Source organism: Clostridium sp. UBA4548 (assembly GCF_002387895.1).
Taxonomy (GTDB): domain Bacteria; phylum Bacillota; class Clostridia; order Clostridiales; family Clostridiaceae; genus Clostridium_J.
Map to the genome: position 1 here is coordinate 1 of NZ_DGLI01000023.1, position 57671 is coordinate 57671.

General features: G+C 30.6%; 52 protein-coding genes and 2 pseudogenes (1 of these 54 running past the window's edge). 34 read left to right on the forward strand and 20 right to left on the reverse strand.

Features of this window, described 5'->3' with window-relative positions; translation table 11 throughout:
• The 5 genes and pseudogenes from B3040_RS08160 to B3040_RS08180 all read left to right on the forward strand — a co-directional run.
• Window positions 1-859 (forward strand): annotated as a pseudogene (locus B3040_RS08160) (hypothetical protein); the annotation flags it as partial.
• 148 nt (window positions 860-1007) lie between these two features.
• The gene (locus B3040_RS08165) at window positions 1008-2072 is read left to right on the forward strand and encodes a glycosyltransferase (RefSeq protein WP_291572061.1); all 1065 of its coding nucleotides are present in this window, start codon (window positions 1008-1010) and stop codon (window positions 2070-2072) included.
• 98 nt (window positions 2073-2170) lie between these two features.
• Window positions 2171-3253, forward strand: coding sequence for a glycosyltransferase (locus tag B3040_RS08170; RefSeq protein ID WP_291572064.1), 1083 nt, complete (start codon window positions 2171-2173; stop codon window positions 3251-3253).
• A 3-nt stretch (window positions 3254-3256) separates the two neighbouring features.
• Complete coding sequence (locus tag B3040_RS08175) at window positions 3257-4336, forward strand: tetratricopeptide repeat-containing glycosyltransferase family 2 protein (protein ID WP_291572066.1); 1080 nt, start codon at window positions 3257-3259, stop codon at window positions 4334-4336.
• A gap of 527 nt (window positions 4337-4863) precedes the next feature.
• A pseudogene (locus B3040_RS08180) lies at window positions 4864-5436 on the forward strand (peptide-methionine (S)-S-oxide reductase); the annotation flags it as partial.
• Window positions 5437-6168: 732 nt separating this feature from the next.
• Here the strand turns inward: B3040_RS08180 and B3040_RS19530 are convergent.
• Together B3040_RS19530 and B3040_RS08185 are read right to left on the reverse strand one after the other, a co-directional pair.
• Window positions 6169-6345 (reverse strand): tyrosine-type recombinase/integrase, encoded by a 177-nt coding sequence (locus tag B3040_RS19530; RefSeq protein ID WP_414632530.1) that lies wholly within the window; start codon window positions 6343-6345, stop codon window positions 6169-6171.
• A 157-nt stretch (window positions 6346-6502) separates the two neighbouring features.
• A complete protein-coding gene (locus B3040_RS08185; protein WP_291572068.1) occupies window positions 6503-6709 on the reverse strand; it encodes a hypothetical protein in 207 nt (68 codons plus the stop codon).
• 624 nt (window positions 6710-7333) lie between these two features.
• On the opposite strand from B3040_RS08185, the gene B3040_RS08190 reads away from it, so the two are divergent.
• Complete coding sequence (locus B3040_RS08190) at window positions 7334-8350, forward strand: C40 family peptidase (protein ID WP_291572070.1); 1017 nt, start codon at window positions 7334-7336, stop codon at window positions 8348-8350.
• A gap of 472 nt (window positions 8351-8822) precedes the next feature.
• On the opposite strand, the gene B3040_RS08195 is transcribed toward B3040_RS08190, so the two are convergent.
• Complete coding sequence (locus B3040_RS08195) at window positions 8823-10187, reverse strand: GAF domain-containing sensor histidine kinase (RefSeq protein ID WP_291572072.1); 1365 nt, start codon at window positions 10185-10187, stop codon at window positions 8823-8825.
• Between the two features lie 564 nt (window positions 10188-10751).
• On the opposite strand from B3040_RS08195, the gene rpsA reads away from it, so the two are divergent.
• The 4 genes from rpsA to B3040_RS08215 all read left to right on the forward strand — a co-directional run bounded on the left by rpsA (window position 10752) and on the right by B3040_RS08215 (window position 13324).
• Window positions 10752-11921 carry a 30S ribosomal protein S1 gene (gene rpsA / locus B3040_RS08200; protein ID WP_291572074.1) on the forward strand — a complete coding sequence of 390 codons (1170 nt, stop codon included), beginning with the start codon at window positions 10752-10754 and terminating at the stop codon, window positions 11919-11921.
• Between the two features lie 150 nt (window positions 11922-12071).
• The gene (locus B3040_RS08205) at window positions 12072-12242 is read left to right on the forward strand and encodes a hypothetical protein (protein ID WP_017416173.1); all 171 of its coding nucleotides are present in this window, start codon (window positions 12072-12074) and stop codon (window positions 12240-12242) included.
• 14 nt (window positions 12243-12256) lie between these two features.
• Window positions 12257-12391 carry a hypothetical protein gene (locus tag B3040_RS08210; RefSeq protein ID WP_017416172.1) on the forward strand — a complete coding sequence of 45 codons (135 nt, stop codon included), beginning with the start codon at window positions 12257-12259 and terminating at the stop codon, window positions 12389-12391.
• Window positions 12392-12619: 228 nt separating this feature from the next.
• Window positions 12620-13324 carry a hypothetical protein gene (locus tag B3040_RS08215; protein ID WP_291572077.1) on the forward strand — a complete coding sequence of 235 codons (705 nt, stop codon included), beginning with the start codon at window positions 12620-12622 and terminating at the stop codon, window positions 13322-13324.
• Window positions 13325-13551: 227 nt separating this feature from the next.
• On the opposite strand, the gene splB is transcribed toward B3040_RS08215, so the two are convergent.
• Window positions 13552-14556, reverse strand: coding sequence for a spore photoproduct lyase (gene splB / locus B3040_RS08220; RefSeq protein WP_291572079.1), 1005 nt, complete (start codon window positions 14554-14556; stop codon window positions 13552-13554).
• A gap of 273 nt (window positions 14557-14829) precedes the next feature.
• Here splB and B3040_RS08225 point away from each other — a divergent pair, with 273 nt between their 5' ends.
• From B3040_RS08225 to B3040_RS08280, 12 genes are all read left to right on the forward strand, one after another.
• Complete coding sequence (locus B3040_RS08225; RefSeq protein WP_291572081.1) at window positions 14830-15525, forward strand: MgtC/SapB family protein; 696 nt, start codon at window positions 14830-14832, stop codon at window positions 15523-15525.
• 247 nt (window positions 15526-15772) lie between these two features.
• Window positions 15773-16075 carry a hypothetical protein gene (locus B3040_RS08230; protein WP_291572084.1) on the forward strand — a complete coding sequence of 101 codons (303 nt, stop codon included), beginning with the start codon at window positions 15773-15775 and terminating at the stop codon, window positions 16073-16075.
• Between the two features lie 129 nt (window positions 16076-16204).
• A complete protein-coding gene (locus tag B3040_RS08235) occupies window positions 16205-17230 on the forward strand; it encodes a molybdopterin-binding protein (RefSeq protein WP_291572085.1) in 1026 nt (341 codons plus the stop codon).
• A gap of 302 nt (window positions 17231-17532) precedes the next feature.
• Window positions 17533-18699 (forward strand): glycosyltransferase family 4 protein, encoded by a 1167-nt coding sequence (locus B3040_RS08240; RefSeq protein WP_291572087.1) that lies wholly within the window; start codon window positions 17533-17535, stop codon window positions 18697-18699.
• A 15-nt stretch (window positions 18700-18714) separates the two neighbouring features.
• Window positions 18715-20085, forward strand: a complete 1371-nt coding sequence (locus B3040_RS08245) for a replication-associated recombination protein A (RefSeq protein ID WP_291572089.1) — start codon at window positions 18715-18717, stop codon at window positions 20083-20085.
• A gap of 95 nt (window positions 20086-20180) precedes the next feature.
• Entirely contained in the window at window positions 20181-21353 is a 1173-nt protein-coding gene (locus tag B3040_RS08250; RefSeq protein ID WP_291572092.1) for an alanyl-tRNA editing protein, read from the forward strand.
• 67 nt (window positions 21354-21420) lie between these two features.
• Window positions 21421-21660: a DUF1292 domain-containing protein gene (locus B3040_RS08255; RefSeq protein ID WP_017416162.1), complete on the forward strand. Its 240-nt coding sequence runs from the start codon at window positions 21421-21423 to the stop codon at window positions 21658-21660.
• A gap of 29 nt (window positions 21661-21689) precedes the next feature.
• Window positions 21690-21854 carry a hypothetical protein gene (locus B3040_RS08260; protein WP_017416161.1) on the forward strand — a complete coding sequence of 55 codons (165 nt, stop codon included), beginning with the start codon at window positions 21690-21692 and terminating at the stop codon, window positions 21852-21854.
• Window positions 21855-22064: 210 nt separating this feature from the next.
• Window positions 22065-22742: a deoxynucleoside kinase gene (locus B3040_RS08265; protein ID WP_291572096.1), complete on the forward strand. Its 678-nt coding sequence runs from the start codon at window positions 22065-22067 to the stop codon at window positions 22740-22742.
• 65 nt (window positions 22743-22807) lie between these two features.
• A complete protein-coding gene (locus B3040_RS08270) occupies window positions 22808-24118 on the forward strand; it encodes a CCA tRNA nucleotidyltransferase (protein ID WP_291572541.1) in 1311 nt (436 codons plus the stop codon).
• Window positions 24119-24164: 46 nt separating this feature from the next.
• Complete coding sequence (locus B3040_RS08275; RefSeq protein ID WP_291572098.1) at window positions 24165-24422, forward strand: DUF1292 domain-containing protein; 258 nt, start codon at window positions 24165-24167, stop codon at window positions 24420-24422.
• Between the two features lie 179 nt (window positions 24423-24601).
• On the forward strand, window positions 24602-25483 hold the full coding sequence (locus tag B3040_RS08280) for an SDR family oxidoreductase (protein ID WP_291572099.1): 882 nt from the start codon (window positions 24602-24604) through the stop codon (window positions 25481-25483).
• A gap of 133 nt (window positions 25484-25616) precedes the next feature.
• Here B3040_RS08280 and B3040_RS08285 read toward each other — a convergent pair whose 3' ends face one another.
• From B3040_RS08285 to rsxC, 9 genes are all read right to left on the reverse strand, one after another.
• Complete coding sequence (locus B3040_RS08285; protein WP_291572101.1) at window positions 25617-27092, reverse strand: Na+/H+ antiporter NhaC family protein; 1476 nt, start codon at window positions 27090-27092, stop codon at window positions 25617-25619.
• 425 nt (window positions 27093-27517) lie between these two features.
• On the reverse strand, window positions 27518-28186 hold the full coding sequence (gene deoC, locus B3040_RS08290; protein ID WP_291572103.1) for a deoxyribose-phosphate aldolase: 669 nt from the start codon (window positions 28184-28186) through the stop codon (window positions 27518-27520).
• 128 nt (window positions 28187-28314) lie between these two features.
• Window positions 28315-28749: a SoxR reducing system RseC family protein gene (locus tag B3040_RS08295; RefSeq protein WP_291572105.1), complete on the reverse strand. Its 435-nt coding sequence runs from the start codon at window positions 28747-28749 to the stop codon at window positions 28315-28317.
• Between the two features lie 69 nt (window positions 28750-28818).
• Window positions 28819-29664, reverse strand: a complete 846-nt coding sequence (locus B3040_RS08300) for an RnfABCDGE type electron transport complex subunit B (protein ID WP_414632531.1) — start codon at window positions 29662-29664, stop codon at window positions 28819-28821.
• Between the two features lie 18 nt (window positions 29665-29682).
• Entirely contained in the window at window positions 29683-30258 is a 576-nt protein-coding gene (rsxA, locus tag B3040_RS08305) for an electron transport complex subunit RsxA (RefSeq protein WP_017416152.1), read from the reverse strand.
• Between the two features lie 14 nt (window positions 30259-30272).
• A complete protein-coding gene (rsxE, locus tag B3040_RS08310; protein WP_291572109.1) occupies window positions 30273-30890 on the reverse strand; it encodes an electron transport complex subunit RsxE in 618 nt (205 codons plus the stop codon).
• Between the two features lie 2 nt (window positions 30891-30892).
• Window positions 30893-31441 (reverse strand): RnfABCDGE type electron transport complex subunit G, encoded by a 549-nt coding sequence (locus tag B3040_RS08315; protein ID WP_291572111.1) that lies wholly within the window; start codon window positions 31439-31441, stop codon window positions 30893-30895.
• Window positions 31441-32376 carry an RnfABCDGE type electron transport complex subunit D gene (locus B3040_RS08320; protein WP_291572113.1) on the reverse strand — a complete coding sequence of 312 codons (936 nt, stop codon included), beginning with the start codon at window positions 32374-32376 and terminating at the stop codon, window positions 31441-31443. Before B3040_RS08320 ends, B3040_RS08315 begins: the two co-directional genes overlap by 1 nt.
• Window positions 32377-32390: 14 nt before the next feature.
• Window positions 32391-33707: an electron transport complex subunit RsxC gene (gene rsxC, locus B3040_RS08325; RefSeq protein WP_291572115.1), complete on the reverse strand. Its 1317-nt coding sequence runs from the start codon at window positions 33705-33707 to the stop codon at window positions 32391-32393.
• Between the two features lie 235 nt (window positions 33708-33942).
• Here rsxC and B3040_RS08330 point away from each other — a divergent pair, with 235 nt between their 5' ends.
• The 4 genes from B3040_RS08330 to B3040_RS08345 all read left to right on the forward strand — a co-directional run bounded on the left by B3040_RS08330 (window position 33943) and on the right by B3040_RS08345 (window position 39263).
• Window positions 33943-35037, forward strand: a complete 1095-nt coding sequence (locus B3040_RS08330) for a PfkB family carbohydrate kinase (protein ID WP_291572117.1) — start codon at window positions 33943-33945, stop codon at window positions 35035-35037.
• Window positions 35031-35948: a pseudouridine-5'-phosphate glycosidase gene (locus tag B3040_RS08335; protein WP_291572119.1), complete on the forward strand. Its 918-nt coding sequence runs from the start codon at window positions 35031-35033 to the stop codon at window positions 35946-35948. The genes B3040_RS08330 and B3040_RS08335 overlap by 7 nt, the downstream gene beginning before the upstream one ends.
• Before the next feature lie 765 nt (window positions 35949-36713).
• Window positions 36714-38075 carry an MATE family efflux transporter gene (locus B3040_RS08340; protein ID WP_291572121.1) on the forward strand — a complete coding sequence of 454 codons (1362 nt, stop codon included), beginning with the start codon at window positions 36714-36716 and terminating at the stop codon, window positions 38073-38075.
• Window positions 38076-38249: 174 nt separating this feature from the next.
• The gene (locus B3040_RS08345; protein ID WP_291572123.1) at window positions 38250-39263 is read left to right on the forward strand and encodes a serine hydrolase; all 1014 of its coding nucleotides are present in this window, start codon (window positions 38250-38252) and stop codon (window positions 39261-39263) included.
• Between the two features lie 132 nt (window positions 39264-39395).
• Here B3040_RS08345 and B3040_RS08350 read toward each other — a convergent pair whose 3' ends face one another.
• The 3 genes from B3040_RS08350 to B3040_RS08360 all read right to left on the reverse strand — a co-directional run bounded on the left by B3040_RS08350 (window position 39396) and on the right by B3040_RS08360 (window position 43384).
• Complete coding sequence (locus B3040_RS08350; RefSeq protein ID WP_291572124.1) at window positions 39396-41153, reverse strand: ATP-dependent metallopeptidase FtsH/Yme1/Tma family protein; 1758 nt, start codon at window positions 41151-41153, stop codon at window positions 39396-39398.
• A gap of 259 nt (window positions 41154-41412) precedes the next feature.
• Window positions 41413-42576, reverse strand: coding sequence for an amidohydrolase (locus tag B3040_RS08355; RefSeq protein ID WP_291572127.1), 1164 nt, complete (start codon window positions 42574-42576; stop codon window positions 41413-41415).
• Window positions 42577-42772: 196 nt separating this feature from the next.
• Window positions 42773-43384, reverse strand: coding sequence for a 3'-5' exonuclease (locus B3040_RS08360; protein ID WP_291572129.1), 612 nt, complete (start codon window positions 43382-43384; stop codon window positions 42773-42775).
• A gap of 321 nt (window positions 43385-43705) precedes the next feature.
• On the opposite strand from B3040_RS08360, the gene B3040_RS08365 reads away from it, so the two are divergent.
• Window positions 43706-45601, forward strand: a complete 1896-nt coding sequence (locus B3040_RS08365) for a glutamine synthetase (protein WP_291572131.1) — start codon at window positions 43706-43708, stop codon at window positions 45599-45601.
• A gap of 288 nt (window positions 45602-45889) precedes the next feature.
• Here the strand turns inward: B3040_RS08365 and B3040_RS08370 are convergent, their stop codons facing one another.
• The gene (locus B3040_RS08370; protein ID WP_291572133.1) at window positions 45890-46735 is read right to left on the reverse strand and encodes a DUF6414 family protein; all 846 of its coding nucleotides are present in this window, start codon (window positions 46733-46735) and stop codon (window positions 45890-45892) included.
• Between the two features lie 155 nt (window positions 46736-46890).
• Here B3040_RS08370 and B3040_RS08375 point away from each other — a divergent pair, with 155 nt between their 5' ends.
• The 5 genes from B3040_RS08375 (at window position 46891) to hydF (ending at window position 51281) form a co-directional block, all read left to right on the forward strand.
• Window positions 46891-47232, forward strand: coding sequence for a LysO family transporter (locus tag B3040_RS08375; RefSeq protein ID WP_291572135.1), 342 nt, complete (start codon window positions 46891-46893; stop codon window positions 47230-47232).
• Window position 47233: 1 nt separating this feature from the next.
• Window positions 47234-47833 (forward strand): lysine exporter LysO family protein, encoded by a 600-nt coding sequence (locus B3040_RS08380; protein ID WP_291572137.1) that lies wholly within the window; start codon window positions 47234-47236, stop codon window positions 47831-47833.
• Between the two features lie 236 nt (window positions 47834-48069).
• Entirely contained in the window at window positions 48070-48315 is a 246-nt protein-coding gene (locus B3040_RS08385) for a TM1266 family iron-only hydrogenase system putative regulator (RefSeq protein ID WP_017416135.1), read from the forward strand.
• A 54-nt stretch (window positions 48316-48369) separates the two neighbouring features.
• Entirely contained in the window at window positions 48370-49779 is a 1410-nt protein-coding gene (gene hydG, locus B3040_RS08390) for a [FeFe] hydrogenase H-cluster radical SAM maturase HydG (RefSeq protein WP_291572141.1), read from the forward strand.
• Window positions 49780-50057: 278 nt separating this feature from the next.
• Window positions 50058-51281, forward strand: a complete 1224-nt coding sequence (hydF, locus tag B3040_RS08395; RefSeq protein ID WP_291572143.1) for a [FeFe] hydrogenase H-cluster maturation GTPase HydF — start codon at window positions 50058-50060, stop codon at window positions 51279-51281.
• 80 nt (window positions 51282-51361) lie between these two features.
• Here hydF and B3040_RS08400 read toward each other — a convergent pair whose 3' ends face one another.
• From B3040_RS08400 to nuoE, 3 genes are read right to left on the reverse strand one after another with little or no spacing between them, the layout of a single operon-like run.
• Entirely contained in the window at window positions 51362-53098 is a 1737-nt protein-coding gene (locus tag B3040_RS08400) for an NADH-dependent [FeFe] hydrogenase, group A6 (protein WP_291572145.1), read from the reverse strand.
• Between the two features lie 33 nt (window positions 53099-53131).
• A complete protein-coding gene (locus tag B3040_RS08405) occupies window positions 53132-55027 on the reverse strand; it encodes an NADH-quinone oxidoreductase subunit NuoF (protein WP_291572147.1) in 1896 nt (631 codons plus the stop codon).
• An 18-nt stretch (window positions 55028-55045) separates the two neighbouring features.
• Window positions 55046-55495, reverse strand: a complete 450-nt coding sequence (nuoE, locus tag B3040_RS08410; protein WP_291572544.1) for an NADH-quinone oxidoreductase subunit NuoE — start codon at window positions 55493-55495, stop codon at window positions 55046-55048.
• A 732-nt stretch (window positions 55496-56227) separates the two neighbouring features.
• On the opposite strand from nuoE, the gene B3040_RS08415 reads away from it, so the two are divergent.
• Together B3040_RS08415 and B3040_RS08420 are read left to right on the forward strand one after the other, a co-directional pair.
• The gene (locus B3040_RS08415; protein ID WP_291572149.1) at window positions 56228-57526 is read left to right on the forward strand and encodes an amidohydrolase family protein; all 1299 of its coding nucleotides are present in this window, start codon (window positions 56228-56230) and stop codon (window positions 57524-57526) included.
• Between the two features lie 46 nt (window positions 57527-57572).
• Window positions 57573-57671, forward strand: the start of a protein-coding gene (locus B3040_RS08420) for a dihydroorotate dehydrogenase (RefSeq protein ID WP_291572151.1). 981 nt of this gene lie beyond the right edge of the window; the window shows 99 of its 1080 coding nt (coding positions 1-99); its start codon is at window positions 57573-57575; the stop codon falls past the right edge of the window.

A 57671-nucleotide genomic window follows, 5' to 3' on the forward strand; every position in this document is an offset into this window, starting at 1 on the left:
AACAGGAGCAACCGGACCAACAGGACCATGTTGTACCGGACCAACAGGGCCAACCGGACCAAGAGGTGAAAGAGGAATAGCAGGACAGACCGGAGCAACCGGGCCAACAGGACCATGCTGCACTGGGCCAACAGGGCCAACCGGACCAAGAGGTGAAAGAGGAATGACAGGACAAACAGGAGCAACCGGACCAACCGGACCATGCTGTATCGGACCAACAGGGCCAACAGGACCGTGCTGTACAGGGCCAACAGGACCAACAGGACCAACAGGGCCATCAGGATCAGTAGGACAAAGTTGTTGCGATTATTGTTGCAGAAGAACAGAAGATTTCTTACAAGGAGTTATAGATTATCTTGCAACTGCCCCAATGGGAACTTCTCTCAGAGTAGATATATTTGTTAGGGGTGGTAGTGGTAATAATAGAATAGCAAATGTAACTTTGAGAGGTACAGACATTATTGATAGGGGAATTTTAATTACAGATTGCACTGAATTGGTGCCAAATACCTGTAGGGCAATACCTATATGTAATATAACTGAAATTATTTTCCCAAGGAATATAGTAACTATAAATGAGGATTCGCCTAGAGGTGGAATCAGAATAAATGTTCCGTTTTCACCACCACCACAAGGTTGTGAATATTTAGATGAAATTAGAGTAAGATTACAATATGCTGACGCAACTAATACACCATTAACTATAAAATTTTATAATTTTGATAGAAATGGTTCTCAAGTGATTTCTGCAGTAGATGGAATAGCAACCTTTACTAATAGTGGTCAAGGTAATTGTGGTACAGTTTTTGCACCATATTGCTTTATAAACTTTTTTAGACCTACAAACAGAATAAATTAGCCAAGTAAAAATATATGTTAAAATAAAAGGTAATAAAGTAGTTACAAATTAATTTAATATCTAAATAATAATTTATATAGGATACCCTTGAATGGGTATCCTTAATTGCACTATGAGGTGATATTGTATGATTTCAATCAGCTTGTGTATGATAACTAAAAATGAAGAAAAATGCATTGATAACTGTCTAAAATCAGTTTGTGATATTGTTGATGAGTTAATCATTGTGGATACAGGTTCTACAGATAGCACTATTGAAATAGTGAAAAAGTATTCAGATAAAGTTTATAATTTTCAGTGGATAAATGATTTTTCAGCTGCAAGGAATTACTCCTTTAGTTTGGCAACTAAAGAATATATTTTATGGCTAGATTCAGATGATATTTTATTAGAGGAAGACAGGTTAAAACTTTTAGAATTAAAAGATAGTTTAGATAAATCTGTGGACTTTGTGGGGATGATGTATGATTATTCCTTTGATGATACTGGTAAATGTACCTATTCCTTTAGAAGAAATAGGTTAGTTAAGAATTTTAAAGGGTTTTATTGGGATTGTTTTATGCATGAGAGATTGAATGTTTGGGGGAATTGGAAAGACTATAATATTCATATCACGCATACAAGAAAACATGATAATAATGAAAGAAACATTGAAAATTTCAGAAAGAAAATGTTAGAAAATTACTATTTAAATCCTCGTGAAACTTACTACTATGGCGGAGAGTTATATGCTGGTGGGTATTATGATGATGCAATAAGAGTTTTAGAGGATTTTCTTACAAGAGATTATGATGATAATTATGATAAGGTTAATGCCTTAACTAGATTAGCAGATTGTTATAGTGTTAAAGGTGAATATAATAAAGCTATTGACAGTTGTATTAAAAGTTTTAAATATGAAATTCCTAGAGCTGAGATATGTTATAAGCTTGCATCTTACTTTCAGCATTTAAAAAGATACAATGAAGCTATCTTTTGGTTTAAAACAACGTTAAGCTTAAAATCATCTACCGATGGAAACTTAATGGTTGTTGATGATGGTTGGATAGATTATCTGCCCCATCAACAATTATGCTGTTGCTACTATGAAATAGGTGATATTGAGAGTTCTAATAAACACAATGAGTTAGCTGCTAGATTCAGTCCAAATAACCCCTATGTAATTCAGAATAGAAAATTATTTAATTCCTTAGGTTATAATTTGAAAAGTTAACTTAAAAAACATGAGGTTTGATATAGTTTTATCCATTATTATATTTAAAATGTTTCTAGTTCTTAGTTATTGAAACATGAATTTGCAAGGAGATTAAGATGATTACTATAAGTCTTTGTATGATTGTAAAAGATGAGGAAATGAATATAAATAACTGTTTAAATTCAGTGTGTGACCTTGTAGAGGAAATAATAATAGTTGATACTGGATCAACTGATAAAACAAAAGAAGTAGTTAGAAAATATACAGATAAGATATATGATTTTGAATGGATTAATGATTTTTCAGCAGCAAGAAACTATTCTTTTAGTTTGGCAACTAAAGAATACATTTTATGGTTAGATGCAGATGATGTTTTCCTAGAAATAGATAGGAATAAGCTTAAAGAATTGAAAAACAAATTAGATGAAAATACTGATTATGTAAGCATGATTTATGATATTGCATTTAATCAGGAAGGAGCATGTATTTTATCAACCATAAGGGAGAGGCTGATAAAAAATTTTAAAGGTTTCTACTGGGATTGTTTCATGCATGAAAGGCTTAACTTGTGGGGGAATCAAGAATTTGTAGATATTCATATCACCCATAGGAAGAATCATCATGAAAATAAGCGTAATTTAGAAAACTTTCAAAAAAAACTAAAGGATAAGTATTTTTTAAATCCAAGAGAAGTTTATTTTTACGGTGCAGAACTATATTTAGGAAGGTATTATGATGAGGCTATAAGGGTGTTGGAGGATTTTTTAAGGCAAGATTATGAAAACAACTTTGAGAGGGCAAATGGACTAAGGATGTTAAGTGAATGCTATGAAAATAAAAATAATTATGAGAAGGCTTTAGATTGTTGTTTTAGAATGTTTTTATATGAAATACCAAAAGAAGATACTCTTTATAAACTAGGGTATTATTTTCAATGTAATAAAAAAATAAGTGAAGCTATATTTTGGTATAACATGCTTTTGGATAGGTATACATCTATAAGTAACACAAATTTACAGCAGACTAATTGGATAAACTATCTACCACATCAGCAACTAGTAATGTGCTATTATCAACTTGGAGATATTGAAAGTGCGTATTCGCATAATGAATTGGCAGCAAAATATCTACCGAAAGATCCATCAATACTTTATAATAGAGAATTTTTTAGAGAGCAATTAAAAAATAGGAAGTGTTAGCATATGATCACGCTTAGCTTATGTCTAATTGTTAAAAATGAAGAAAAGGTCTTAAAAAACTGTCTCCAGTCAGTTTGCGACATTGTAGATGAAATAATTATAGTAGATACTGGATCTATAGATGGAACTATAAATATAGCAAAAGAATTCACTGATAAGATCTATAATTTCAAATGGATAGATGATTTTTCAGCCGCAAGAAACTACTCTTTTAGTAAGGCAACCTCTGATTATATTTTCTGGTTAGATGCAGATGATATTTTGAAAGAGGAAGATAGAATGAAACTTAAACTATTAAAAGAAAACTTGGATTTTTCTTACGATGCAGTTTCCATGATATATAATTATGCCTTTAATGAAGTTGGAAAACCAACGTTAACTTTTAGAAGAAATAGAATTGTGAAAAGAGAAAAAGGTTTTAGATGGATCGGATTTATACATGAGTATATTGCTGTTGAAGGAAAGATATTTGAAAGTGATATAAGTGTATCCCATATGAGAACTCATAGTAGTAGCGACAGAAATATAAATATCTTTCGGAACAAAATAAGGAAAGGATATATACTAAATTCTAGAGACACCTATTATTATGGAAAAGAACTCTATTACAATAATTTATATGATGATGCTGTTGATGTACTAAATAAAGTTATTAATATGGACGGATGGTACGAAGAAAAAATTCAAGCCTTAATATGTATTGCAGATATTTATTTATATAGAAAGTTATTTGGTAAATTAAGAGAAGTTTGTTACAAAACCTTTGAATTTGATACTCCAAGAGCGGAGGTTCTTTATAGAATAGCCTTAAGCTACCAAGAGGAAGAAAGGTATTTACAGGCTATTAGCTGGTATAAAATTATAACCCATCTTGAAAAGCCAAAAAGCGATTATGGATTTATATATGATGAATATTGGACGTGGTTACCTCATCTTCAGCTTTGCGTATGTTATTACAAGGTTAACCAGATAGAAAAATCTTTTGAGCACAATGAACTAGCATATAAATTTAATCCTTGTAATAAAAGCATATTAGATAATTTTGAGTTCTTTAAAAGTTTAGGTATTAGCAGTAATTTATAATGTTAAATAATAGGCTACTAATTATTATAAAGCTCTCCCTTACTTGGGGATACTTTATATTTAGTTAGTAGCTTACTTATTATAATTTTAAAGTTAAGCCTTATGATATTGGAGTTAATAAGCAGAAAATAGGTATTTAAATAGTCATTATGCACTAAATCTACTTAATGAGAATAGCATTTAGACAAAATATTATTATAGAAGCTGTGTTTCACTTAGTGTATTAATAATTTATACTTACAATTAATAGTTTAGTTCAAGGTGCAATTAAAATTTTTAAAAGTAGTAAGTATTTTAGTAATTAGTTTATAATATATAGTAACTTGTTTATAGATAAAACATATAAGTTTTAAGCTATTATCTAAAGTTAGAGACGCTAAAGTTGTTTTAATATGAATTATAGTTGGAGCTTTTAGTTAGCTATGTTAAAAGGAGGAATAGTAGTGAGTAACAAGCCTGAAATTGATAAAAAAATACCTGAAAATTTAAAAACAGCTACTTTAGCAGTAGGATGATTTTGGACACCTGAGGCCAAGTTTGGCATTGTGGATGGGATATATAGAACTAGAGTTGGTTACTGTGGAGGTATAGAAGATAACCCTACTTATAGGAATATTAAGGATTATACAGAAACCTTTGAATTTGACTATGATGAAAAAAGAATAACCTATGAGGAAATAATTAGAACATTTTGGTATAGCCATACTGCTGAAAGTAAAAGTGGTAAAACCCAATATAAATCAATAATATTTTATAGAAATTATGAGGAAAGAACAATAGCTGAAGACAGTAAAAAAGAGTTTGAAATAGAATTAGGGAGAGCAGTTAATACTGAAATAAGACCTATTAGTAGATTCTATTTAGCAGAAAACTATCATCAAAAGTTCTTTTTACAAAAGGTAGAAACAATTAGAAGAGATTTTATTGAAATATATCCTGATATTAAGGATTTTATTAATTCTACAGCAGCTATGAAGGTAAACTCATATTGTAAAGGGCATGGAACCATAGAAATGCTAAGTAAAGAAATTAGGGATTTCAATCTTACTAATAAGGGAATGAAAGCTTTGATGGATATTGTGGAAGGGTATGGAAGGTAAGTTTTAGTTATTCTAATGTATATATTATAATTTTTAATAGATCATTAACTATCTATTGACACTCCCATAGGGTGTGATATTATATTATTGTATTATTCCTTTATTTAACTTTAGAAAAGATAATAAAGATTGTTTTTATTCACATACTAATGAGTGTTGTAAAGATAATACAAATTAACAGTAAAGAGAGGTACTAATTATGTCAGTTGTTAAAATGAGTGAAAATGCAGCTAAACTATTTAAACAGTTTTTAGTTGATAATGAAGTAACTGCAGATGTTATAAGATTACATTTCGCAGGTATGGGCTGAGGCGGTCCAGCATTTAATCTTGTTCTGGATGAACAAAAAGCAGAAGATAATACAGAAGTAATTGATGGGCTAACTTTTTTAGTTGATAAGAAAGTTACAGAGCAATTCGGAACTCTTGAAATTCTTTCAGGAGAAGAAAATGGTAGAGGTGGCTTCTCTATAGAGCCAGAGAAAAAAGCAGAAGGTGGCTGTTCAACTTGTACTAGTTGTGGCTAAATAATATTTGAGACCTTTAGGGCTAACCTAGAGGTCTTTACTTTTAAATAGATAATTGCATAAATTTAAGGTTCATAATATTTAATAAAGTTAGAAAAAATATATATAATATTTATATATTAATAATTTCCTATAAACCTTGATTTATCAAGGTTTATTATTAATTCGTCAAAAATATTTAAACTATTAAAAATACTTGAGATTATCTAGAGAATATTTTCTTTAATGCTGGTAGCACTGACCATCATATCATCATTTACATGAGAATAAGTTTTCATAGTTTGCTCTACAGTATGACAAAGAAGCTTAGCTGCAGTTTGTAAATCTATACCACTACTAATTAACCTCCTAGCATATGTATGTCTTAATTCATGTACAGTTATATCCTAGCCTGCATTTTTGAAAAATCTACGTAAGCAATTACCAACTGAAGTAATATTTTTGAACTTGAAAATTCTATTATCTATATTAATAATATTTTTTGCTTTTTTTTAATTCCTTCAATGTAATTTGTGGAATTGGAACGGTTCTATTTGAGTTTTAGCTTTTAAGAGTACCAAAATCATATTTATTAAGACCAACTTGTTTACATTGTTTATTTATAGTTAAAGTTTGAGACTTGAAGTCTACACTACCCCAAGTAAGTACAAGTATTTCTCCAAGTCTTAATCCGTAGGTTGATGCTACTAAAATTAACAAATAGTACTTACTATCCTTAAAACCTTCTAATAGATTGGAAAGTACCACTTTATTTAAAGCTCTTTTATTAACTTTCGTTTTACTTTTATTTAATTTTTCAGTAGGAATAGAAGAAGTTAAATTATATTCATCTTTAGCAGCTTTGAATATTGATTCAATTTTCTAATATAATCAGTTATGGTATTAGTATTAATTTCACCTTTAGTAAAAGTAGATACTTTTTTTTGAATTACAAGCATAATTATCTTTGATAACTCCTTACTATTTATGGCTAAGAAGAGATTTAAAACAGTCTCAAAAGCTATTATACTATTAGCTTCTATATAATTTTAAATGTTATGCCGGTTAAAAGGGGGCAACATGGTTTTTAAGTTGATTCTTAAGTTCTAATAAAGCCTTATCCATCAAAGCCTGAGCATCTTGCTTTTTTTCAGAGTAAAATAATCTATGAGTAGCTAGTAGATATTCGGTAGTAAAAGCACATCAATATGAAGATAACTTATTTTAAATAATTAATGTAGTATCTTAGGCGAATTAACATCACAAAGTGTTTATTAAGTTATTGTAAATTAATTTACTAATAATTAATACAACAATATCTTGTTAATTTGTTGCTATTTATGGTATTTAAATGTAAGATATGTATAAATAAAACAAAAAGGGGGAGAGAATATGAAGAAAAGCAACTTTAAGTCAATTATGACAAAAATCTGTCTACTATTTGCTATGTGCTTACTAGTTTCATTTAATCCAGTTAAGGCTGAAGCGGCTACAGTAAGTGGACAAGATATAGTAAATGAAGCTAAAAAGTATTTAGGTGTGCCATATCAATGGGGTGGAAATGGACCATCTACTTTTGACTGTTCAGGACTTACTAAGTACGTTTATAATCAGTTTGGTATTTATTTACCTAGAACAGCTAATGAACAAATGAGTGTGGGGACATATGTAGCTAAAAGTGAACTTCAACCAGGTGATTTAGTATTCTTTGGTTATAATGCACATGCAGGACATGTAGGCATTTATATAGGAAGTGATCAATTCATTGAAGCCCCAGATGAAAATATGGTTGTAAGAATATCAACACTTTCTAGAAGATCTGATTATATACAAGGAAGAAGAATAGTTTCATCCTTAAGCATAAAATATAGGCTTTATGTAACCTCAGACAAAGTTGCATATTATTCGCAGGCTACAAATAATGATAGTTTAATTAAGGGATACTTGAGTAAAGGTGAAGTTTTAGGATGCTATGAAAAGGTTGGAAATTGGTATAATACGCCAATAGGTTGGATTTACTACTCAGGAGTATCTGAAATGACATATAGTGTAAACTTTATTGTTGCAAATGATAATGTGAACTATTATGCTAAAGATTCTAATGATGACAGCTTAATTCTTGGACACTGGAATAAAGGTGATCAAATTACCATTGATGCTAAGTATGGCAACTGGTACCACACATCAGCTGGTTTTGTTTATTATACTGATGTTATGCCAGTGTATAAGTGTAATTTTATTGTAAACTCTGATAGAGTTCCATACTATGCAAAAGATTCTAATGATGACAGCTTAATTCTTGGGTATTGGAATAAAGGAGATCAGATAACTATAACAGGAATTTCTGGAAATTGGTATCAAACATCAGCAGGATATGTTTATTATACTAACGTGTCACCAGCTAACTGATTAATTCACAGGTAGTCTCTAGGAAACTAGGGGCTACCTTTTTTATTTAATATGAACAAAATTATATAGCTAAAATGTAATGAACTAGAGATTAAGTGTATATACGAACAGACTACAAAAATAAAAAGAGATTGAAATAATTAATTAAGTTAATATTATGGGTGTTTATATGGTAAATACTTTTAAAACTGTGTGTTACCGCACACAAATAATGTATGCGGTAAGTAAGGATAAGCATAGCAACTTGTCTGCTAAAGTCGTTGTATATCTAGTTTAATTACAAGTTTGATATGTTGTTTATTTAAAGTACGTGTTGAACTAAATCTAAGGTTGTATTGTAGTGCAATTATAAGTTAGAATGAGTAAATGTCAGAAAACTCAACTTTTAGTTTTTCAACATAATCTTGAGTTAGACTATTAGCATTTGGCCTTTTAGGTGAAGTATAATTAATGCTATCATCACAAGGAAGTTCTATAAAAACTCTGAGCCTTTGCCAACTTCACTTTCTACCCATATGGAGCCATTATGATTAGTTACTATCGACTTTACGAGTGATAGCCCAATACCACTGCCTTGGCTTTGATGATTTTTACTTCCGAGTTGTTTGTATCTTTCAAAAACTTTACTAAGCATTTCCTCGGGTATTCCAATACCTGTATCTTTTACTTTAATCAAAATTTTTTCTGATGAACTTTCACTAATTGTCACACATATAGTTCCATTTGGCTGAGTAAATTTAAGTGAATTAGAAATAAGATTTAAAATAATTCTTTCAATTTTATCAGGATCACAATATACATATTTCTCTTCTATATCTGTGTCAAATATAATATTTAAATTTTTATATTCTGCATAAGGTACCACCGAAAGTGTTATATCCTCAACAATACTTACTATATTATGTCTTTCAAAAGTAGATTCGATAAAATTAGATTCAGATTTTGAAATATCAATTATATTACCTATTAATCTTAATAATCTATAACAATTTTGTTGAATAGTAGTAAAATAACCGCTGATTTTATCACTATTTTCAGCTGAATCATGAAAATTATAGTTTAGTTTTATCAATTGAATTGCCCCTAACATAATATTTAATGGGGTTCTAAGCTCATGAGATAGTGATGAAAAGAAATCTGTTTTACAAGCATTTGAATGTTCCAGTTTTTCTGCCAACTTTTTCTGTTCATATAGCTGTTGTTGCAATTGCAAATACAACAAATTATTTTGAATGGCTAAACCTACATGCTCCCCTATGGTTTCTATATATTCAATTAAATCAATTGACAACATACCTTCTTTCAAATCACTTAAATGTATAAGACCGACTATGTTACCTTTAGCTTTAATTGGAATGATAGCTATAGATTTAAAATTATGCTTTGAACAGGTGCCTCTACGGTTAGGTGCAAGTTCTTTTAATTTAGAATTTTTAGCTACAAGTAAAGAATTACTAGTCCAAAAACTTCCTTTAGGTGTAAAAAAGTCGCAATTAGCATCAAAATTTCCTTCAAGAACATTTCCACAAACACATTCTAAAATGTAACCATTTTTATTTTTACAATATACTTTGTTACCTGTATCATCTTTTTTAAATAAATCATTTTCAGATTGGATAAACTCGTCAGAAAACCCTTCGTAAACAAAAAAAGGGTATTGGCCATTATCATTTAGCCTTATACCAACATTTTTACAATTTGTTAAAGTAACAATACTTTTAATAATTAATTTTAATGTATCTTCTAAATTAACAAAGTTATTCAATTCTGAACATATAATTTTAGTTGTTCGTTCTCTCTCAAGTAGTAGTTGTAGATTACTTTTATATGAATACATAATAAAATCCCCCATTTAAAACAAATTTTGAACTGTAGACTAGACTATAAAAGTTTAATTAATATGTATACAACGATTGCTTAAGAAATTATTGTTAAAAAAGAAATTGTGTCATTGCACTACTTACACAATTATATATGTATAGTGAAAATTATTCTATATTTATGGGAAAATATTTTATAAACATGAAAACCTTTTCAATATAAAGAAAAGATATAGATATGGTATTATAAGAGAATTAGAAGCAATTACTTATAAAGTAGCTAGTTATGAAGTTAAAGAAAAGTAATATAAGGTAATATCTATATAAGGGAGCTGGTTTGTCTTGTTTATGACAACAATTTATTACATAATAAAAATGCTCTGGACTTTCCAGAGCATTTGACGTCAAAAGAACGTCAAAAAATCATTTTTATTTGATTCATTTTACTTCAACACAAAAATTATTTAAATTCTTATAAATGGCTTAAATTATGGTTTGTAGGAATATATTATAGAAAATATCTAATACTTACTATATAATATTTATATAGTAAAATTATGCAAAATGTTAGGAGTGTTATTATGATCAGTGAAAATAAAGAATTGTCAATGAATGATTTTATAGATGATATTGATAAATCATTTAAGCCAGTAAAAACTGGTGATATACTAAGAGGCAAGATAATATCTAAGCATGATGATGGAATAATAGTTAATATAAATTATATGTATGATGGATTAATTCCAAAAAACGAAATAGCTATTGATAATGATGTTAAGATACATGAAGAATTTATAATAGGTGAAGATATAGATGTATATGTATTAAAGAATAATGATGGTGAAGGACATGTACTACTTTCAAAAAAAATTGCAGATAGTATTGTGATTTGGGATGAACTACAAGAAATATATAAAACCTCATCTATATTGAATGTAAAAGTTAGTGAAGTGGTTAAAGGTGGAGTAATAAGTTATTTTAAAGGTGTTAGAACTTTTATTCCTGCATCTCAATTATCTCTTAATTTCGTAAAAAATTTAAATGATTTTATTGGACAAAATTTAGAGGTTAAGATAATTGAATTGGATAAGGAAAAAAAGAAGGTTGTAGTATCTAGAAGAATTATTGAAGAAGAAAACAGAAGAGTTAAGGAAGAAAAACTTTGGAATTCTTTGAAGGTAGGAGAAATAAGAAGAGGAAAAGTGGTAAGATTAATGAGTTTTGGTGCCTTTGTGGACTTAGGCGGACTTCAGGGATTAATACATTTAAAAGATTTATCTTGGAGAAGAGTTTTAAAACCAGAAGAGATAGTTTCTATTGGTGAAGAAGTAGAAGTTTATATCTTATCTTTAGATAAAGAGAATAAAAAACTAGGATTATCATTAAAAGCTACCGTAGAGGATCCTTGGAATAGCGTAAATGAAAGTCTTAAGGTAGGAAATATCATTGAAGGTACTGTTAAGAAATTAGTTAATTTTGGGGCTTTTGTTGAGTTAATACCTGGAATTGAGGGACTTGTACATTTAAATGAAATATCAGAAGAAAATATACTTAAGCCTGAAGATAAGTTACACTTAGGTGATAAAGCAAAGGTGAAAATATTAGAAATAAACAAGGAGAGTAAAAGGATTTCCTTGAGCATAAAAGATGCTATAGAAGGAAATAAAGACTTTGAAAAATATAATGAAAGTAATGAAGTAACTCTTGGTGACTTATTTAGTGATAAGCTTAAAGGATTTAAGTTTGACTAAAATAATTATATAAGGAAATATGATAATTATAAATTACTCAAAAATTTACTCTAACTCCAATTTACATCATGTTATATAACTTTTACTTAGTATCAAATGTGAGGGTTCTGTAGAAACTATAAATGTAATAAATTTAAGGAGGTCATAATCATGGCAAAAGCAGGAATGAGAAGACCAGACCCAGAGCAACCTCATGGTACAGAAAGCAATAAGAAACAACATTTTGATAAAAATCAATTTCATCCCGTGCCAGAAATTCAGGGAAAAGCAAAAGCGGGACATGAAAAAGCTAATCCAATAAAATATGATGGAAAATGGTAAAGGAGGAGTAGAACATGACAAAAGATAGTCAACCAGACAATAAAAAAGCACGCATGGAAAAATGCAATTATCAAACTCCAATAACAGAAGAAAACCATCAAAAAAATAAGAATGCAAAAAGACAATCAATAAAAAATAATGATGTCTAATATTTACAGAGCTCTGCACTAAATGTTGCAGAGTTTTATTTTTTTAAAGGAGTGAAGTATAAAAATATGGAGTAAATATTTATATTGTACTAAGCACTTATTAGTTGATACGGAAGAGGAAGAAAATAATGAACCACATTAAAATTAAGAGGAAATATAAAATTATCAGAATTAGTGGAATTTTATATAGATTCTGGTATAATCTGATATGTAAAGGGGGAATTATTCTTGAAAAGAAAATTCAAAAAAAATGATTTAATTTGGGGCATGGGACTATTACTAATTATTTTTATTTTAACTAATCCATATACTCATAAGTTGTTTTTAACGGCAACAAAAATCCATCCATATATTACAGGATTTTTTAAAGTTGGAATTTTAGCTACTATGGGAGAACTGCTAGCTTTGAGAATTGTTAAGGGTGACTATGAAAAACCTATAGGTATGGGGTATCGCTTTACTATTTGGGGACTTATTGGCATGGCTTTTGCTCTAGTATTTGCATTATTTGCAGGTGGAATAGAGGCAGTAATGAAACAAGGGCTTTTACCTCTAGGCAAAGAAGGAACCGTAGGCAGTAAAATCCTATTAGCATTTTTCACCAGTGCTTTTATGAATTTAATATTTGCACCTACTTTTATGGCCTTCCATAGAATTACAGACACTTATATTGATTTAGGCAAAGGGAAATTTAAGAGTATTTTAAATGTAAGACTAACTGATGTAGTTCAGGAAATTGATTGGTACGGTTATATTAATTTTGTAGTATGTAAGACAATACCTGTATTTTGGATACCAGCTCATACAGTTACATTTTTATTACCCAGTGAGTATAGGGTTTTAACAGCAGCATTACTTTCTATTGTTTTAGGTGCAATTCTAGCTTCATCTAAAGCAAAAGCTAGTTTAAAAGCTACAGAAATTACCGCTTGATATTAATAAACTGTTAGGAACTTATATTGATTACTAATTTATAAATGGTATTGGCTAAGTAATATATAGTGTTAAAGAAATATAAATATTTAGGGTATAAACCTTAGAGCTAAAAGGCATTCTATTAGGATTTTAATAGAATACCTTTTTTATTTTGTTGAATTATTTTCAAGGGGATGAAGAAGCAAGCTTATGGAAAGTTGTAAATTACTCTTGAAACTAGCTACTTAAATTATGTAGTTAATAGAATTTTCACCGAATAAAGCTGAAATGTTTTCCTTGAAAAAATTCTTATAATAACTTAATTCTTCGTCTTTATATATATATTTTCCATATCCAAATTGTCCAAATTTAAATTTTCTTAACTCTTCTTCCATTGGAAGACTAGTTTTAGGAAAAATACTTATAATATTTTCTTTAGCTCTTTTTGTAAATCTATGTGATATTACTTCAAACATAACTTCATTGCCAATAGAGGTATGAATTGCACTCAATACATTTAGGTAATCTCGTTCCCAACCATCATATAGAAACACTGGAGCAATGATAAAACCCAAGGGGTAGCCACTATTTTTGACTTTAACAGCTGCGGCTAATCTTTCTTTAAAGCTAGGAGTTTTATGCTCATAGGAACTTATAGCTTTATCTGTATTAATGCTAAATCTTATAGTTGTTCTTCCATTATGATTTAAATCTAGTAAAGTATCCACCTCTGTAAATTTAGTTACGAATCTAAAAAGTCCATTTTCTTCTTTCCCAAAGAACTCAATGGCACTCCTTAAGGCTCCGCTATAAGGTTCTATAGGGATTGGATCAGAAGTGGCAGCCCCTTCAAAAATAGTAATTTCAGGACTTCTTTCTATTATATACTCTTTGGCTTTTGATAGTATTTCATCTATATTAACATGAATTTTAGTATAGGGTTTCTTACCCATTTGAGTATTTAGATAACAATATTCACACATGCCCATACAACCGCTAACCAAAGGAAGTTGAAAGTGAGCTGATGGTTTACAAGATTCAAATTTTAGAGTTTTTCTAATACCTATTACTAGAGTGTTTTTACCTTCTCCGTACATATCCTGATGAGTTTTTCCAGGAATTCCTGTTATTCTTCCATTGGAAGAATATTTAATATCTATTTTTTTACTTTGAAATAGTTTTAACAATTCTTTACCTTTTTCATATTTTAAGGCATCTTGTTCAAAAATCACACGCTTTGGTACAAACATAAAATCACCTCAAAGTTATTTTTACAATTTATAAGAATTAAATACTAAGATTATTGTAAAAATTTGAGTAATTAATTTTATACCTTAAAAGGAGAAAAAACATATATTGTTATTATATAATAAATTAGCTAATATGCCGAACATAGAAATTCAAAGATTAAAAGGATATTTAATAACTACTATTATTAAAAATCACTATGGACATAGTTGATTTGAGTTTTCTAGTTTGAGAGATACACTAATTATTATTTATTATTTTATAGGGTGAGTTTTATGAGTTATGGAGAAATTATAGTTAGATTATTGGTATCAGTACTAATTGGAGGTCTCATTGGATATGAAAGGGAATATAAACAAAGACCAGCAGGACTAAGGACACATGTATTAGTTTGTGTTGGAGCTGCAGTAGTATCTATGATACAGATATCTATTGGGCAATTGGTAATCAGCCAAGTTTCAATAGATCCCTATTTAAGAGAAATCTTTAAAATAGATTATGGCAGATTGGGAGCTCAAGTTATTACTGGAGTAGGTTTTTTAGGCGCAGGAACTATTATCCACCTTAAGGGTTCTGTTAAAGGACTAACCACAGCTGCAACAATTTGGAGTGTAGCATGCATAGGTCTTGCTGTAGGCCTTGGTTTTTATTTTTTATCTATGGCTTCAGCACTTATCATATTTTTTACATTAATAATATTTAAAAAACTTGAAGGGAAACTAATCTACAAGAAAAAAAGTGTTAAGCTTCACATAGAATTTTCAAATGGAATTGTGGGAAATAAGGAATTATGTAAGTTTTTCGAAAAAGAATCTATTGATATATTGGATGTATCAATGGTTATGGAAAAAAATGAGAATAAAAATTTTGAATTTGAGTACTCTATTAATGTGCCAGCTGCATTAACCAACTCTTCTTTAATAAGCAGCCTTAGTTTAATAAAAGAAATCAATTTCTGCAAATTACTTTAAGCTAAGTTTGGAGTGTTAAATTAGTTTCAAATATTTAGTGTTAAGATAAAGAAATATAAATATACAATACAATTGATATTTTATATTTTGTAGGAGCAGGGTCAAACTAAATAAAGCAATCAATAAGTTTAGAATTTTAACCATAATATATATTAGCTAAAAAGAATAAAATATTCTAAAATAGCCCTTGCATAACAATTTGATATTTGGAAATACTAATATGGAATTTAGCAAAGGAGAGAAATTTATGGAATATGTCAGTTTTATAGTACTAATTCTAGCGCTTTATCTTATAGTAATTATAATAAAAAGACTAGAGGATAAAGAGAGGAAAGTGCTTACAATTGAGGAATTTGAGCATTTAATTATATGGAGAAATGATCCATATAGGAAGGTTAATCCTCCAGAAAAACTAGAAAGCATTATAGAAAAAATAAAAATGGGTGAAATAGTTGAAGTGAAAAATAAAAGAGTATATAAGAATATTTTAAAAATCACAACAAGAAATATAAAATTTAATAATTTAATACTTATTGACAATAAAAAATAATTAACTTCTTACTTAATTTAGCTTTAACCTAAATTAAGTAAGAAGTTTTCTTTCATTATATACATATTATTGCATTTAATGTATAATTATGGTAATATATTTATTTTAAATTTTTTAGGGGGAATTATTATGGAACTTATAAAGGTAGAGGAAGCTGTTGGCATGGTTATTGGACATGATTTGACAAAAATAGTTCCTGGAGAATTCAAGGGAGTAGCATTTAAAAAAGGGCATATCATTACTGATAGTGATATTGAGGAGTTGAAAAATATAGGAAAAAATCATATTTATGTAATTAACTTATCTAAGGGACTATTACATGAAGATGAGTGTGCTTTAAAAATTGGACAAGCTGTAATCAATGGTAGTTCAGGGGTCTATTTTGATGAGCCTAGTGAAGGAAAGGTAAATATAAGAGCAGAAAAGAAAGGAGTACTTAAAATAAATTTGCAGGCACTAGAAGAAATCAATGATATAGATAATATAATATTAAGTACTCTTCATAATAATACTCAAGTAGAAAAAGGGGATATTGTAGCAGGAACTAAAATAATCCCTCTGGCTATTGAAGAGAAATATATAAAGATTATAGAAGATATATGTGCTAGTACAGAAAATGTTATTAGTGTAAAAAGTTTTAAAAATTTAACCGTTGGTATAATAATTACTGGTACAGAAGTTTATGAAGGAAGAATTAAAGATAAGTTTGAATCTGTAATTAAGAATAAGTTAAATAAGTTTCCTTGCCACATTCTAGAGACTGTTTTTGTCCCTGATGATATGAATAAAATAACAGAAGCTATTAATAGTTTTATTACGAAGGGTACAGATGTTATAATTACCTCTGGAGGTATGTCTGTAGACCCGGATGATGTTACTCCTACAGCAATAAAATATTGTAGTACGGAGGTTATTTCCTATGGTTCTCCAGTGCTTCCAGGAGCAATGTTTATGTTAGCATACTGGAATAATACTGCTATCATGGGATTACCTGCTTGCGGCATGTTTAATAAAACCACAGTATTTGATTTAATACTACCAAGGGTTATGGCAAGAGATAAGATAAGTAGAAGAGAAATTAATAAACTTGCACATGGAGGTTTATGCTTAAAGTGTGATCAGTGCAAATATCCAATATGTCCATTTGGTAAATAACGAAATTAACAACTTTGGCAAATTTAAAACCTGAAGGTTCTTGTTCACAACCTCATTAATTAATTCAAAGGAGAAGCACGAATATAGTATTCTAATGCTCTCCTTTGAAATAATAAACAATTTATTCTACAATAATTGATTCCATATAGTGGTAGTGATATAATATCTTCAGGTGATATAGATTAGACTAAATAAAAGTTCTATGTAAATATTGCATTAAGCATTAAGCATTACTACTTTAATATATCTTTAGTATTAAAATTGCAATTCAATTTACTAAGGGGTTAAATGGAGGTATATTAATGAAAATTCTAATAACTAGTGACACATATTCGCCAATGGTTAATGGCGTAGTAACTTCTACGATGAACTTATATAATGAATTAAGGAAACAAGGGCATGATGTAAGAATTCTGACACTTTCAAGTAATGGGAAGTCTTATGTTAATGATAATGTATATTTTCTAAAATCCATTGCTATAAAAGTTTATCCAGGAGCCCGAATTGGTGCCACTATTAAAGATTCGTTAATAAAAGATATAATACAATGGAAGCCTGATATAGTACATTCACAAACTGAATTTACTACTTTGATATATGCAAGATATATTGTTAAAAAGCTTTCAATTCCACATGTTCATACTTATCACACGATGTATGAGGATTACTTAAAATATTTATTTAAAGGAAAATTGATTACTAAGGAAAATTTAAGAAAAATAGTGAAGCGAATCTTAAATAAGGTTGATTTAGTTATTACTCCAACTATTAAAGTTAAAGAAACACTTATAAGTTATGGAGTATATACACACATTTCAGTAGTTCCTACTGGTATAGATTTATCAAGATTTATGGTAGATTTACTAGATGCTGAAAAAGAAAAATTAAAGGAAAAACTTCATATACATAAGGAAGATAAAGTTATCGTATATGTAGGTAGGATTGGAGAAGAAAAAAATATTGAAGAAGTAATTAATAACTTTGCTGAACTTGTTAAAGTAGATCAAAAGGTAAAACTCGTAATTGTAGGAGGGGGACCTTATTTAGAAGTATTAAGAAAAGTAGCTTTAGAAAATAAGGTGGATGACAAAATCATTTTTACTGGCATGATAGGTCCAACTGAGATTTATAAATATTATAAAGTGGGAGATGTATTTGTAACTGCATCAACTAGTGAAACTCAAGGGTTAACCTATATAGAAGCATTAAGTTGTGGTGTACCAGTACTATGTAAATATGATCAATGTATTGATAATGTGATAATTAATGATCATAATGGATTTGCCTATAATACAAAGGATGAGTTTGTTGAAGAAGCCTTAAAGATACTAAACGATGTAGCATATAGAAATGAATTAAGTCAAAATGCAATAAGCAAGGCAAAAGAGTATTCTAAAGAGGTATTTGGGAATAAAATTTGCAAACAATATGAAATGGTCCAAGTATTAAAGGCTCCATTAACAAAATAATTTTAAGGTGAAATTATGAATAGTAAGTTTGAAAACATTTCGATATTTCAACTAGACAACCATAATGAAAAAAATGAAAATGATAATAATGGAGCGAATTTGTTAAATGTTCCATTAGCACAAAGGTTAAAGCCTAGTTCTTTACAAGATTATGTTGGTCAAGAACATATACTATCAGAAGAAAAACTACTTTATAGAGCAATAAAAAGTGACAGGTTAACTTCTATAATTCTATATGGACCACCAGGAACAGGTAAAACCAGTTTAGCTCAAGTTATTGCTAATACTACCAAATCTAATTTTATAGAACTAAATGCAGTAACAAGTGGATTGAAGGACTTAAGAGAAGTAATTGATGTTGCTTCAACCAATTTAATAATGAAGGCAGAAAAAACTATTGTGTTTATAGATGAAATCCATAGATTTAATAAAAGTCAACAGGATGCCCTTTTACCTCATGTGGAAAAAGGAACTATAATTTTAATAGGTGCTACTACGGAAAATCCTTTTTTTGAAGTTAATAAGGCACTCTTATCAAGATCAATGATGTTTAAACTAGAGCCTCTAAGTGAGAATAATATTAAGAAAATAATTTACATTGCATTAAATGACAAAAAGCTCGGATATGGTAACATAAAGATAAACCTATCAGAGGAGGCGTTGAGTTTTATTTGTGAAAACTCTAATGGAGATGCAAGACGGGCTTTGAATGCCTTGGAATTAGGAGTTTTAACTACTGCAAAGAATAATGAAGGTATAATAAACATAGATTTGAAAATTATTGAAGAATGTATGCAAAAGAAGTACATAACCTATGATAAAAATGGGGATTCACACTATGATGTAATCTCTGCCTTTATAAAAAGTATGAGAGGAAGCGATGCTGATGCGGCAATTCATTACTTAGCTCGAATGCTCTATGCGGGAGAAGATCCAGAATTTATTGCCAGAAGGGTGCTTATAGCTGCTTCAGAAGATGTAGGTAACGCAGATCCGTATGCGCTTTTAATAGCAAATGCAGCTTTAAATGCAGTGAAAACTCTTGGTATGCCTGAGGCTAGGATAACTTTAGCTCAAGCTGTAACTTATATAAGCACTGCTCCAAAAAGTAATGCTTCGTATGTAGCAATTAATAAAGCACTAGAGGATGTTGAAAAGAAAAGAATAGCACAAGTACCAATTCATTTAAGAGATAAGAGTTACAATGGCTCTAGTAGTCTTGGTAATGGAGTTGATTATAAATACCCACATAGTTTTCAGGAACATTATGTGAAACAGCAGTATATGCCTGAAGAATTAATTGATACTGTATACTATAACCCGACAGGGTTAGGTTATGAAAAGAGAATAAAAGAAAGAATAATTAATTTAAATAAAGTTAAATAAGCAAAAAATGACTGACTTTTTCTGTTAGTCATTTTTACTTATATATATTAAGAAGTTGTTTTATAACATAAATAGCATAATTGTAGGAGGATATCATGACAATTAAACTTTATTATAATAATCCATACATAACTGAATTTACAAGTGAAATTATTGAAAGTAAAAAACACCAAAATAAATATCATATTGTTTTAAAAGAAACTGCATTTTACCCTGAAGGTGGAGGACAGCCCTGTGATTTAGGAGAAATTAATGGAAGTAAGGTAGAGTATGTTTATGAAGAAAATAACACTATTTATCATGTATTGGACGAAAATGTAGATAGGACCATTGTGTCATGTAAGGTTAATTTTCAAAGAAGATTTGATCATATGCAGCAACATAGTGGTGAACATTTATTATCTGCTGCCTTCTTTAAGCTATATGGTGGTAAAAATATAGGTTTTCATTTAGGTGAAGATTACGTCACTATTGATATTTCCTTACCTAGCATAACAAAAGAAATGATTAAAGAAGTAGAAAATTTCTGCAGCGAGGCAATATTAAAGGATATGCCAGTAAAATGTTCCGTAGTAAATAAAGAGCAATTAAATTTAATTCCTATTAGGAAAGAAACTACAGTTACAGAGGATATACGAATTGTTGAGATAGAAAGTACTGATTATAGTGCATGTTGTGGTACTCATGTAAATACTACGGCAGAAATAGGAATGTTGAAAATTATAAAAGTAGAAAAATATAAAGGAAATTCAAGGATATACTTCAAGTGCGGAAGGCGTGCTTTAAATGATTATGCAAAAAAACATGAAATTATTTCAGAATTGGTTAAACTATTGTCCTCCGATGAGGATAACATAATATCACAAGTTGATTCAATGATAAAAACTGGTAAAGAAAAGAGTAAAACTATAAGCGATTTAAAATCAAAATTTTGTGAACTACACGTTCAGGATATATTATTAAATTTTTCAGGTAATGTTTACTCAAAGGTATATGAAGAGAAATTCTTTGAAGAAGTTAGTGAAATAGGAAAATTATTAGGAGAAAACAATGTAGATGCACTCATAGCTACAACTGTGGACAATACTATTCTTTTATTGGTAAATCATGATAATTCCATAGATTGTGGAAAAGTTTTTAAAGAGCATATAAAAACCTTCAATGGAAAGGGTGGCGGCAGTAAAAACCGTGCTCAAGGGAGTTTCAGTAATTCAGGGGATCTTTTAAGTTTTTATAATTTTATAAGTAAAGAAATCAATAATATTTAGAAACTATAAATATTATTAGTGAAATATGCACATCTTATAACTGTATAAATACTATAGGAGGGATAACATGAACCATAGTGAATTTATAACAGTTTATAATGATGCAGGTAAAAGGATAGAATTAGAACTTATTGATGTGGTAAAATTAGGTTCCAATGAATATGTAATAGCTGGTCCAAAGGATTCCAATGAAGCTTATGCTTATAAGGCTGTAAAAAGAAGTGCTACAGAAGTAGAGTATATGTCAATTGGTGCTGGTGCGGAATTTAACAGAGTTTTAGAAAAATTCAATTCTCAAGGAGACTAGTTCTTACAATATGAAAGGGAGGTAATTTTATGGCAACTAGAGAAGAAGCTAAAGCAGCAAACAATAAGGATTTCTTAAAAAAAGGTATGAAAAGTGAAGGACAAGTAAGTAAAAACCAATTTGTTTCTACAATTGAAGAACCTGAGCTCAACAAATCAGTAGAATATACTCGTAGAGATGGTTATAAAGTTTAAAAAATAGGGTTTGCTAATTTTAGCAAACCCTATTTTACATTTTTCATAGATTTTCCTTGAAAAATTTTAAGCATCTTCTTATACTAATATATACATAGATTATTTAAATGTTATAGAATAATATATGGGTTAAAATTTCTAGCTTTAGTACTAGCAATTTAAATTTACAATTTTACTAATTTTATCTTATATATGAGGAGTTAAACTACCATGGAGTTTTATAAAAGCTGCTTAAAGAAAATTGGACAAGGAGGATATTGGGATATGATAGTTATTGATGGAGTTGTTGGAGTAGGAAAAAGCACTCTTATGAATATTTTAGAAGAAGAGGGCTATGTTCCTTTTGAAGAACCAGTAGTTGATAATCCTATATTAGAGAAGTTTTATTATGACAGAGAAAGGTATAGTTTTCCACTACAAATATTCTTCTTGAACAAACGATTTAAAAATATTAAAGATGCTTCGAAAATAAAAAATGCTGTTATGGATAGGAGCATTTATGGAGATATTATATTTGCAAAGATGTTAAAAGATGCAGGGGAGATGTCAAATGAAGAATTTGATTTATATATGGAACTTTTTGAAAATATGATAGAACATTGTAAGGCTCCTAAGCTTTTAGTTTATCTAGAAATAGGTGTAGACGAGGCTATGAAAAGAATAAATAAAAGAGGACGAGAATACGAGAAAATAGTTGAACGAGAATACTGGGAAAAGCTTAATGATAATTATAAAGATTACTTTGAACAGTATAATATTTCCCCAATACTAAAGATTAATGTTGATAATATGGATTTCGAAAATAATCTAGTACATAGGAAAGAGTTATTAAATTCGATACATAAAAAAATTCAGGAAATTAACATATTAGGAGAAATAACTGCTTAAAAGGACTGATTTATACGGAAAATATTAAGAAGATAATTGCATTACCGAAGGATGTAAGATTAATTATAAATGCCTTACAGTTTAAAGGATTTGAAGCATTTGCTGTAGGTGGATGTATTAGAGATAGTCTTATAGGTAATACCCCTAGTGATTGGGATATTACAACAAGTGCAAAACCACAACAGGTAAGGAACTTATTTATAGACTTAGGCTACAAAGTAGTTGATACCGGTATTAAACATGGAACAGTAACGATCTTAATACAAGAAAATAGTTATGAGGTTACAACTTATAGAATCGAAGGAGAATATTTAGATAGTAGGCGTCCAAGTGAAGTATTTTTTACAAGTAAGCTGAAAGACGATTTAGGAAGAAGAGACTTTACAATAAATGCTATGGCTTATAATGATGAACAAGGTTTAAAGGATTATTTTAATGGTTTGAAGGATATAGAACAAAAAAGTATAAAAACTGTAGGATATGCAGAACATAGGTTTAAGGAAGATGCCTTAAGAATACTAAGAGCTGTAAGATTCTCAACAACACTTGATTATTCTATAGATAAACTAGTTGAGGAGGCAATAATTAATTCTTGTAGTGCCCTAAATAATATTAGCATGGAAAGAGTAAGGGAAGAGTTTGTAAAAATTATATTATCAAATAGGCCATCTTATGGAATGAAGAAATTGTTCGATTTAAAACTTATAGGATTCATTATTCCTGAAATAGATGAAATAATAAAAGTAAAGAAAAACAAAAAAAATTATAGTAGTATATTTAAACATGGTTTTCTCATACTAGATTCATTAGAAAGTAGTTTACCTTTGAGACTTAGTGCAATAATTTATACCATCATCTATGTTAATTATAACTACCTGAATAAAGATATCAGACATGATACCACAACTGTTGAGACAATTGCTAGGACAATTCTTAAGGGACTAAAATTTGATAATCTAACTATAAACAATACTTGTATACTATTAAAATATTGCAATATTAATTTTGAAGTTCACTCAGAAGAGGCTATAAAAAAATTTATCGCCCAAGTTGGAGAAAAAAACTTGAATGAGTTATTTTCTTTAATCTTTGCAAATATAAAGTTTGGTTTATCAAATAACATCTCCTATAATAATGTAGTAATTTTAAAAAGTAAATGTGAAGAAATTCTAAAAAAAGGTGAGCCATTGTACATTAAAGATTTAGCCATAGACGGTAATGATTTAATAACTATTGGACTTACGAAAGGAAAATTTTTAGGAGAAGTTTTAAATTACTTATTAAGTTGTGTGCTTAGAGATAAAGAAAATAATAAGAGGGAATTATTAATAGAACTTGCAAAGAAATATTGTAATTTGGCAGGCTATCAACTATAATTAATATAGTTTTTAATTTAAGCAAATAATGGAAGGAGAGATTGGCATGGATGATAGACATATTATTACATTAACAGATCCTGATACTAATGAAAAGGTTGAGCTTGAAATTGTGGAGGAACTTGTTGTTAATGGCGAAAATTATGCTCTTTTAGCACCATTAGATAATGATGATGAAGCTTTTGTTTACAAAATTTCTGGTGAAGGAACAGATGCATCTTACGAAATGGTTGAAGATGAGGATGAATTTAACATGGTAGTTGAAGAGTACGACAGACTATTTGACGAGGAAATGGATAATTAAATTTCCAGATAAAAATTTAAAGATAAAATCAAAATAAGTATAAACTTTAATAATTAAGCTAGTAAGAAGTTATTTCTTACTAGCTTAATTAATTTGTGTGAGTATCTTTCTACATAAATGTTTAAATTTTATAAATTTACCTATACTATCTATGAATGGATTGTAAAGGAGAGAGAGAGATGGGACCAAAAAAACTTAATCCAATGGATTTTCCTAAGGCAATGCCACCACAGCATCAAAATAAGCAACCAGGTATTGAAGCAGAAATGAATCCAAGACCAATTTTTGAAGATACAAACTGTGTAGGTTCAAGTAAACTAGTTGATAAGGTTGCAGTAATTACAGGGGGCGATAGTGGTATAGGTAGAGCTGTAGCTGTAGCTTATGCTAAAGAAGGTGCTAACATAGTAATAATGTATCTTGATGAACATGAGGATGCTAATGAAACCAAAACTATTGTTGAAAATTATGGTGGAAAATGCATGTTGATTTCAGGAGATATTGGTGATGAGAAGTTTTGTAACGAAGCTATAGAGAAAGTAATGAGTGAGTTTAAAGATATTCATATTCTTGTTAATAATGCAGCTGAGCAACACCCACAGGATTCACTTGTGGAAATATCCAGCGAACAATTAATTAGAACCTTCAAGACAAATATTTTTGGAACCTTTTATATGACAAAAGCAGCTTTAAAATATATGAAAAGTGGTAGCTGTATAATAAACACCACTTCTGTTACTGCTTATGAAGGGCATAAAACCTTAATAGACTATTCATGTACAAAGGGAGCCTTAGTTACCTTTACTAGATCACTTCATTTGAATTTGGTGGATAAGAACATAAGAGTAAATGCTGTAGCTCCTGGGCCAATTTGGACTCCGTTGATTCCTGCAAGCTTTTCAGCTAAGGAAGTGGGGCAATTTGGAAGTACAGCACCAATGAAAAGACCAGGCCAGCCAGTAGAATTAGCAGGTGCTTATGTATTCTTAGCTAGTGAAGATTCTTCATATATTTCAGGGCAAGTTATTCATATAAATGGAGGAATAATGGTCAGCAGTTAATTGCTTTAAACTAAATTTATTGAGGCGCAAAAATAATAGTATTAATACTACATAAGATGTTATTTGCAGAATAAATAACATCTTATATATTTTCAATAAAAAAGACCTCCATTGAAAGTGGAGGTCTTTTTTATTAAGCAGATATTGAATTATCTTTTGAAACTGATTTCTTTTTTAGTCTAACTTCAGGCTCTCTTGGTAAGCCAAATTTAGGTATAAATCTATCGAAACCAGTTAATGTAAGTATTAATATAGAAAATACAGCAACATATGCCATAAAGTTAAATTTAATAATATCTAGTGCAACAAACTGATGTAGTGGATAAACAGAAGTTGCAATACCTACATAGAACCCTATATAAACATGCCATGGAATTAATTGGGATCCAAATACTCCTAGAGCATCTGAGAAAGTTGCGTTTCTTAAACGAAGCTTGTACATTGCCTCTTCGCTACCTTCAACATTTTCTTCAACAAGCTCTTTTATGATTGGTCCAACAGTAACTATTTGAGCCATTTCATCTGCTAAGGCAGCATTACCAACTAATGATAAGGCACCATTCCAGAACATAAGTTGTCTTACATTTCTAGAAATTTTTAATACAAGGGTTGATAAAGGCTTGAAAGCATTAATTTTTGACATGATTCCCCCAAAGGCTCCAACCCACATCATCATTACAATTACCCACGATCCAGCGTCAGAGAAGCCTGTTTTCATCATATCAAGGAATGCTTGAGTTGATTCAACAGTACCTGCAAAGGATCCTAGAATAATTGATGACGCAATACCAATACCTAAGCAAGCAAGAGTTGAGACTCCCTTAATTGCAAAGCCTATAACAAGTAGAAGAGGAATAATCATATAAATAGGAACTCCATTTTTTACTTGATTAAGAAGTTGAACTGCAGATGGTCTTGCTGCCTCAAGTGGGCCCCAAACCTCCTGCGGAATAGCTTCGATAGCTTTAGCAGCTGTAGAAGCTTCAGTTGGAAGTCCCATTACATTACTTACTACAAAGAATATAATAGCTGTAACAACTAAACATGATAAAGACCAAAAGCCTTGATGTCTAATTCTATGAATAACTTCAACTTTTTGAATTCCAGAGCTAACAACAGTTGTATCTGATATTAGTCCAATATTATCTCCAAAACATGCTCCACCTGCGATAGCAGCAGTAGTTAGTAAAATATTTCCTCCAACTATATGATTTAACCACAGAAAAATTGGAGCACAAGCGGCAAAAGTTCCCCAAGAGGTTCCAGTTGCAATTGATAGTACAGATGTTACTAAGAAACCTACAACTGCAACAGTTCTTGCGGTTAGTCCAAGTGATAAGGATACGTTAACTATAGCTGCACCAACACCAGTTGCCATAAAGGCTTCTGCCATTGCATAAGCAAACATAAGAATGAAGAAAACTAACTGTAGATGTTTTACGTTATCTACTGCTGCGTCAACAATATCATTGAGCTTTAACTTTTCTGTTAAAGCTGCAATAATAGCTGCATAGATAGTTGCTATTGGTGCAGCAACTAGTGCATCTACATCGGCCATCATAAGTCCTGCCATTAAAAAGACAGGGGAAATTTTTAGTAATGCGATCATAAGTATGATACCCCCCATTAAATTTGATAAAACGTTTTCTTAATAAATGACAACATTTTAACAAAATTATTAATTTTATATTAATTATAACTAGTTTATAAAAAAAATTCAACATGTTTTGAAAAATCTGATAAATTTTTTTTATAATTTTCTAAATAAGCATAATAGAATTAAAATTTATTAAATACTGTAAACAGTTAATATTAATGAAAACTAAACAAATAATTAATTTGGAAGTTTTATTCTTGATATTATTATGAATCTAATTATTGGGTTTAATTTTAAGAACTATATAAGAATAAGAGGGGACAATTTAGATTTAAAAAAAGATAGGAGATATGCGATGAATATCTTAGCAAAAATAAAAAAAAGAGTAGGATAAATAAATATCATACTCTTTTGAAATAGTAAACTTAAAATAACTATTAATATCCAGATGTAGAGTTTGCTAAACCTTCAACAATTGCAATAGAAGAACTAGCACCGATTCTATTTGCACCAGCTTCGATTACTGAAACTACGTCTTCTTTAGTTCTAACCCCACCAGAAGCTTTAACTCCCATATTTGGGCCTACAGTTTCTCTCATTAGTTTAATATCTTCTACTGTTGCACCACCAGTACTAAATCCTGTAGAAGTCTTTACAAAGTCAGCACCAGCTTCTTGAGATAGCTGACAAGCTTTTATCTTTTCTTCATTTGTTAATAAGCAAGTTTCTAAAATAACTTTAACAATTGCTTTTCCTTTTGCTGTATCAACAACTTCTTTTATATCATTTAAAACTAATTCATAGTTCTTGTCTTTCAATGCACCAATATTAATTACCATATCTATTTCATTTGCACCTAATTCAATAGCTCTTGCTGTTTCAAAAGCTTTAGATTTAGTTTCCATGGCACCAAGAGGGAAACCAACAACAGTACAAACTAAAACGCCGCTATCTTTTAATTCCTCAGCTACTAACTTTGTGTAATAGGAGTTAACACACACAGATTTAAATTTGTACTCTTTAGCTTCATTACAGATTTGTATTACTGCATCCTTTGAAGCATCAGGTTTAAGTATAGTATGATCAATCATTGAAGCAATGTTCATATTAAAACCTCCAATTTCTACTTATAGATTTTTCATATACTACATGAGTATACATATAAGTGGTAAAGATGTCAAATGCGAGAAGAAGAGTAATATCTCATTAAATATTACTCTTCTTCTGATAACTTTTATGATCTATAATTTGTCATTATTTTTAGCATCTTTAAATTAAAGTCAGCAGTATTTTTTCTCTTGCTAATAATTCCACCAATTTTAAAGGCAATAACCATAGCTAACATAGACAATATACCTGAGTACAATTCATATTTAGATACATTTAAAGAGTTAAGTACAAATAAGCTTCCAAGCAATATAATTATTGTGAAGGCTGTAGGGAATATATAAGCCCAAAAATTCATTTTTGACAAGGCTTTATCTTCTAAGGAAACAACTACAGAATCACCAATTTTAGCATTTTCAGTATTTTTAACATCTAAAATTACAGTATCTACGGGGCAACCGGATTTACAGCCAGAACAGCCACCACCACAGCCGTTTTTTTTAACAAAAGCTATTTTTGCTATATCGCCATTAATTGATTTAACTATACCACTTTGTTCCATATTATCACCTCAAAATAAATTTAGAAGACCTAGATGGTCTTCTAAATTATATCATAATTAATTTAAGTATTAAACTGATGTACTCTCTGAAGTAAACTTAACAGCGTTAAGGTCTTCAGATGACCTTAAGTCTTCTATAGTTTTCTTTGGACATTTACCTACGCAAATGCCACAATTTACACATTTACTATAGTCAATTACAGGAAGATTGTTGGTCATTGTGATGGCTTGTTCTGGACAATTTTTAACACACAATCCGCAAGTAATACAACCTACTCCACAAGTATCCATAACTTCTTTTCCCTTATTCTTAGAGTTACATTGAATTCTAACCCTTGAATTTACTGGAGTAATTTCTATTAATCCTTTTGGACAGGCGTTGACGCAAGCACCGCAAGATGTACATTTTTCCTCATTAACTCTTGCAACTCCATCTATAATTTCTAGTGCATCAAACTGACAAACCTTAACACAAGATCCTAATCCTAAACAACCAAATTCACAGGCTTTAGAACCACCACCAGGATTAATTACAGCTTGATTACAGTCCATAATACCTTGATAAGTATATTTTTCTTTTGCTATAGTACATGTACCTTTACATTTTACGTAAGCAGCAGTAGGATCGTTAATTTCAGTAATAACACCTAATATGTTAGAAATTTTTTCTACTGCCATAGCGCCACCTGGAGTACATTTATTTGGTTTTACTGTTCCGCTTACTACCGCTTCAGCATAAGCATCGCATCCGGCAAAACCGCATCCTCCACAGTTTGCTCCTGGTAGTGCTTCTCTTACAAGAGGAATTCTCTCATCTACGTCTACTTTAAATTTATCGTTTGCATATCCTAATAGTAAACCAAAAACTATTCCTAGTCCACCTAAGCTTACCACTGGTGCAATCAAATTAGTCAATTCCATTATGGCACCCCCTTAAATTAATCCACTGAATCCAAAGAATGCTATAGCCATAAGTCCTGCAGTAATTAGAGAAATAGGTAATCCTCTAAATGCTTCTGGCATATTGGTATTATCTTCCATTCTTTCTCTTAATCCAGCAAGTAAAACTATTGCTAGCATATAGCCTAAGGCAGCTCCTAAAGAGTTTGCGATACCTTGAGCTAAGTTAAAACCTTTGTCCATATTTATTACAGCAACCCCTAGTACCGCACAGTTTGTAGTTATAAGAGGTAAGAATATTCCAAGGGCTCTGTAAAGTCCTGGATTAGTTTTCTTTATAACGATTTCAACAAACTGAACAAGAGCAGCTATAACAAGAATAAATGCTAATGTTGATAGGTACTGAAGATTTAATGGGATTAATATAAATACATTAACTATATATGTCATTATAGTTGCAAGAACCATAACAAAGGTAACAGCGAACCCCATCCCTTTTGCTGTCTCAGTTTTCTGAGAAACTCCAAGGAAGGAACAAATACCTAAAAATTTAGCCAAAACGAAGTTGTTGACTAATAGAGCACTTAAAAAAATACTAATTAATTCCAAAATTGTTCACCTCTTTATTTAGTGGTTTTAGCTGCTTTAGCTTTGTTTATTTTAAATTGGTTTAAGCAAGCTAGTAGTATGCCTAAAGTGATAAATGCTCCTGGAGCAAGAATCATTATAATAGATGGTTCATAGGAAGTAGGAAGAACCTGAATTCCATAAAAAGTTCCATTTCCTAAAATTTCTCTAAAAGTTGCTAAAATTGTTAATGCCAGTGTAAATCCAAGGCCCATACCTATAGCATCAAAGATAGATGGTAAAACACCATTTTTAGAAGCATAAGCTTCTGCTCTACCTAGAATAACACAGTTAACAACTATAAGTGGTATAAATATACCAAGTGCTTTATATAAAGCTGGTAAATAACCTTGTACCAAAAATTGAATCAATGTAACAAAGGCAGCAATAACTGTTATATAAGCTGGTATTCTAATTTTATCAGGTATAAATTTTCTTAGTAAAGAAATAACAGCATTTGAGCCTATAAGAACAGCAGTGGCTGCGAGTCCCATTCCAACTGCATTTTGAACACTTGAAGTTACTGCAAGTGTAGGGCACATTGCAAGAACTTGAATGAATACTGGATTTTCTTCAATCAAGCCTTTTTTCATTCTTTCACCAAACACACTCATGGTTACTTAGCTCCTTTCAACTGATCGTTATAAAATTTAATTGCAGAATTAACTCCACTAGTTACTGCTTTAGAAGTAATAGTAGAACCTGTCATAGCTTGTATGTCGCCTCCAACAGTTAGTTCCTTTTCAGCAGATTTTCCTTTAAATTGATCTTTAAACTTAGGCTTTTCTGCATTTGATCCTAAGCCAGGAGTTTCGGTATGAGCTAATATTTTAACTCCTTCAACTTTTCCTTCAGTTGAAATACCTATCATCATTGTAATTGGTCCACCATATCCACTAGATTTTACTGTAAATAAGTAACCTGAAAGTTGTCCGTTTTTATTTCCTTCATAAATTGATGATATATTTGCATCAGATGAGAAATTCTTTTCAGATTTTTTAAAATCAGTTGCCGCTGGTAAGAGCTCCTTCATTGCTAAGGATTGTTCTTCTTTAGCTTTAGCTTCAATTGGACCTTTTGTTATTTCATATGCATAACCTAAAAGTAACCCAGCAATTCCAGCGATTATAAGCAATTTAATTCCTAACTTTAAATTTTCTTTCATTATTTTCCACCCCCGAATACACGCGGATTTGTGAACTTGTCAATAAATGGAACAAATAGATTCATAATTAATATTGAGTAAGAAACTCCTTCAGCATAACCACCATATAAACGAATTAAGGTAGTTAAAATACCACAACTTATACCAAATACTAAATGACCTGTTTTAGTCATTGGAGAAGTTGTATAATCTGTAGCCATATAAAAAGCTCCAAGAATCAATCCACCTAGGAAGATTTCATATAAACCATTACCTGACATTAATCCTTGTCTACCTAGTAAAGTAGTAAGTACAAATACAGTTCCTATATAACTTACTGGTATATGCCAAGATATAACTTTTTTATATAGAAGGTAAGCAGCACCAATTAATAATGCTAAGGCTGAAGTTTCCCCAATACAACCTCCAATATTTCCAACGAATACATCGAATATGTTTGGAAGAGCAGCGACACCATCACCTCTTAGAATTCCAAGTGGAGTAGCTCCTGTAGTACCATCTAAAGTCCATGTAGTCATTCTCACAGGGTAAGCAGCAAGTAAAAAAGCTCTTGCAGCTAAAGCTGGGTTAACAATATTTTGCCCGATTCCACCATAGAAACATTTAACTACAATAATTGCAAATGCACTACCTAATGCCACCATCCATAGTGGAATAGTAGGTGGTACGTTAAATGCTAGCAACAATCCTGTTACTACTGCACTCAAATCTTTTATCATAATAGGTCTCTTAGTTATTTTTTGAAAAGCATATTCAGATAAAACTGCTGAACCAACAGCGGTTAAAATTACTAATAGTGCATTAAGCCCAAAAAAGTAAATCCCTGCAATTGCAGCCGGAAGTAGTGCGATTAATACATCTCTCATTACTGTGGAAACAGTATCTTTAGATTTTATATGAGGAGACGTCGATACGGTATATAATCTCTCTGACATTCTATTCACCTCTATTATTTCTTTTTCTTACTTAGGACTCTTCTTTTACCTTCACGACAGGTTTGAGTTAAGTGACGTTTTGCAGGACACACAAATGTACAACATCCACATTCGATACAGTCCACGCCGTGATACTCTTCGAAAGTATCATAGTCACCTTTAAGAACCATTGAATTTAATTTAGATGGTATTAAGAACATTGGACAGGCATCAATGCACTTTCCACATCTTATACAGCTACTTTCAGGTTCTATATCCCATTCTTTCTGAGATAGGCATAATACTCCAGAACTTCCCTTTATTGCAGGAGTATCTAAAGAGAATAGAGCAGTACCCATTAATGGGCCACCAGAGATTACCTTTGATGGATCTGTAACGAAACCATCACAAGCTTCTACTAACTCTTTTAGTGAAGTTCCAAGTTTTACTCTTAGATTTTTAGGTGTATTTATAGCTCCTCCAGTAACAGTAATAACTCTTTCAGTTAAAGGTTTTCCAAGTACTACTGCATTCCTAATGGCATGAACAGTAGCTACGTTTTGCACAATACATCCAACATGAGCAGGTAATTTTCCAGATGGAACTTCACGCTTTGTTGTTGCATATATTAGTTGTTTTTCAGCACCTTGAGGGTACTTAGTTTTTAATGCTACAACTTCAACATTACTTAAGGTACTAATAGCTCTACTAATAGCGTCAATTGCATCTTTTTTATTGTTTTCAATCCCTACATATATTTTAGTGTTTGGAAACATATGTAAAAGGATTTTTAAACCTTCTGCAATTTCATCAGAATTTTCAAGCATTAATCTATGGTCGCAAGTAAGGTAAGGTTCACACTCTGCGGCGTTAATGATAATGCTATCAATACTGCAATCTGCAGCAGGGGAAAGCTTTACATGTGTTGGAAAACATGCACCACCAAGTCCAACTATACCAGCTTCTTTAATGATTTCTAAAAGTTGTTCCTTCGACAAATTTTGAAAATCTTTATTTGGGTTATAGTCTGTTTCTTCATAAAGATGATCGTTTTCTACAATAATTGACATCACCTTTGTGCCGTTTGAATGAAGAACCGGCGCCACGTTTTTAACTACCCCTGAAACACTTGAATGAATAGGAGAAGAAACGAATCCAGTTGCTTGTCCTATTTTTTGTCCAACAAGAACCTTGTCGCCCTTTTTTACTAAAGGCTCACAAGGAGCTCCAATATGTTGAGACATTGGGAAAACTAAATCTCCTTTTGGAAGATAGTTTTCAATTGATTTACTTTCAGAAAAATGTTTTCCATGAGGCGGATGAATTCCTCTTTTGAAAGTTAAAAGTCCCATAATGACCCTCCATTTCGCAATAAGTTTTAATACTTTTTTAAATAAGTTATAAAATACAACTTTAAATTATTATAACTCGAAATACCTTTAGGTGCAATAAGTATGTATTTTTATCCATAATTAGTTAGTATGTTAAATAATTTAGGTTTATGATATTGATTTTTAAATTATTACCTGATATATTAAATATAAAGATTAGTTTATAAAATAAGCAAATGTGTATAAGGAGTTAGGTATGACAAATAGAGAAGAGGAAGTTTTATATCTAATTAAAAACAATCCATTGATTTCACAAAATGAACTTGCTAAATTATTAGGAATAACTAGGTCATCTGTTGGTGTTCATATAACTAATTTAATTAAAAAAGGATATATTAATGGAAGAGGTTATATAATTAATGAGGAAAATTTTGTTTCTATTATTGGTGGCGCCAATATGGATATCTTAGGATTCTCCAATGATAATTTAAGAACTAATGATTCTAATCCTGGAAAAATCAAAGTTTCCCTTGGAGGAGTTGGAAGAAATATAGGAGAAAATCTAGTTAGATTAGGTGTTAATACAAAGCTAATAACAGTTTTAGGTGATGATTTATATGGAAATAAAATTGTTGATGAGAGTAGGATATTAGGACTTAACCTAGATAATAGTTTACAGTTAGAAGGTTATGCTACTTCTGTGTATATGTCTATTTTAGACAATAATGGTGATATGCAGGTAGCTATTTCTCAAATGGATATATTTGAGAATATGTCTATTGAATTTATTAAGCAGAAAAAAAATGTGATTGAAAGTTCAAAAATATGTGTAATAGATACTAATATTCCTAAGGATGTACTTGAGTATGTTGTTACAAATTTTAAGAACACTAAATTTTTCTTGGATACTGTTTCTGCAACAAAAAGTATTAAAGCTAAAGATGTTATCGGGAAATTTCATACTATAAAACCAAATAAGCTAGAAGCAGAGATACTCTCAGGAATTTCTATAAAAAATGAAAAGGATGTTGAAAAAGCATCACAATATTTCTTAAATGAAGGGGTTAAGAATGTATTTATTAGCCTTGGTGAGAAAGGTATCTATTATTCCAATGGTGTTACTAAAGGATATTTGAGAAGTCCTAAAGTTAAAGTTATCAATGCAAATGGAGCAGGGGACTCTTTCTTAGCAGGTGTCATATATAGCACCTTAAGAAATGATTCAATTTATGAGGCTGCGAAATTTGGAGTTGGATGTTCACTATTAACAATATGTCATGAAAACACTATAAATCCCAATATATGTATTGAAAGTGTAAATAAAAAATTAAAGGAGACTGGATTATGTTAAAAAATTATTTAGATATTAATGTGGAAGTTGAAAAAGCTATAATGGAAGGAAAGCCTGTAGTGGCTCTAGAGTCTACAATTATTTCTCATGGTATGCCATATCCAAGGAACGTAGAGACAGCTCTTAAAGTGGAAAGTATCATAAGAGAAAATGGAGCAATACCTGCAACGATAGCTATAATAAATGGAAGATTAAAAGTAGGCTTATCAGAAGAGGAAATAGAATTTTTAGGCAAAGAGAAGAATGTTATAAAAACTAGTAGAAGAGATATTCCTTTTATAGTTGCTAATAAATTAAATGGTGCTACAACCGTTGCTTCAACAATGATAATTGCAGCATTAGCCGGAATCAAAGTTTTTGCCACAGGCGGTATTGGTGGAGTTCATAGAGGTGCTACAGAAACCTTTGACATCTCTGCAGATTTAGAAGAGTTATCTATGACAAATGTAGCAGTTGTATGTGCAGGAGCAAAATCTATATTAGATATTGGATTAACTTTAGAATATTTAGAAACAAAAGGTGTGCCAGTGGTAGGTTTTAATACTGATGAATTGCCAGCTTTTTATACAAGAAAGTCAGGCTTCAAGGTTGATTATAGAGTGGATACTGAAGCTAATCTTGCAAAAGCACTTAAAGCTAAGTGGGATTTAGGTTTAAATGGTGGCGTGGTAGTTGCCAATCCAATACCCGAAAAGTATGCAATGGATTTTGATGTAATAACTAATGCAATAACTAATGCAGTAAAGGAAGCAGAGGAAAAAGGTATTAAAGGTAAAGAAAGTACTCCTTTCCTTTTAGCAAAAGTTAAAGAGATAACTAAAGGTGAAAGTTTAGAGTCTAATATTCAATTAGTTTATAATAATGCGGTGGTTGGAGCTAGGCTTGCTGTAGAATTAAGTAAATTAAGCTAAAGATCTAATTAATGCTAATGTATTAGGGTAAAGGCAATAAAATAAGAGGCAGACTTAAGCCTCTTATTTTATTGCCTATTTATAAAGCCATTGAGTATTAATATGAATCCTATAATTATCAATAATATTGGAAGCAAAGCTTTAAAGCTAATTATGGGGAAATACCTTTCATATATAGGGAATAAAAAGATAAATATAGAAATCAGTATTAGGAGCAGTACAATAGATAAAATATAATCGTTTTTACTTCCAAAAATATAGTAGTTTAAAAGTCCTAGGCTCAGGGATAGAAAAAATATAGATATATGGGAAGAAAAGTAATAGAACTCTTTATATATATTGATTGTGTACATGAATCCATACACAATAAGAATTCCAGAAAGGAAGAAAAATAGTTTATAAGCATGGCTATTCAATGCTACAAACTCAATTAATATTCCAGAGAGCAGTATGAATATTGGCCAATATTTAAGTGTTTTAAAGTATACATTGGCATCATATTGATATAGAAAGTATAGGGCACCTATTATTAAACAAGTAAGTCCTATATATATTTGTTTGCTTTTCATAAATTCCTTCTCCTAATAAGTACTTTATATTTAATTATATTTATAGAATTAACATATATAACTAAGGGAATGCAAATGAGTTTATTCTATAATTTGATATTTAAGATCATTTAATATCAATGTAGAACAATTTATTATCCTATGCTATAATGTACAGGAATTATAGGACTAGATTGCTAATATGGGGGATTATTACATGGATAAAAATTTGCTAGATAAAAAGACTTTTATTAAAACCTTACTTTCTTTAGCACTTCCAATCACTATTCAAAATTTAATTTCGTCATCTTTAAACATGGTGGATACAGTGATGATAGGTAGTTTAGGAGAAGTTGAAATTGCAGCGGTGGGGCTCGCTAATCAATTTTTCTTCTTATACTCCTTAATTACTTTTGGAATAAATAGTGGTTGTGCAATTTTCATTTCTCAATTTTTCGGGAAAAAGGATTATAAAAATATTAGAAGAGTGCTAGGTCTGTGCATCTTAGTAGGAGGAGCTACAGGATTATTATTTACAGTAGCTGCACTGGTATTTCCACAAGCTATAATGAAGTTTTTTAGTACGGACTCCAGGGTTATTTCTATTGGAGGAAGCTATCTTTCTATAATTGCTTTTAGCTATATACTAACTAGTATAAGTTTTGCTTTTTCCTTTGCTTGCAGAAGTACTGGAGAGCCTAAAATTCCCATGGTTACAAGTGCTACTGCATTAGGCTGTAATACAATTTTAAACTATTTACTAATTTACGGTAAGTTTGGCTTTCCACAATTAGGGGTTGAAGGGGCTGCGATTGCTACATTAATTTCAAGAACAGTAGAACTTACTTTAATAGTTAGCATAATTTATAAACGAAATGGAATACTCGCAGCTAAACTTAAGGAACTAATTGATTTAAATAAGGAGTTTGTTCTCAGTATAGTAAAGACTATCTATCCAGTTATATTAAATGAATTTTTTTGGGCCCTTGGCATGACAATGTATTCGGTAGCTTATGCAAAAATAAATACAGAAGCTGTTGCATCAGTGCAAATTTCAGGAACAGTTCAAAATATTTTTATGGTAGCAGCTTTTGGATTGGCTAATGCTTGTGCAATAATGATTGGTAGAGAAATCGGTGCAAAAAGAGAAGAAAATGCTATGATCCTTGGAAAAAGATTTATTAAGATATCTTTATCAGTAGGATTAGTTCTTGGTTTAATGGTGTTCTTTGGTAGTGGTGTTATTTTATCATTTTTTAATGTTAAACCAGAAGTTATTAAAGATACTAGTGTGATTTTGAAATTATTTGCAATGATTATACCAGTGAAGATGTTAACGGCTTTATTTATTGTAGGAATTCTGCGAAGCGGAGGAGATACTAAGTTTTCCTTAATCTTAGAAATAGGAAGTGTATGGGGAATCGGTGTCCCTTTAGCATTTTTAGGTGCTGTACTTCTAAAACTTCCAGTTTATCTTGTGGTTGGGATGGTTTATATTGAGGAAGTAGTGAAGTTAATTATAGCATTTCCAAGATTTAAATCTAAAAGATGGATTAGAAATTTAGTTCAAAACTTGTAGCAATAAGTGATTAAATGTTTTTTAGGCATTTAGTCACTTTAAATTTTATATAAGTAAAATTTAAAAGTAAAGCAATATGGAAATAGCTACATATAATATATGATATTGCATACTTAAAGAAAACGTGGGACAATGTTTACATAACTTATTATATTTTTTTAGGAGGGAGATAATTTGGATAAACGCAGCAAAAGAAAAAAGCTGACTAAAAAAATGAAAAAGAAATTGCGATTATTTTACATGAAAGTCATAGCATGTAGTTTAACTCTTTTGGCATTAGGAGTAATTATTGATAGGATTAATAATAATTCAACTGAGGGTTCTACATCTAAACCCACAGTAAATGTTAATGTGAGTATCAATTCTAAGGAGCTTTTAAAACATGAAGATATTTTTCCTCATGTAGCAAAAATTAATAAATTCTTAAGTATAAACAAAATAACTGATGAGAATATTGAAGAAATGATAGCAAAAATTAATGATTATCTTGGAGATGATATTAATAAGGTATCAATAAGCTATTATGATATAAATACAGGAAAAAACTTTAATATAAACGAGACAGTAGAATTAAAAGCTGCAAGCACGGTGAAAGTTCCTGTATCTATGATGTTATACGATGCTATTAATAATGGGGAAATAACGGAGCAAAGTACCATGTTATACAAAAAGGGAGACTATGAAGCTAGTTTTGGTGGCATTGGATATGAAGATTTAAGTAAACCCAAAACCTTTGAACATATTAATGAGTGTATGATAATTTACTCTGACAATGTTGCTGTAAATATGCTTTTAAGATATTTTGGAAATAATAGAAGATATGATTACATAGAAGCAATAGTAGGCCATGAAGTTAACAGAAAAGGGAATTTTTCTACTGCAGAAGATACAATGAAAATATTAAAACACTTATATTTTAATCCAAACAATAATCCTCATTATGAAAAAATAGTAGAACTTATGAAAAAAACCTCCTTTCATGATAGGTTAGACAAGTTAATACCACAAGAAAATGTTGCTCATAAAATTGGGGATTATCAAGATAATACAGGAAATTACGTTCATGATGTGGGAATAATATATGGAAAAAAACCTTATATTTTAGTTGTTATGACAAAGAATTTAGGTAACACTTATGATACAATAGCGCAAATATCAAAAATAGTTTATGATGAACAAGTAGAATAAATTGTAAAAAGGAGAGCTTATAAAACAAGCTCTCCTTTTTAGTGAATTACAATCAAATTTAATTTTATTCAGTGAATATAAAATTGAAGTTTACTTTCACTCACCAGGGCAGAAGTCTTTTATATACTGTTTTTAAACGGCAATGTCTATGTCAACTAGACTCATCAAATCATTGTGATGAAGCGTTTCTTTTTCCAAAAGTTCTGTAGCAATAATTTCTAAGGTATTCATATTTTCTATTAGTGTTACTTTTACCATATTGTATAATTCATCAACTGTAACTTTGCATTCTTCAATTACACTACTAATATCGCTATTATTAATGAAGTTATTCATTTCTGACAATCTTAAAAGTCCTAGAGATTTACCCATACCATATTCTGTAACCATATTATTCACCATATTTGTTGTGTGTTTCAAATCACTAAAAGCTCCAGTAGTAATTTTATCTTTACCAAATACTATTTCTTCAGCTGCACGGCCACCCAATAATACCATTATTCTTCTTCTAAGATAATCTAGATTTTGGTATGAACTATCCTTAGGTAAACTTAAAGTATATCCTCCTGCTCCTTTTGAAGTAGGAATAATAGTAACCTTCGAAACCTTTTCCTCAGGTAATTTTAATAAAGATATTAATGCATGTCCTGCTTCGTGATAAGCAGTTATTCTTCTATCTACTTCGCTCATTGAACTTCTCTCAATTTTTTCATAACCTGCTAATACAATTGAGTAAGCCTTGTCAAAATATTCATCTGTTATATATTGAGAGTTATCTTTACAAGCAAGTATTGCAGCTTCATTTGTTAAACTCTCCAATTTAGCACCAGAGAAATAAGCTGTCTTAAGTGCTAAATCTTTTAGATCTACATTTTTAATTGGTTTATTTTTCAAGTGAAGATTTAAAATCCTTTCTCTTGCAGCTATATCTGGCAATGCTACTTCTATATGCCTATCAAATCGACCAGGTCTTAATAATGCAGAATCTAGCATGTCCAACCTATTAGTAGCAGCCATAACAACTATTCCAGAGCTTTCACTAAACCCAGACATTTCAGTTAATAGAGCATTCAAGGTTTGATCTCTTTCATCATTACCGCCATTTTTACCACTATCCCTTTGTTTTCCAATAGCATCAATTTCATCTATAAATATTACAGCTTTACCATGAGTCTTAGCTTTCTTAAATAGGTTTCTAATTCTGCTAGCTCCAACACCTACATAAACCTGAATGAAATCGGAGCCAGATACAGCATAAAAAGGAACACCAGCTTCCCCTGCAACGGCTTTTGCAAGAAGGGTTTTTCCAGTTCCAGGATCTCCATAGAGAATAACCCCCTTAGGCATCCTAGCACCGTATGAGGCATACTTTTCTGGATTTTTTAGAAAATCAACGATATCTTTAAGACTTTCTTTTGCCTCTTCGTTGCCAGCAACAGAGTGAAAATTAAACTTTTCTTTAGCAATATTTTGACCATCCAAAGCTTCAATTGAAGTAATTTTACTTCCACTGATAGATGAATTTCTAATTGCTAGAATAATTAAAGATAATAAAGATAACCCTAAAATTGTAACTGGGATTCTTTGAGCTATAGGCATAGCAGCAGATGCTCTCACTTCTATACCTTTGCTTAATAAATCTTCTTTTAAAGTTATACTGTTAGGATTATCGGTAACATAATTAGTTCCATCCTTTAAAAGTACATTTATTTTTGAAGATGCATTAATTTCAACAGTAGAAACTACAGAACTTGAAGTATCCTTTAGAAATTCAGGATAAGACTTGTAGTTCATGGTATTCGTTTTGTGAGTAGTAGCTAATAATGCCACTAGAGAAAGTAGTGCAGTAAATATCGGTATAAGAATGTATTTATTTTTAATTTTATTCATGAATACAAATCCCCCTCATAATATATATTTTAAATTAAGCAGTTACTTAAATTATAAGCAAGTATTAAGTATATTTATTATTATATAGAAATTTTAAATAAAGTCTAATTTATTTCATATAATTTGGATATGTAAGTTATGGCATTAATGACAAAGAAATAAAAAATACTTAACAACGAAAAAAACCCCTATTTATATATAGTAGGGGTTTGGCTTTTCTATTATTATTTAGTTGTTACTAAGAAGTTTTTAATAGATTTTAAAGTTCGTTTTTTATTACCTGGCCATTGATCATTACAAATTTCACCTTGTTTCTTAAATCAAAGGGATGCCCATTATAAATAACTATATCTGCATCTTTTCCGGGTTCAATTGAACCAACTTTATTATCGATACTTAGAGCTTTAGCGGCGTTAATTGTAATTGATCTTAATGCTTCCTCTTCATCCATACCTTCTCTAGCTGCAAGAGCGGCACATATTGGTAGATACTGTAGAGGAATTACTGGGTGATCAGTCATAATTGCTACCTTCAAGCCTGCTTTATTTAAAAGCGATGGAGTTTCAAAGGTCAAATTTTGAAGCTCGATTTTACTCCTATCAGATAAAGTAGGTCCTACTATTATTGCTTTCAGATTTTCTTCCTTTAAGTAATCAGCAATTAAATGTCCTTCAGTGCAATGCTCAAGAGAAATATCAACATTAAATTCCTTAGAGATTCTTACTGCTGTTAAAATATCGTCTGCTCTGTGGGCATGAGCTTTAAGTGGGATTTCTCTTCTAATTACTTTAGCTAAAGCTTCTAACTTCATATCATATTCAGGTGCTTTTTCCTTGTTTTCTAAAGCTTTTTCTTGTTTTTCTATATAGTTTTTAGCTTTAATTAAATGTTCTCTAAGAATTGCTGCTGTTGCCATTCTTGTAGAAGGAGATTTTTTTTGAGAGTTGTATACTCTTTTAGGATTTTCTCCAAAAGCTACCTTCATTGCGGTACATGGATCAATAATCATATCATCAATTCTTCTGCCATGAGTCTTCATAGTAACGAAGGTTCCACCAATAACATTAGCACTTCCAGGACCGGTAGCAACTGTTGTAATACCAGCTTCTAAAGCTTCCTTAAAGCACTTATCTATAGGGTTTATAGCATCAATTGCTCTTAGATGTGGTGTTACTGGATCCACAGCTTCATTTCCATCAGAGCCTTCAAAGCCCATAGCATTTTCCCACATACCTACGTGACAATGAGCATCAATCATTCCAGGCATTAAAAATCCACCGTGAGCATCAATTACCTGAGCAGTTTCAGGAACCTCAAAATTACTTCCAACAGAAATAATTTTCCCGTCGTCAATAAGAACCATTCCATTTTGGAAATTTTCATTAGCCATAGTATGAATAGTAGCATTTTTAATTATTAACATATCCCTAGTCCCCCCTAAATTTAATATAGTTATAATATCTAATTACTATAAATATATTAAAAATCCTTTTAAAATATAAAAAAATCTTTATTATCTTTGATAAATTTATCTGTATAAAATATTAGAACTTAAGTAATATGCTAATACTTAAGCTCTAATATTTTATACTAAAAGGTTCAATAAAAATTAATACACTTTACTTTTGTGCCAAGTTTGAAAAATACCCCTTAGGAATTAATCCTTTTTTAATGCCCATAGTTACAACTAAATATGTAGCAGTAGTATCAAATCTTGCATCGTGGTAATCACCTATGCCATCAAATAACTCATTACACTTGCTTAAAATATCTTCCTTAGAAATTCCTAAGAAAGTAATTACCTCTTCTAATCGAGGATTCTTTATTCCGCCCTTACCATTTGTTAGTTTGCATTTATCTTTATAATAACTCATGGTACAGAAGTTATGCCTAGTATTTAGTTGAATATCACAAAATTCTAATTCGTGGTTTAAGAATTTTAAATCAAAATTAACATTATGGCCAATAATAATGTCTGCCTCAAGAAAATCTTGTATAAAGCCTTCTAGTTGATCTTCAAAGTACATTCCATTACTCAGTTCATAAAGTTTTTCTAAAGAAAATCCATGGATATCTTCAGCGCTAGAACTCATATCTTCTACAGTGAAAAAGAAATTTTTACCAATAGTTGATTGAGGTTTAGTATTATTATCAACTAATATATATGATAACTGGCATATATTGCCTGGTCTTATATCTGTAGTTTCTGTATCAAAAAATAAAAGTTTCACTATAAAACCTCCTTTAATTATAAATTTATTAAACCATAAATATGAAAATAAATCTATTGTAATTTTAATAGTAAAAGAAAAACCAGAAATTATAGAAGTAAATTCAGATAGCTAATTTCTTAAGATGAGTTTGATATATTCATAAAACAATAAAGGTTATAGATATAAGGATTTGTATACTTTAATGTAAATTACTAGGAATTGTTAAAATATAAACGTGTTTATAGGTTATTCATAATTCATATACATTTCAAGAAATATATGATACAATTGATTAATAATTTTTCAGGGTTTGATACATAAGAGTAGGGAGGAATTTAAATGTACAGTGATTTGTTATACGTAATTAAAAAAGAAAACCACAAGGAAGGGGAGTTATTACAAACATTAAAGGAACATAAGGAAATTAAATTTGTTTCATTAATAGGTATAGACTTTTTAGGTAATGATACAGATGAGAAAATTCCTATTCAAAATTTTATAGAAAATATTGAAACATTTTTGTATGGCATTTCTGTTCAAACAGATGGTTCATCAGTAAATCTTCCAGAAATAGCTTCCTTAAATAACGCAAAAGTTGATATGAAAGTTGATTTAGAATGCGATTGGTTCGTAGATTATAACTTTGAAAATATTGATCATAAAACAAACAAGCCTGTGGGCACTCTAAGAGTACCTTGTCATCTTTACCATGATAATATAGCTGTGGACTCTAGAAATATATTAAAAAATTCAGTGGACTTCTTTAATAAGGAATTATTAAAATTACTAGAAGAAAATCCAGAATTTTTAAATAAGATGAATTTATCCTACGAGGATATTGATAAAGTTTTCATAACTGCAGCTACAGAGCTTGAGTTTTGGGTTAGAACTCCAAATGATTTTGCAGAACTAGAGGAGTTATCTACATCAGAAGTTTTAAAGGAGCAATATTGGAAAAGAACTAAAGGCGTTGTTAGAACGGCCTTGGAGCAAGCTTTAACAATGCTAGAAAACTATGGCTTAGAGCCAGAAATGGGGCATAAAGAAGTTGGAGGGGTAAAAGCTAAACTTACGGAAGGTGGTTCTTTTAATCATATAATGGAGCAACTTGAAATTGATTGGAAATATTCTTCTGCTATACAAGCTTGCGATAATGAACTCTTAGCAAGAGAAGTAATAAAAGAGATTTTTAGAAGAAATGGACTGGATGTAACATTTCAAGCAAAACCTGTAGATGAAGTAGCAGGCAATGGAAAACATCTCCATGTGGGTGTGAATCTAAAGCTAAAAAGTGGTAAAGTAATAAATTTAGTTCATAGTATGGAAAATGATTATATGAGTGAAATAGGTTATGGTGCACTAATGGGGATTCTTAAGAATTATGAGGTTATAAACCCCTTTGTTTCTTCTACCAATGGTGCCTTTAGAAGATTAAGACCAGGATTTGAGGCACCTGTATGTATTGTTACTTCCCTTGGACATAGTAAAACCCAACCTTCAAGAAATAGAACTATTTTAATAGGACTTATTAGGGACTTAGAGAATCCTATGGCAACTAGATTTGAACTTCGTTCCCCTAACCCTCATACTAATATATATTTAGCTTTATCAGCAATTAATCTTGCAATGATACAAGGAATTAAGTATGCACTGAAAAACAAGAAGACTTGTGAAGAATTATTAAAAGAATTATCAAAAGATCCAAATGTAGAGAGTGAATATTTAGAGTACTCAAGAAGCTACAGAAGTGAAGAAGATGTATTTGAACATTATTCTGAAGAGGAAAGAGAAAGTTATTTTGGTAAAGCTCCAAAAACAGTTTTCGAGAACTTATTAGGTTTTAATGATGATAAAAAGGTAGAAACACTTACAGAAGGAAGCATCTTTACAGATAAAATAATAAATAGCTATAAAATTGCTATTTTAACAAGATGGGTAACTGAGATAGAGCATAGGTTAATTGTAAATTATATGAATGAAATAAGAAGTACAAAAAGAGGGGACAGTGATGACCTTACAGAGTATGACTTAGAAAAATGGACGAAAATTAGTAAAATTAAAGAAAAAATAATGAAAGATAGTTATACTAGGAAGAGTTTATTTACTGAAATAAGGGAAGCAATCTCTAGTAATAATTATGAAAAATTATCAGAATTGCAAATTGAATTAGATAGCGAAATGAAAAAGTTAAGAAAGCTTTATGCAGATTATCGAAGGAATCTAATGGATATGTAGATCAATTGAAGCAATAAGCTATATTATAGGATCACATTGAAATTTTATTATTAAACGTGGCATAGAATCCTATTCATGAGTAGAATAGAAATAAAAAGATTACTATTTTAAAGTTTAAAGTAGTAATCTTTTTATTCAGTATTAAGGTATTTAGTACTCACTATTTCTACTAATATTAGAAGGGTTCTATTATAGTCAAAGAATCATTGTACAGTGTGATGTTAGATTACATATAAAAATTATTGTAGCATTATTGGATATCTAGGTTAAGGATAGAAGTAAGATAAACTAAACATATATGATTATGGGGAGAATTTCCATATAGCTATTAATTTCTTCCTCAATTAAATTATCAATATTCAATTTATCTATAAATTGTTCGCTGAAAATCGAGGATAATTTATCATTGATAAAATCAAAACAACTTTCAGTGCCTATTGGGGCAGTTTTGTTATTCTTTAAACTTCGCTCAATGGAACTTACTTTACCCACCACAGTTATATTAGTGTGATAATTACAATCTAAGTCCATTAGGGAATATTTATTTTGAATGGGTATAATCCCTCTAATATCCGAATTAAATAGAGGTTCAGTTACATACTTGGTACATTTTGATTCTTTAACATTTTGAAGAGTACTTTTAAACCAATTGAGCAGAGCTTTATAATTAATCTTTGATTTTAAAGAATTATCTAAATTACATTCATCTAAAATGCTTTCTATTTCTAAAATATCAATAACATGTTGAATTTTTTTTAGCTGAGAATTCATCTTCATCTTACATTTAATCTCCACAATATCACCATCCTGAACATAGTCTAAATCACTCTTAGAAATAATTTTTTTTAAAAACATATTTTTATCCATTATGTCTCTTAATCTAATATAGGTAGTAATTGTGGACTTCTCGATTTCTTGTATGGTTCTTCTAGTATAGCCTTGTAACAATTGCACAGATGCAGTACCTTGAAGAATTTTTCCGCAAGTTAATTCACATAATGGTACATTGGAGTTAATTATTACCTCTTGCTTATTTGTTATTTTTTCTACTTCGATAAATCTTTCTATTGCTATTTTAAATAAACTAAGTAGAATTTCATCGTTAATATATAAGGGAACAAAAAAATCATTCATATGTGCCTCCTATTATGTTCAGTATATAATAAATATATTAAACGCATGAGAGCTTTAGAATTTATTATTGACATACAGATGCCAGCTAGTGCCTTATATGACAAAACTTATTTACAATGTTATAATAATTGGTGTATTTTTAGGGAGGGATTAGATTGGAAATTATTATTGCACTGTGCTTAGGCAGCTTTATAGGTTACGTAGTAAAACTTAATGAAAATCAAAAGAAAATCAATGGAAAACTTCAACAATTAGGTGTTATATTTTTACTGTTTTCAATGGGAGCATCAATAGGAGCTAATGATAATATAATAAGCGACTTACCAGTTATCGGTGTTAAAGCATTTGCTTTTGCTACTTTAACTATTTTGTGTAGCATTGCTTTAGTTTATTTTCTTAGCTCTAGGTTTTTGAAAGGTAATGTAGTTTCAGATAAAAACGAGGAAAACACTATAGTAAAAGTTAAGTTTAATAAAGAATTAGAGGAGGGTAAATAGTATGACTTTAATAATTTTAGGGGCAATAGTCCTTGGTATTGGTTGTGGGTATTTTATTTTTCCTTCTAGTATTATATCCAGTCTTGATATGATAGCTAGTTTTTCTCTTTATGCATTAATTTTTTGCGTAGGGATAGATATAGGATCTAACAAAACTATTTTAAAAGACCTTAAAGCTATGGGAGTTAAAGTATTACTAGTTCCTTTTGGTGGAATAGTGGGAAGCCTCATAGGGGGACTCGTTACTGGTTTGTTATTTAATATGGCTATAAATGAAAGTTTATCTGTTGCATCAGGCTTTGGATGGTATAGTTTATCTGGAGTAATGTTAAAGGAATTAGGAGGAGAAGCTTTAGGTGCAATAGCTTTTTTAACCAATGTCTTCAGAGAAATATTTGCTGTAATTTTAATACCTATATTAGCTAAGAGGCTAAACACCTATTCAGCTATAGCACCAGCAGGAGCAACATCTATGGACACAACTCTTCCCTTAGTTTCTAAAGCAACAAACCCTGAGGTAGCTGTTATTTCATTTATTAATGGTGTTATTATGAGTTCCCTTGTCCCTGTTTTAGTGCCATTTTTTTATAATATTAAATAGGAAAGTTATCAATTGAACAATTGTCGAATAAATTTTATTTACAATTGTTCAGAATATTTATATAATTAATTTGAACTCTTTACTGCGAGAAAATCTTTCAGTTGAGATTTAGAAAATAATAATACCTGATTGTGGAGAATTTCTTAGCAAAAAGGTGGTGAAAAATTGTATCAATAGATGTTTTTAACCAACACTTTTTTGTGTTGGTTTATTTTTTTGTAAATGGTGGGAAGATTATGGAAAAAAGAATTGCTGTAGTTGGCATAATTATTGAAGATATTGAAAAAGCTACTGAGGTTAATAGCATACTCCATGAATTTAATGCAATAATAGTTGGTAGAATTGGTATTCCTTACAGAGATAGAGGGGTTAGTGTGATATCTGTTATTGTAGATGGCTTAATGGATGAAATATCGGCTATGACAGGTAAAATTGGAAAGCTAAGGGGGGTATCTGTTAAGTCAGCCATAACTAAGGGATAGACAAATTGTGAAACAAAAATTTCTTAAAAATTAAATATAAAAGGGGATAATTAAATGAATAAATATAATGCAGAAGAGTTTATAAACAGCGATGAGATAAAGAAAATTATAGATGAAAGCTTAGAAGTTAGCAAAGATAAAAACGTTGTTTTAGACATATTAAATAAGGCAAAAAATGCCAAAGGACTATCTCATAAGGAAGCCGCAGTCTTATTATCAGTGAGTGATAGTGAAATTATTGAAGAAATGTTTAAAATTGCACGGGAAGTAAAGGAGAAAATTTATGGAAAGCGCATAGTTATGTTTGCGCCTTTATATGTAAGTAATTACTGTGTTAATAATTGCGTTTATTGTGGTTATAAACACTGTAATGATAGTTTAAAGAGAAGAAAATTAAGTATGGAAGAATTAAAAGAGGAGGTTAGAGTATTAGAAGCCTTAGGACATAAAAGGATAGCTTTAGAAGTAGGAGAAGACCCAGTGAATACTCCTCTAGAATATGTACTAGATTGTATTAAAGCAATTTATTCATTAAAGTTTGATAATGGCTCTATAAGAAGAATTAATGTAAATATAGCTGCAACAACTGTAGAAGAATATAAAAAGCTGAAGGAAGCAGAAATTGGAACATACATTCTTTTTCAGGAAACTTATCATAAAGAAACTTATGAAAGAATGCATCCAAGTGGTCCAAAGCATAACTATAATTTTCATACAACAGCAATGCATAGAGCGAGAGAAGCTGGTATTGATGATGTTGGCATAGGAGTTTTATATGGACTTTATGATTATAAATTTGAAACTATTGCAATGCTAATGCATGCAGAAGATTTAGAAAAACGTACAGGAGTTGGGCCACATACTATTTCAGTACCAAGGCTTAGAGAAGCTGAGAACGTGAGCTTAAAAGACTATCCATACTTAGTTGGAGATGAGGATTTTAAGAGAATTGTTGCTGTACTTAGACTAGCAGTTCCATATGCTGGAATGATTTTGTCAACAAGAGAAGAGCCTAAACTTAGAGATGAAATTATTAATATTGGTATTTCTCAAATTAGTACAGGTTCATGTACTGGTGTAGGAGGATATGCAGAGAGTCAAAGAGACTTAGAAGAAAAGCCACAGTTCGAAGTAGCAGATCATCGCTCTCCAATTGAAATGATAGAAAGTCTAATGAAAAGTGGCTATATTCCTAGCTATTGTACTGCCTGTTACAGAGAGGGTAGAACTGGAGATAGATTTATGGCTTTAGCAAAAAGTGGGCAAATAAATAATGTTTGTCAGTGCAATGCCTTATTAACATTAAAAGAGTTTATGCTAGATTATGGAACTGAAGAAACTAGAAAACTAGGGGAAGTACTAATTAAAGAATCACTTCTAGACATACCGAACATAAAAAGAAAAGAAGATGCTGAAGAAAAGCTAAAAAGAATTGAAAAAGGTGAAAGAGATTTAAGATTTTAACTAATCTTAAAAAGGATAGTTATAAATTTGAAATCTATCAATTCTCTATAAGCTAAAACTAGAACTAAATACACTACAATTGAACTTTTATTTTAATATAGGGATTAAGGCATCTGAAATTAAATAACAAGTTAAAGAACAGAAAAATATTTTGAGTTCATAAACAAGTTTGTACAGTCAAGGAACCTGTGGACGCAGTATAACGCAAAATAGGTTATTTGTTTTTTGAAGATGCCTAAAGAAGAATTAAATATAATGTAATATATAGGAGAGATATCATGATAGAAACACCAAGAGCCAATCGATTGCATATAGGAATCTATGGTAAGCGAAATGCAGGTAAATCTAGTATAATTAATTTTATAACTAATCAAGATATAGCACTTGTATCTAATATAAAAGGAACCACTACAGACCCTGTGTATAAGTCTATGGAACTTTTACCTATTGGGCCAGTAGTATTTATTGATACTGCAGGAATTGATGACATTGGAGAAATGGGAGCTTTAAGGATTCAAAGAACTAAGGAAATAATAAATAAAACAGATTTAGCCATTCTTGTAATTTCATTAGAAGAATTTTCTCATGACAATAAAGATTTTGCCTTAGAGTTAGAATGGTGTAAATCACTAAAAAGCAAATCTATTCCAATAGTTGGAGTTCTAAATAAAATTGATTTAGCTGATAGCAAAAAAGATATTATAGAAAAACTAAGCTTGTTAGAGGCTATATTTCAAATACAATTTGTAAGCATTAGTGCAGAAGCAAAGTTAAATCTACAAGCTTTGAAGTCTTCTATCATTAAGCTCACCCCAGAAAATTTCCATTCTTCTAATTTGGTAGGAGATATAATAAAATCTGGCTCTAAAGTTTTATTGGTTGCACCTCAGGACATACAAGCTCCTAAGGGAAGATTAATACTTCCTCAAGTTCAAGTACTTAGGGATTTACTAGATAACAAGGCTATTCCAGTTACTGTTACATTAGATAACTTAGATATGGCATTGGAACTACTAAACTATAAGCCAGATTTAGTAATTACTGACTCACAGGTTTTCAAGATTGTACATTCCAAGATAAATGAAGAGACGCCTCTAACTTCTTTTTCTATTATAATGGCTAGGTCAAAAGGGGACTTAGCTGAATTTGTAAGAGGAGCAAAAACTATAAGAAGTCTAAAGGCTGGAGATAAAATTTTAATTGCAGAGGCCTGCACTCATCATCAGTTAAAAGGGGATATAGCTAGAGAAAAGTTGCCGACTTTGCTTAAGTCTATTGAGGAAAATATTATAGTTGATAACTACTCTGGTAAAGACTTCCCTGAAAATTTAAACCAATATAAATTAGTAATTCAATGTGGTTCTTGCATGTTTAATAGAGCAGAAGTAATGTCACGTATAGAGAGCTGTAAAGAAAAAGGAATTCCAATAACAAACTTTGGTGTTGCAATTGCTGAGATAAATGGAATTTTAGACAGGGTAATAAAGCCATTTCATATTTAAAATATATTAATAATTTTTGTTCTTAAGAAAAGGGCTATCTCAAAATTCAGCTTTGAGATAGCCCATTTTTCTTAAATTATTTATCTTTTAATATAATGCGTGTGCAGTAATTCATGAGCCTTATGACTATTCGGTTCACCTAAAAACTCTTCATACAATCTCTGAATCTCTGGATTATCATGAGACTTCCTAATGTGTTTACCTTTATCTTCATTATAAAGTACTTGCATTCTTCCTTCTATAATATCTAATCTATTATTAGAGTATGGTTGACCACCACCGTTAATACATCCACCTGGGCAAGCCATCACTTCTATAAAATGATACTCAGTATTGCCAGCTCTAATTTTTTCTAATAAATCTCTAGCATTTCCAAGACCGCTAACAATAGCTACTTTTATGTCAGTACCATCGATATTGATAGTTGCCTCCTTAACGCCGGTAAGGCCTCTAACAGCTTCAAAATCTACTTGTTCTAAGGTGTTTTTGGTTAACCACTCATAAGCAGTACGTAGAGCAGCTTCCATAACCCCACCACTTGTTCCAAATATTACACCGGCACCAGTTGATTCTCCCATAGGATTATCAAATTCTTCATTTTCTAGGGAATTGAAATCTATACCAGCTTCCTTAATCATTCTAGCAAGTTCTCTTGTGCTGATTACTATATCAACATCCTTAACTCCATTTTCTAGAGTAAACTCATCTCTTGCAGCTTCTGATTTCTTAGCAATACAAGGCATTACAGAAACTACTACTAGGTTCTTTGGATCAATATTCATTTTCTCAGCAAAATAAGACTTAGCAATAGAACCCCACATTTGTTGCGGTGATTTACAACTAGAAGGTAAGTTTAATAAATCATGATAATGCTTTTCAATGAACGTAACCCACCCTGGACAACAGCTTGTAATCATTGGCAGGTTCTCACCATTTTGAACTCTTGTTAAAAATTCACGTGCTTCTTCTAAGATAGTTAAATCAGCAGCAAAATCAGTATCAAATACTTTATCAAATCCTAAAGCTTTTAACGAAGCGGCCATTTTTCCAGTAACAGAAGTTCCAGGAGTACAATTAAACTCTTCTCCTAAGGCGCTTCTAACAGCAGGAGCTGTTTGAACAATTACAACTTTTTCTTCATCTGCTAAAGCTCTCCATACTTTTGAGGTATTATCTTTTTCAACTAATGCCCCAGTTGGACATACAGCCACACACTGCCCACAGAAAGTGCACTTAGTTTCTTTTAAATCTGAACCGAAAGCAGGAGCTATAGTGGTATTAAAGCCTCTATTTATTGAAGATATGGCTCCAACCTTTTGTACTTCATTACAAACAGTTTCACACCTTCTACATAATATGCATTTAGATGTATCTCTAGCAATTGAGTAGTTATTATCTTCCTTTTGACTTATAGATTTACTACCATTAAATTCTATTCTTCTAATTCCGTACTCAGCTGCAAGTTCTTGTAATTCACAATTCATACTTTTAGCACAAGTTAAACATTCATTAGGATGATCAGATAATAATAGTTCTAAAATAGTTTTTCTTGCGCTCAATGCTTTAGGGGAACTAGTTTTAATAACCATTCCCTGCGATACCGGAGTACAGCAAGCAGGAGCTAAGTTTCGTCTTCCCTCTACTTCAACTACGCATACTCGGCAAGAACCAGGCTTATTTTCGGTTTTTTTATCATGAAGATTTAAATAGCAAAGTGTTGGTATTTTAATATTTAATTCTCTAGCTGCATCTAAAATAGTTTTACCTTGCTCAACTTGAACTTCTTTATCATTAATTTTAAGTGTAACTAAACTCAATGTTGGCACCTCTTTCTTAACTTATTTATACAATTAAATTAAATCTATAGCATCTACAGGACATGCTGATTGACAAGCTCCACACTTAATGCACTTATCTTGATCAATAACATGTTTAGTTTTAACTTTTCCACTGATGCAACTAACTGGACATTGTCTAGCACACTTTGTACATCCTATACATCTATCAGTAATAACATACTTCATAAGATCTTTGCATACACCAGCAGGGCATACCTTGTCTACAACGTGAGCTTCATATTCTTTATAGAAATATTTCATAGTACTTAATATTGGATTTGGAGCAGTTTGACCAAGTCCACATAATGATGTATCCTTAATAGTTTGAGATAAATACTTAAGCTTGTCTAAATCCTCTAAGGTTCCTTTACCTTTACTTATTGTATCTAACATTTCAAGAAGGCGAGTATTTCCAACTCTACAAGGAGTGCACTTACCGCAAGATTCTTCTTTAGTAAACTCTAAGTAGAATTTAGCTATATCTACCATACAGTTATCTTCATCCATTACAATCATTCCACCAGAACCCATCATTGAGCCAATTGAACCTAAGGATTCATAATCAATAGGAATATCTAGATATTCTTTAGGAATACATCCACCTGATGGACCACCAGTTTGAACTGCTTTGAATTCACGGCCATTTTTAATTCCGCCGCCAATCTCATAGATTATTTCTCTTAACGTAGTGCCCATAGGTACTTCCACAAGTCCAACATTATTAATTTTTCCTGCTAATGCAAATACTTTAGTACCTTTAGAGGTAGCAGTTCCAATAGAGCTATACCATTTAGCACCTCTGTTTATAATGGCTGGTATATTTGCAAGGGTTTCAACATTATTTACGCAAGTAGGTTTATTCCAAAGTCCAGATTCAGCAGGGAATGGAGGTTTGTTAGTTGGCTCTCCACGTTGACCTTCAATAGAATGTATTAGAGCAGTTTCTTCTCCGCATACAAAAGCACCAGCACCATACTTAATCTGAATATCAAAATCAAAATTACTTCCCATGATGTTCTTACCAAGTAGCCCACAGGATCTTGCTTCTTCAATTGCAATTCTTAATCTATTAATTGCCAGAGGATACTCCGCTCTAATATATACACATCCGATAGTAGCACCTATACAGTACCCAGCAATAGCCATAGCCTCAATGACGCTATGAGGATCTCCTTCAAGTATAGAACGATCCATGAAAGCACCAGGGTCTCCTTCATCGGCGTTACATATGATATATTTTTGATCAGCGTCATATGATTTTGCAAATTGCCATTTTTTACCTGTAGGGAAGCCACCGCCACCTCTACCTCTTAAACCAGATTCTATCATGGTGTTAATCACTTCGTCTTGAGTATATTTATTTAAACATTTACCAAGTGCTAAATAACCTTCTTCAGCAATATATTCTTTAATATCTTCAGGGTTAATAAGTCCACAATTTCTTAAGGCAATTCTAACTTGTTTTTTATAGAAAGTCATTTCATCTTGAGTTTTAACTTTTTCTTTTATAGTAGGCTCTTCGTACAGAAGTCTATCAATAGTTCGTCCATTAATAATATGCTCTTTCACAATTTCTTCAGCATCAGCTGGGGTTACGTGAACATAAAAAACATCATCGGGTGTGATTTTTACAATTGGTCCTTTTTCACAGAAGCCAAAGCAGCCAGTAATTGAAACATATACTATATCTTCAAGGCCTGCAGCTTTAATTTCTTTTTCTAAATTTTCTTTAATCAAATCACTTTGTGCGGACTTACAGCCAGTACCACCACAGATTAGTAACTCCATTTTGTGAGTGCTATCACCTTGTTTAAAATCTCTAGCACTTGTTGCTTTTCTAATGTTTAGTAAAGTTTTGTATTTTTCATACAATTGTTCTAACTCATTAAAAGAATTAATTTTATCCAAATTTATCCCCCCCAAAAACTACATGTATTCTGCGATAATTTTTTCTACTTGATCTTTCGTAACATGTCCATAAACTTTATCATTAACAGTTACAACTGGAGCAAGACCACAAGCACCTACGCATCGTAATGAACCCACTGTAAAATGCATATCAGCTGTTGTTTCACCAGATTTGATATTAAGTTGTTTCTCAAACTCTTTGAGAACATCTCCAGCACCTCTTACGAAGCAGGCTGTTCCCATACAAACATTAATGACATTCTTACCTCTTGGTTCAGTAGTAAAGAAAGAGTAAAAGGTTACAACACCATAAACTTTAGAAACAGGTATTTCCAATTTTTCTGCCACAAAGGCTTGAACTTCTGATGGAAGATACCCAAAAATATGTTGTGCCTTGTGTAAAACTTCAATTAAAGCCCCTTCCTTACTAGGAAGTTCATTAATAAAAGCTTCTAGTTCCATAAACATTTGATTTTTATCACTATTGCAGCACACTTAAAATTTACCCCCTTTAAATAAATAATAAAACTAGCATTAGTTTCATTATAATAAACGAATTTTTTTTATATTTGAAATAGTTTAACAATTTCAATTTATAGTATAATACTTTGCCTTCAAATTGTATAGTAGTATTTTATTATTTTAGCTATATTATGACAGGATTTTTTGCATATCCCTCCTATTCCATTTTAATTTATATGTTAAATATGAAGGATTTTATTCATATTTAGATAAATTTTCTACAAACTTTTTATAAAATAAATAAAATATTTTTAAGTAATTCATAAGAAAATAACTGATCAGGTTCATAAATTGCTTTGTGGAAATACTTTCCTATTTATATACATTTAAAAAAATCTATCTTATTATTAGTTTTTTACAAATAAAGAATTACTTCAGGAACTACTGTGAGGGGTAGACATGTTAAGTCTGTAACTTATTTAGTTGCTTCTAGTTTTCGCAAATATAATTAGGTGAGGAATAATTAATTATTAAATGGAATATGAATATTAGATTTTATCAGAGAATATATATTAGAAATCTAAAACATTTTTTTCTATAAAGCTTTGGTATAGAAGAATAGCATTCAACTAGATAAGAGTTAAATAATAAACTCCTTGTAGAAACTTATGCTTTTAGTATTTGTCATAATAGCATTATAGTACTTTGCAATAATTAATGAAAAATGAAGGTGATTTAATGAAGGCTATTATTAATGCAAAAACCTACGACTTTAATAATTATAAGGAAAAAGTGTACATTCTTTTTGACCGCTTAATAAAAAAAATCGGGCCAATGAGTGAGTTCAATACTATAGAAAAAGAGCTTTTAGATAAGGTTATAGATGCTAGTGGAGCTATAGTAATGCCAGGGTTAATTAATGGACATACTCATATATATTCATCATTATCTAGGGGGATGAACTTGCCTTTTAACCCTAAATCTTTTACAGAAATCTTAGAGCAGTTATGGTGGAAATTAGATGGTGTTTTAGTCAAGGATGATTGCTACATTAGTGCCATTGTTTATGGATTAGAGAGTATAAAATGCGGGGTAACCACTCTAATAGATCATCATGCTAGTGGTGGCGATATTTTAGGAACCCTTGAGAAGCTACAGGATGGCATATGTAGGGACTTGGGAATGCGCGGAATATTTTGCTTCGAGACAAGTGATAGATTTGATGTTGAAAAGTGCTTAGACGAAAATATAAATTTCTCAAAGATTAAGAACAATGAGTGTAGTAGCTTATTTGGCATGCATGCTTCAATGACTCTTAGTAATGAGACTCTAGACAAAATTTCTGAAAGAAAAGGAAAACTACCTATTCATATACATGTAGCTGAAAGTATGGAAGATGAAGTTGACTCCATAAATAAGTATAAGAAAACAATAGTTGAAAGACTTGAAGAATATAAATTGTTGACTAAAAACTCTCTACTTGCACATTGTGTTCATATTAATGAGTATGAAGCAAAATTATTAAAAGCTCATAATGTATATGTAGCTTTAAATCCAACATCAAATATGAACAATGCCGTTGGACTGCCCGATTATAATTTATTAAAAACCCATGGGATTCCATGTATTATTGGCAATGATGGATTAGGAGCAAATATAACTAGAGAATTTCTTAACTTAACATACTCAATGAAAAACAAATATAGTGATCCAGGAAACTTTAATTTTAGTGATTTATTGGAGTTAATAAACAACGGTTATGAATATGTTTCTAATCATTTAGGCATTAAAATAGGGAAAATAGAAGAAGGCTATGTATCAGATTTAATTATTGTCCCATATAACTCACCAACCTGTATTTCTGATGAAAATATTTTTGCACATATATTCTTTGGTGTATTTGACAGATTTACTCCAAGAGATGTGATTTGTAATGGAAAGCTTCTTATGGAGAATGATAGGCCAATATTACCTTTTGAAGATATATATGAAAAAAGTGTTCTTACATCCAAAAAAATTTGGAATATATTAAAGTAAGTAATTATACATTTCTAGTAAAAGAGTTTAGTTTGGGGGAGATAGGATGAATTTAACAACTAGCATTAGTGGTATAGAAATAAAAAACCCATTGATGCCCGCATCAGGACCACTTGTAGGTGACTATGAGAAAATGCTTATACTA

Coding starts and splice junctions, on each gene's coding strand:
- B3040_RS08250 (WP_291572092.1), top strand. CDS start 20,181: ATGACAATTAAACTTTATTATAATAATCCATACATAACTGAATTTACA.
- B3040_RS08330 (WP_291572117.1), top strand. CDS start 33,943: ATGACAAATAGAGAAGAGGAAGTTTTATATCTAATTAAAAACAATCCA.
- hydF (WP_291572143.1), top strand. CDS start 50,058: ATGATAGAAACACCAAGAGCCAATCGATTGCATATAGGAATCTATGGT.
- B3040_RS08315 (WP_291572111.1), bottom strand. CDS start 31,441: ATGAAAGAAAATTTAAAGTTAGGAATTAAATTGCTTATAATCGCTGGA.
- B3040_RS08175 (WP_291572066.1), top strand. CDS start 3,257: ATGATCACGCTTAGCTTATGTCTAATTGTTAAAAATGAAGAAAAGGTC.
- B3040_RS08275 (WP_291572098.1), top strand. CDS start 24,165: ATGGATGATAGACATATTATTACATTAACAGATCCTGATACTAATGAA.
- B3040_RS08320 (WP_291572113.1), bottom strand. CDS start 32,376: ATGTCAGAGAGATTATATACCGTATCGACGTCTCCTCATATAAAATCT.
- splB (WP_291572079.1), bottom strand. CDS start 14,556: ATGTTTGTACCAAAGCGTGTGATTTTTGAACAAGATGCCTTAAAATAT.
- B3040_RS08205 (WP_017416173.1), top strand. CDS start 12,072: ATGGCAAAAGCAGGAATGAGAAGACCAGACCCAGAGCAACCTCATGGT.
- B3040_RS08340 (WP_291572121.1), top strand. CDS start 36,714: ATGGATAAAAATTTGCTAGATAAAAAGACTTTTATTAAAACCTTACTT.
- hydG (WP_291572141.1), top strand. CDS start 48,370: ATGAATAAATATAATGCAGAAGAGTTTATAAACAGCGATGAGATAAAG.
- B3040_RS08295 (WP_291572105.1), bottom strand. CDS start 28,749: ATGGAACAAAGTGGTATAGTTAAATCAATTAATGGCGATATAGCAAAA.
- B3040_RS08225 (WP_291572081.1), top strand. CDS start 14,830: ATGAGTTATGGAGAAATTATAGTTAGATTATTGGTATCAGTACTAATT.
- rsxC (WP_291572115.1), bottom strand. CDS start 33,707: ATGGGACTTTTAACTTTCAAAAGAGGAATTCATCCGCCTCATGGAAAA.
- B3040_RS08245 (WP_291572089.1), top strand. CDS start 18,715: ATGAATAGTAAGTTTGAAAACATTTCGATATTTCAACTAGACAACCAT.
- B3040_RS08370 (WP_291572133.1), bottom strand. CDS start 46,735: ATGAATGATTTTTTTGTTCCCTTATATATTAACGATGAAATTCTACTT.
- B3040_RS08255 (WP_017416162.1), top strand. CDS start 21,421: ATGAACCATAGTGAATTTATAACAGTTTATAATGATGCAGGTAAAAGG.
- B3040_RS08280 (WP_291572099.1), top strand. CDS start 24,602: ATGGGACCAAAAAAACTTAATCCAATGGATTTTCCTAAGGCAATGCCA.
- B3040_RS08265 (WP_291572096.1), top strand. CDS start 22,065: ATGGAGTTTTATAAAAGCTGCTTAAAGAAAATTGGACAAGGAGGATAT.
- B3040_RS08380 (WP_291572137.1), top strand. CDS start 47,234: ATGACTTTAATAATTTTAGGGGCAATAGTCCTTGGTATTGGTTGTGGG.
- rsxE (WP_291572109.1), bottom strand. CDS start 30,890: ATGAGTGTGTTTGGTGAAAGAATGAAAAAAGGCTTGATTGAAGAAAAT.
- deoC (WP_291572103.1), bottom strand. CDS start 28,186: ATGAACATTGCTTCAATGATTGATCATACTATACTTAAACCTGATGCT.
- B3040_RS08355 (WP_291572127.1), bottom strand. CDS start 42,576: ATGTTAATAATTAAAAATGCTACTATTCATACTATGGCTAATGAAAAT.
- B3040_RS08365 (WP_291572131.1), top strand. CDS start 43,706: ATGTACAGTGATTTGTTATACGTAATTAAAAAAGAAAACCACAAGGAA.
- B3040_RS08210 (WP_017416172.1), top strand. CDS start 12,257: ATGACAAAAGATAGTCAACCAGACAATAAAAAAGCACGCATGGAAAAA.
- B3040_RS08230 (WP_291572084.1), top strand. CDS start 15,773: ATGGAATATGTCAGTTTTATAGTACTAATTCTAGCGCTTTATCTTATA.
- B3040_RS08195 (WP_291572072.1), bottom strand. CDS start 10,187: ATGTATTCATATAAAAGTAATCTACAACTACTACTTGAGAGAGAACGA.
- B3040_RS08285 (WP_291572101.1), bottom strand. CDS start 27,092: ATGATCGCATTACTAAAAATTTCCCCTGTCTTTTTAATGGCAGGACTT.
- B3040_RS08385 (WP_017416135.1), top strand. CDS start 48,070: ATGGAAAAAAGAATTGCTGTAGTTGGCATAATTATTGAAGATATTGAA.
- nuoE (WP_291572544.1), bottom strand. CDS start 55,495: ATGTTTATGGAACTAGAAGCTTTTATTAATGAACTTCCTAGTAAGGAA.
- B3040_RS08350 (WP_291572124.1), bottom strand. CDS start 41,153: ATGAATAAAATTAAAAATAAATACATTCTTATACCGATATTTACTGCA.
- B3040_RS08170 (WP_291572064.1), top strand. CDS start 2,171: ATGATTACTATAAGTCTTTGTATGATTGTAAAAGATGAGGAAATGAAT.
- B3040_RS08415 (WP_291572149.1), top strand. CDS start 56,228: ATGAAGGCTATTATTAATGCAAAAACCTACGACTTTAATAATTATAAG.
- B3040_RS08190 (WP_291572070.1), top strand. CDS start 7,334: ATGAAGAAAAGCAACTTTAAGTCAATTATGACAAAAATCTGTCTACTA.
- B3040_RS08260 (WP_017416161.1), top strand. CDS start 21,690: ATGGCAACTAGAGAAGAAGCTAAAGCAGCAAACAATAAGGATTTCTTA.
- B3040_RS08165 (WP_291572061.1), top strand. CDS start 1,008: ATGATAACTAAAAATGAAGAAAAATGCATTGATAACTGTCTAAAATCA.
- B3040_RS08240 (WP_291572087.1), top strand. CDS start 17,533: ATGAAAATTCTAATAACTAGTGACACATATTCGCCAATGGTTAATGGC.
- rpsA (WP_291572074.1), top strand. CDS start 10,752: ATGATCAGTGAAAATAAAGAATTGTCAATGAATGATTTTATAGATGAT.
- B3040_RS08235 (WP_291572085.1), top strand. CDS start 16,205: ATGGAACTTATAAAGGTAGAGGAAGCTGTTGGCATGGTTATTGGACAT.
- B3040_RS08335 (WP_291572119.1), top strand. CDS start 35,031: ATGTTAAAAAATTATTTAGATATTAATGTGGAAGTTGAAAAAGCTATA.